This is a genomic window from Mycobacterium sp. IS-1590 (genome assembly GCF_001500025.1).
In the GTDB taxonomy this organism is placed as follows: Bacteria; Actinomycetota; Actinomycetes; order Mycobacteriales; family Mycobacteriaceae; genus Mycobacterium.
This window is the reverse complement of sequence record NZ_LQIW01000045.1, coordinates 171,250-228,920: the sequence shown is the minus strand read 5'-3', so window position 1 is coordinate 228,920 and position 57,671 is coordinate 171,250. Positions and strand designations below refer to the sequence as shown.

Sequence of the window (57,671 nt, the reverse complement as noted above, 5' to 3'; positions counted from 1 at the left end):
TGGTGGGAGGACGTCGCGGAGGGCGACGAGATCGGCACGCTCACCAAGGGTCCACTCACCGTCACCGACATGGTGTGTTGGCACGTCGGAATGGGCATGGGCATGTACGGCGTGCGGCCCCTGAGGCTGGCCTGGCAGAACAAGCAACGGATTCCGCGGTTCTACACACCCAACGAGCACGGAGTCCCCGACGCCCAACAGCGTGTGCACTGGGACCCGAGCGCCGCGCGCAACGCGGGCAACCCGACGACATTCGACTACGGTCGCATGCGCGAGACATGGCTCATCCATCTGTGCACCGACTGGATGGGCGACGATGCCTGGCTGTGGAAATTGGACTGTGAGTTCCGGCTGTTCAACTACGTCGGCGATCTGCACACCATCACCGGCACCGTCACCCGCAAGTACCTGGCCGACGGGGACCGTCCGGCCGTGGATCTGGACCTTGCGGCGACCAATCACCGCGGTCAGGTCACCACGCCGGGACACGCCACAATTCTGTTGCCCAGCAGGCAGCGGGGCCCAGTACGCCTGCCGGAACCGCCCGGCGGGGCGACCGACCTCGCCGATCTGCTGGTGGCCGTCTCAAACCGATTCGCCGAACATTGAGCCGGCCGTGACGTATCCGAGCGTTCCCGGGCTCCGGGCCGAACAACAGGGCCCGGTTCTGCGGCTGACCCTGGACCGGGCGGAACGCCGCAACGCGGTCAACGACACCATGCTCGACGCGATGATCGGGTACCTGGCCCGGTGCGGCACCGACGAATCGGTTCGCGTCATCCGCATCGACGCCGAAGGGCCGGACTTTTGCGCCGGCGCTGATCTGGTGGCCAACAACGCCAAGTCGGAACGTAAACCGCGCGTGGGGAGCACGCAGCGGCGGCTGCCCAACAAGGCCAACAGGCTCATCCCCTTACTGCTCGAAACTCAGGTGCCCGTCGTCACTGTGGTCCGCGGCTGGGCGGCCGGCCTGGGTTTCCACCTCGCCTTGGCGTCCGACTTCTGCCTGGCGGCCTCGGACGCGGTGTTCTGGGAACCGTTCATGGCGCGCGGCTTCACGCCCGACAGCGGTGCGGCCTGGCTGCTGCCTCGACTCGTCGGGATGGTGCGCACCCGCCAGCTGTTGATGCTCGGCGAGGAACTGTCCGGAGCCACCGCCGCGCAATGGGGCATCATCCACGGCGCCTGCCCTGGCACTGAACTCGAGGGTGTGGCAACGGATTTCGTCAATCAGCTCGCCGCCGCCCCCACGGTGGCGCTCGGCCTCACCAAGTGGCTGCTGCACAGCGGCAACGGCCTGGATCTCGATCGGCATCTCCAGAACGAGGCGATGGCCCTCGAATTGTCCAGTCGCAGCGAGGACTTCAAGGAGGGCCTGGCGGCCTTCCGGGACAAGCGTCCGGCGGAATTCAAAGGTCGTTGAGCCCGACATGACGGCCTTACCGATCAGCGCGGACACCCCCGTCGACGACGCCGTCGAGGTGGTGCGGCAGTGGGTCGAGGCGGAGGTGCCGACCCGATGGCGCGCAGCGGCGGCCGAGGGCCCCGCCGCCATGAGAGCCGCGCGGAACCCCGCCGATTACCGGCGGTGGTACCCGACCTTCGCCCGAAGCGGCCTGGTGGCGCCGACTTGGCGCCCCGAACACGGCGGTCTCGGTATCGGCAACGACGTGGCTCGCGCCATCGATAGCGTGCTCGCGCCGCTGCGACTGACCCGGCTCAATCCGTTGGGCCTCAACAACGCCGCCGCGGCGCTCTTCAGCCACGGCACCGAAGAGCAACGGCGACGCTTTCTACCGCCCATCGTCCGAAACGAGGAGAAGTGGTGTCAGCTCTTCAGCGAGCCCGGCGCGGGCTCAGACCTCGCGTCGCTGGCGACCCGCGCGGTGCGCGACGGCGACCAGTGGGTGATCTCCGGACAGAAGGTGTGGACGACATGGGCGGATGAAGCGGACTTCGCGATCCTGCTCGCCCGCACCGATCCCGATCAGCCGAAACACAAAGGCATCACGTACTTTCTGCTCGACATGCACCAACCGGGTGTCGAGGTGCGGCCACTGCGCCAAATCACCGGTGAGGCGGAATTCAACGAGGTCTTCCTCGACGGCGCACGGGTGCCCGACGCTCACCGGGTCGGAGAGGTCAACGACGGATGGCGGGTCAGTGCGTCGACCTTGTCGAGTGAGCGTCAGATGGTGTCGGGCTCCGGATCGGGCGGCATGGGCCGGCTCGGCGGGTCCAGTGCGGAACGGCTGATCTCATTGGCCAGAGAAACCAGCCGATGGGACGACCCCGTGATACGCAACAAGATCATGCGGCTCTGGGCTCACGAACAGATACGGGGATGGACCAACGCCCGTGTCCGCGCGGCACTCTCGGCAGGGCAGTCCCCTGGCGCTGCTTCCTCGATCGGCAAGGTCCACCAAGCCACGCTCAACCAGCAGATCCAGGATCTCATGGTCGACCTGCTGGGCACCGCCGCGGTGGCGTGGGCCGCCACCGACGATCCGGATGCGATGCCCCGCGAGGTGCAGGGCATGATGCGCAGCCTCGCCAACAGCACCGAGGGTGGCACCACCGACATCAACAAGAACATCCTCGGCGAGCGCGTACTGGGGTTACCCAGGGAGCCGGACCCGTGGAAAGGGAAGCCCTGGAGGGAGATTCCGCGCTCTTGACCGAATACGAGCGGTTGGTCGTCGACAGATCGGACGGCATCGGGTGGCTTGTGCTGAATCGGCCCGACGCCGGCAATGCGTTCGACGCTTTGATGCTCGACGAACTCGAGGCCGCGTGGGCACAGCTGGATGCCGACCCCGACGTGCACGTGATCGTCAACGTCGCGAACGGCAAGGCGTTCTGCACCGGCATGGACGTAGTCCAGGTTGCCCGCGACAAACAGGCCATGCGACGTCATTCACGCCGAACCCGCGACGCTGAGCTGAAGATCTCCTCGTGGCACTGCGGCGTGTGGAAGCCGGTGATCGCGGCGGTGAACGGAGTGTGCGCGGGAGGAGGCTTACATCTGGTCGCCGATGCCGACATCGTCATCGCGGCAGAGGAGGCGACATTCGTCGACCCGCATGTCTCGGTGGGGCAGGCGGTCGCGTATGAGGCGATCACCCTGCTACGGAAGTCGCCGATGGAGGCAATCACCCGAATGACGTTGAGCGGCAAGGGTGAGCGGATCTCCGCTCAACGCGCATACGAGTTGGGCATCGTCTCGCAGGTGGTGGCGGCCGGTGAGCTACGGGCTGCGGCCGCAGGGTTGGCGGGCGCGATCGCGACCAACTCACCCACCGCGATGCGGGCCACCAAAAAGGCGCTGTGGCATTCCCTGGAAGTCGGACTGTCGGAGGCCAAGGCGACGGCCACGGAGGAGATCTGGCGGCTGCGGAACCACCCGGACCATGCCGAGGGAATAAGGGCCTGGCGGGAAAAGCGCCCGGCCGACTGGCAACCGCTTCAACCGGTGGAGGCTTCGTGAGCTATCAGAGGTTGATCGTCGAACGCCGCGGCCCCGTCGGCTGGATCATCAACAACCGGCCCGACCGGCTCAACGCCTACGACGCGCTGATGCGCAAGGAATTCCCCGCCGCATGGGCCGAGTTGAACACCGATCCCGACGTGCGGGTGATCGTGCACACCGGCAACGGCAGGGCCTTTCAGGTCGGTGCCGACGTCGACGATCTCGACGGCGAGGGGATCAAGCAGTACCAGGAAACGATGCAGTCGCTGGACCTGAAGCTGACCGGATGGCATTGCGACGTGGGTAAACCCGTCATCACCGCCGTCAACGGGGTGTGCGCCGGCGGGGGCCTGCACTGGGTCGCCGACGCCGACATCGTCATCGCGGCGTCGGATGCCACATTCGTCGACCCTCACGTATCCATCGGCCAGGTCAGCGCCCTGGAGACGATCGCGCTGATGCGCAAGATGCCCGCCGAGGCGGTGTTACGAATGGCACTGGTCGGCAGCCACGAACGGCTCACCGCGCAGCGCGCATATGAACTGGGCATGATCAGCCAGATCGTCGACCCGCCGGACAAACTGCGCGATGTCGCGCAAGAGCTCGCGGAGAAGATCGCGAGGAACTCACCCGCCGCGATGCGGGCCACCAAGCGCGCCCTCTGGGGAGCGCTCGAGCACGGCCTGACCGACGCCTGCCGTGAGGGGGCCAAACACCTGACGTCGATGTGGGGCCATCCGGACCAGGACGAGGGTCCGAAAGCGTTCGCCGACAAACGAACACCGGGTTGGCTGCCACTGGAGCCGGAATCGTGACCCTCTCCGACCTGCTGGACAACCTGCCGGACGTCGCAGTGCACACACTGGCCGTCGACGTCTCCCGCTCGGACCTGACCGCGAGCGCAGACCGCCTGGCGGCGGATCTCACCGAGTCCGGGCTCGTGACCGGTCAGGTGGTCGCGGCGATGCTGCCCAACGACGCCACCACCGTCGCGGCGCTGTTCGGTGTCTGGCGCTGCGGTGGTGTCTACACACCGCTCAACCCCAGGGCTGCAGACGCTGAGGTGGCCGCCCAGCTGCAAACCCTCGATCCGGCCGCTCTGATAACGACACCCGAACTGGCCCATCGCTTCTCAGCGTTTGGGTTACCGGTCGTCACCGGGTCGGACCTGGCGTGGACGCGCGCGCCACACTCCAAAACGGCCGAGGAGGCCCGGCGGTACGACGGCGATGTGGCGCTGCTGCAGTTCACCTCGGGGACGACAGGTCCGCCGAAGCCGGTGCCGCTGCGCCACTCCACGGTGCTGGACCTGATCGACCGCTTGCTGGAGAAACTTCGTGGGACGAAGCGCGGCCCCCGGAATGTGGCGCCGATGCCGAACCTGGTGCCGCTCTCACTGTCGTTGTGGGCCGGTATCTACCAGGTGCTCTTCGCCTTTCGCGCGGGCTCCGGGGTCGTGTTGATGGACAAGTTCTCGGCCCCGGACTTCGCAGCGCTGGTGAAGCGCCACCAACTGCGATCCACGGTCCTGCCACCCGCCGCGTTGACGATGGTGCTCCACGACGATTCGGTGACCGACCTGTCCCCCCTGAAGATCGTCCGCTCCATCACCGCTCCCCTGTCCCCCGTCCACGCGGCCCGCTTCCGCGACAAGTTCGGTGTGCTCGTACTGAACTCCTACGGCCAAACGGAACTCGGGGGCGAGGTCGTCGGATGGTCGGCTGCCGACGCCCGCGAGTGGGGGGAGACGAAGCTCGGTTCCGTCGGACGCCCCCTTCCGGGCATCGACGTCACGATCGTCGACGACGAGGTCATGGTCCGCACACCGACGACGGCCGCCCGCAAGATCGACCCCACGTTCCTCGACAGACTCACCGATGACGGGTGGTTTCACACCGGTGACCTCGGTTGGTTCGACGACGACGGATTCCTGTGGCTCGACGGGCGCGTTTCGGACATGATCAACCGCGGCGGGCTCAAGGTGTTCCCGGGCACCGTCGAAGAGGTGCTTCTGGCCGCCGACCGCGTGCGGGAGGCCGCTGTGGTGGGAGTCTCCGACGAGCGGCTCGGTGAGGTTCCGTGGGCTTTCGTCGTGCGCGCCGACGAACGGGTCAGCGAGGATGAGCTGATCGCGTGGTGTCGCGAGCGCCTGACCCCTTACCGGGTCCCCGTGCGGGTGATGTTCGTCGAGCGGCTGCCGCGCAATGACGTCGGCAAGGTGGTCAAGCGCGAGCTTCTCACCCTCGCCGACGCATGATCCGGCGCCGGCACGGCTGACCGGTGGCCTCGTCGAGTCGGTCTGAAGACGTAGCTTCTCGTTTGTGAGAATGGTGTTACTCTCGTTCGGCGTTGCGCTTTTACGGACGAAGGAGCCGGCGATGTGGCAGGAGCTGGTGCGGCTGACCGTGACCTGGGTCGTGATGCGCCGTAGATGAAGATCTGAAACGCGATCAAACCGCGCTTACGGCGTCGATCCTGATACACCATCGATCGGCGCGTCGTTGCGCCGAACGCGTCTGCTCCTGGTGCCGAGTGGGGCATCCAGCCCAAGCCCAGGTACGAAAGCATCGGGTTCCGCGAACTGGTCAGGATCCACGAAGAACGCGTGGCATCTGCGCCGAGCCGTTGACGTGACCTCCTCCACCGTGGTGACGGGTCTGCCCGGCTCGCTATTGCACACGCTCGCAACGGCACTCGATGCGGTCACCGTGGCTCCGGGAGGCCAGCTACCGACGGATGTCGAGCGTGTGGTCATCATCGCCGACCCCTGCCCGCGGCCGGTGGACGTTGTAGCTGTAGGCGGCGATGATTGGCATCGCCTCGTCGACGAATCGATGTGGCGTGCGCTCACCGCGCTGCAACACGCACGGGCAGCTTTGTCGGCCGGCGGGCGAATCGTCGCCGTCGTTCCCACGATCGGGATCGCGGGCGCCGCAGGGTTCGTCGCGTATACAACCGCGGTCGAGGGCATCCGGGCCATGGTGAAATCTGCTGCCCGGCAGTGGGCTTCGCACGGCATCGGTGCCAATCTCGTCGCCGTGCCCTTGCCCATGTTCTCCGGCGACGCGACCGCGGCTGGGCATCTGACCGCCGCGGCCGTCCCAGACGATTCGACCCTGATGCACGCCGTCGCCGAGTCGGTGAAATTCCTGCTGCGACCCGACCTCGACCACCTCGCCGGAGAGACACTCGTCGCCGACGGTGGATCGGTGATGCTGCCGTGAACCTCGCCGGCTTGACCGCCATGGTCACCGGCGCCGGCGGCGGGGTGGGCCGCGGCATCGCGATGGCCCTGGCCTCCGAGGGAGCCCACGTTCTTGTCGCTGCGAGGTCCGAGACCGGACAGGCGGTCGTCGACGATATTGCCGCACGAGGTCAGCACGCGACGTGGGCGCGCTGCGACGTGACCGACTCCGACTCCGTTGCCCAAGCCGTCGACCTCGCCGTGACGGCGACCGGACGACTCGACGCGGTGGTGCACAACGCCACGAGCAGTATGTCCAGCCAACCGCACCAGTTGACCGACGTCGACCGCGCGCTGTGGACTCAGCACTCTTCGGTCTCGCTGGGCGGTGCGCATCATTGCGCGGTCTCCGCCTTCCCCGCGCTCAGGAAGGGTGGCGGGACATTCCTCGTGATGACCTCGCCGGCGGGCATGGAAGGCAGTGCGACGCTGCCGCTCTACGCCACGATGAAGGGCGCACTGCGCGGCTTCGCCAAGAGCCTGGCGCGGGAGTGGGCTCCGCATGCCATCACCGTCAACGTTGTGTCGCCCCTGGCGTATTCGCCCGCGATGACCGCAGCCATCGAGGCCGAGCCGGCCATGGAAGGGCGCCTGGCGCGGCGGATCCCCCTGGGGCGCATCGGCGACCCGCAGCGCGATATCGGTGCCGCCGTTTCCTTCCTCGTCGGCCCTGCGGCGCGCTACGTCACCGGACAGACATTGGGTGTCGACGGCGGTCACTACACAAATCTCTAGGGGCTGCCCCCAACGAACGTCGAGGGCCTCCTCGGCACCGTATACTGCCGTTTGCTATCTTGAGAATTCATATTCTCAGCTGTTGGAGGTGCTGATGGATGACTCAAGAGCGTTCGAAGTTTGGGATGCCGACAACCACATGTACGAGACCATCGACGCCTACACGCGGTACCTGCCTGAGAAGTACTCGGAAGCGCTGAAGTTCGTCGACGTCAAGGGCCGCAAGAAGCTGCAGATCCTCGGGGTCATCACCGAGACCATCCCCAATCCGACCTACGAGGTGATTCCGACCCCCGGCGCGTGGGCCGACTATTTCCGGGGCGTGAATCCGGAAGGCAAGACGTTGCGGGAGCTGGCCGAGCCCATCCGGTGTCCCGACGAGTTCCGCCGCCCCGATCTGCGGCTGGCGTTGATGGACCGTCAGGGTGTCGACGGCGCCGTGATGTTTCCTACCACCGCCGGCATGCTCGAGGAGCGGACGAAATCCGACACCGAGCTGACGCATGCGGTGACGCACGCCTTCAACCGCTGGCTGCTCGAGGACTGGACGTTCAACTACCAGAACCGGATCTTCCCTGTCCCGGCCATCTCGCTCAACGACCCCGCGCTGGGTGTCAGAGAGCTCGAATGGTGCCTGGACAACGGCGCCAAGACGGTACTGATCCGTCCCGCCCCGGTTCCGCGCGAAGACGGCACGTCGCGCTCGGCCGCTCTGCCCGAGTTCGATGACTTCTGGCGACTGGTCGAGTCGTCGGGCATCTCGGTGCAGATGCACAATTCGGACTCCGGCTATGAGCGCTACGTCGACGACTGGGAGGACCCGGCGGAGTTCAACGGATTCGCGCTGAGCAAGCTGCGCGGCTTCATCTACGAGGAGAGCCGCAATATCTTCGATACCCTCGCTGCCTTCATCGCTCACGGGGTGTTCGAGCGCTTTCCCGGGGTACGCATCGGGGTGATCGAGAACGGGGGCTCCTGGGCACACCGCTTGTTCGATGTCTTCGACCGCGTCTATCACAAGCGGCCGTACGACTTCAGCGAGCATCCCAGCGACGTCTTCCGTAGACATGTTTGGGTGAACCCGTTCCATGAGGAAGACATGTCGCACCTCATCGACATTCTCGGCGCCGACCGTGTGATGTTCGGTTCGGACTACCCGCATCCAGAAGGCCTCGCCGAACCGGCGGATTTCGTCAAGGAACTCGAGGGGCTGCCCGCCGAGACCACCGCCCGGGTGATGGGCGGCAACCTCAAACAACTGATCGGCGTCTAACCGAGTTCGCCGACCGCTGACAGCAGTCTGCTGGCTAGGGCATCAGCTATCGACAGCGCCCTCACGCAGAAAGTTCACGGTGTATTGCTGGCTCGTCAAACCCTTCGCTTCGAGTCCGACGAGCGAAAGCAACTGCTCCCACTTGTCGGGGTCGACGAACCAGTCCCAACGGGTCACCTTGCCATCCTCGTTGACCCAGATGTAGTCCCGCTCCCGCAGTTCCAACACCGTGCCGTCGGCGAGCGTCCCCGCGTAGGTGTCGCAGGACGAGAAGCCCCAGTCTCCGGCAATACATTCGAACGGACTGACGAGGCGATAGTCCGGCATGTGCTTCCACCACATGCGCCATTCCGCGGTGAGCATGTCACCGTCGGGCGCGTACTTGGCCATGGCCGCCGCGACCTCGTCAGAGAACATCTCGGCTGCCGACTGGCGGGCACCATCGTTGAAATGGGGACTCATCATCACGTAATCGGCTGCAAATACGAAGTTCTCACCAAAATTCACGTGGCGGGCCGCGGTCGATGGGTTTGGCATAGCCCTCCCATTTCTGGAAGGCAATCTCTTCGTTGACGGCTACGCGATCGCTGCTCATGTCTTCCTCTCCACTAGCCCAGCTCGGCGAATGTCTTCAAGTACCGCCACGCAATATCGGGTGGTATGCCACCACAAAGCGGATTGATATTGAACACTTCGCCTGCGGCAAGGCGAGCCTTCGCTTCATCGACCGACAGGATCACATGCGACGACGTCTTGCGAAGCTCGTCGACGGTCTTGGCGGTGGTGATGTTGGCCGATACGGTGTTGTCAGGGTTCCAATCCGCGTACGCCATCGCATCGTGCAGAAGGTACTCGCCGATCTCCTCCCACGCGGCGTCGACATCGTCGGCGACGAAACAGTTGGTGGCGGCGTTGCGGTCGGGGATCAAGATGAATCCGGGCTCGAACCCGTTGTCGCGGCATGCCTTCTCGTAGGCCTCCTGCATACCGGGTACCCCGCCGTTGGCAAGTAGCCCGAGACCGTTCCGCCCGGCGCGCCGAGCGGCAGCAAGGCTGGCCCCACCCCAGCTCATCATGGGACCATCCGGTGTGCGAGGTCGTGGTGTCACCTTCATCCGGCGACCCTCGTACTCGATTTCCTCACCGGCCAACAAACGGCGCAACATGCCGAGTTTCTGGTCCGCGATCTTTCCACGCTCGGACAACGACAGGCCGAAATGCTCATACTCCTGCGCGCGGTAGCCGATTCCGAACACATAGGTGGCCCGTCCACCGCTGATGTGGTCCAGTACCGACATGTCCTCGGCCAGGCGTGCCACGTCATAGAAGGGAAGGAGAATCACCAAATTCAGCATGAGCTGCTTGGTCCGGGCGGCGATCGCCGAACCCAGCAGCAAGGGCGACGGTAGATAACCGTCGTCGGCACAATGGTGTTCGCACAACACCGCCGCTGCGCATCCTCGAGTTTCCGCCCATTCCGCCATGTCGCATGCTGCGGCGTACAACTCCGTCGGCGGGGCCCCGATCGACGGCGCGCGCATGTCGAAGCGAAGAGTGAACATCTCGGTGGCTAACTTCCCTCGCGGTCGTCGGTACCCATGACTTCGGCGGACATCTGCATGATCAATCGGACCACCTCGTTGCGAGACATGGACTTGAAGAGCTCAAAGGCCATCCGGACGTCATCGCCGGTGGCAATCGTCGGTCCGTTGCCAAGGTTGGCGAATGCCTCGTCGACGACGCTTGCGGCAGTGACCGCGCCCTCGGGAACCTCGTCGATGGACGCCAGGCGCCCGCGCTCGAACTCCAGCTTCCGCAGCGCCGGGGTATCTGTCATGCCGAGGACCAGTCCGAGCACATCGACACCCTTGTCGTGCAATTCCACCCACAAGCCCTCGGTGAACACCATGTCGAAGGCTTTGGTTGCGCCGTAAGCCACCATGTTTCGGCCACCGGCCAGTGCCGCACCCGACGTGAAGTTCACGATGCCACCCCTCCCCCGCTCGACCATCTGGCCTGCGAAGTGGTGACACAACCGCATCAACACCAGGCAATTGCGTTGCAACAGGTCTTCGGCTGCGGACACCGGATTGACAAGGAAGGGCTGGTAATTCGGATCACCGCCGGCGCAGTACACGAGCATGCCTATCTCGAGGTCATCGGTCGCCTCGATGACTCTTTGTGAAGCGTCAGGCTCGGTGAGGTCGACGGCGACTGTCCGCGTCTCGGCGTTGCTGCGCTCGCGGATTCCCTTGGCGACCTCGTCGAGCAAGTGCTGGCGACGGGCCACGAGCGTGACATTCACGCCCTCGCTCGCGAGACGCTCTGCGAACAGAGCACCGACACCGTCGGATGCGCCGACCAGCAGTGCCCACGGCCCATACTTCGCGGCGATGTCGGTCACGGTGCCGGCACCGCCGCCAGGCGAACGGACGTGTAGGAGCGACGGGCGATCCGCCAACCGTCCGCGGTCCATACGGCCTGGTCGTCGTAGTACCCGACAGGATTCGCACCCGATCCGTCCTCGAGGAGGATCAAGGCGTCGACATAGGTACGCATCGTGGCCGTGTCGCCGTCGATGCCGACGGCCTGATTGGACACGCGGTGCATGGTGTGGGCCGCCATGGCGTGCGCCGCCGCCATGAACTCGGCGACCGCGGCGCCGCCCGTCCATTGACCGACCTCGCCGTAGTCCACCTGCGCGTCGTCGGTGAAAACTTGGGTCAGCAGCGAGTACTGCTCCGTGTCGATCGCGGTCGCGTAGCGAATCGTCAGCTCGACGAGCTCGTCTCGATCACTCATATGCCGTCCCCGTTCGGGTGCACGATGATTCGCGGCGGCCCGTCGGATCTGCGCGCCTCGTCGAGTGCGCTGGGCACGTCATCAAGGCCGATGATTCTGCCGACGCTGGGCATCGGGTCGAGGCGTCCGTCGACGACCGCATCGAGTACGCCGTACCAGTCCTCCGGCATCGGCCCACCGCCGAAACGCAACGTCAATCCCTGGCGGGTTGCTTCGGTGATGTCCAGTGTGTCCCCCGTATACCAACCGCCTGCGCAATAGATGCGGGTGTAGAAGTCCGCCTCCGTGACGAGTGAGTTGATGAGGCCCGGGGCTCCTACGCATTCGAACACCACCGCCGTTCCGGACATGTGGTGTTGCCGGCGCACGTCGCGGAAGACGTCGAACACAGACTGTTCGGCAGGATCGTGCAGGACGTGTGCGCCGAATCCGGAGCGCGCCAGTTCGCGGCGGTCCGCGTTGTAGTCGGAGACGATGATCGGCTCGATACCGCGAGCAGACAGCGCCGCGACCGCCGACAGGCCGATGGCGCCAGCACCGACGACGATCGGAATCTCCCCGGGTTGAACGTCGGCGACACGCACGTAGTACTCGCCGACAGCGAAAGCGTCGACGAGGGCGATTGCGTCACTGGACACGGACCCGTTGATGACCCTCGCGGTCGCCTCCGACACCACGAGAAGTTCACCGAAGCTGCCCTGCGCCTCGGGATGCTGGCCGATGATGCGCAGACCACCGGTTCCGCCGTCCACCAACCGGATAGGCATGGAGGTCACCCGGGATCCGATCGGAAACGCGTCACCACAGCCGGGACCGTGTCCGATGACCTCGCCGACGAATTCGTGGCCCATGACGATGTCGCGGTCGGCGTCGTACAGTGATCGACCCGTCGGATCGTCGATGGCGAGTTCTGGATGGTCCATGAAATGGACATCGGACGCGCAGATTGCGGTGCTCAGCGTCTTCAACAGCAGGTCGTTCGGACCCGGGACTGGGTCGGCCGTCTCACGAACGGTCAATTCGCCGGCACGCAATACGACTGCACGCAATGGACGCAACCTTCGTCGGCTGATAATCTCGAATATTCGAGATTACTTCTTCGTATTTCAGAATCACCGTAAGATCCGGTCGAAAAGGAGTCAAGGGTGCAGGGGGCCGGTTCAGCTCCGACCGAGCGGGTGCTCGACATCATCGAAATCCTCAGCCGCAGTGATGCTCGTGGAATGCGGTTCACCGACGTCGTGCGACGACTCGACCTTTCCCAGGGGACCGCTCACGCCATCCTCACGAGCCTTCAGAATCGTGGGTGGGTCACCCGCGATCCCGTAACCAAAGAGTTCTATCTCGGTCCAGCGCTGGCCCTCATCGCGTCCCGCCTGGACGCCGCGCGTCCGACCGCTGCGGTCGCACGCGATGCCATCCGACGCCTCGCCGAAAAGACCGGCATGGCGGCCTCTGTCGTCGAGCGCATCGGCGACGACCTGGTTATCACCGCGTTCGAAAATCCGTCGGATTCACCGCCGGCGGCGCTTCCGAACGATCGGATCCCGTACACGCCGCCGTTCGGCATTGCCTGTGCGGCCTGGGATTCCGCAGCCGAACAGGAGGCATGGGTGCAACGCGGCGCCGCGGGGGATGCGTCTCTGGCCGACCGCCTACGCGCGGCGTTGACGCACACCCGCGGCCTGGGTTACGACGTCGACTGGATGACTCCGGCACTCGCGGAGGCGGTGCACGCCATCGGCACGCTGCCGGATGACTCCGTGCCGGGCAATCTGCGGTCGGTTGTCGACCAGCTTCGCGTCGAGTTCATCGCCACCAAGATGGTGCCCGATGAAAACCTGCGCGGCGCGCATTCGGTCGCGACGATCTCGGCTCCCGTGCTCGACTCGAACTCCCGAGTGCGACTGATCTTGGGTGTGCACCCGCTACGTCAGATGACCATCCGCGAAACCCGCAACGCGGCCGAGCCGCTGCTGCAGGAGATCGCACGCATCAGCGAGGAGCGAAGCGCGCACGCAACTCGTTCTTGAGAACCTTGCCCGTGAGATTGCGTGGGAGTTCGTCGACGACCTCGAGCCGCTCCGGTGCCTTGTGTTTACTCAAACCCAAGTCCTGACAGTGCTTTGCGAGATCGGACAGCGTGACGTCAGTGGTGGCCACCACGACCGCGCACACCCGTTCGCCGGTGCGCGGATCCGGCACCCCGATGACCGCGACGTCGGCGACGGCGGGATGGCTGGCCAACACGCCCTCGATCTCGAGTGCGGAGATGTTCTCCGCGTTGCGGATGATGGCGTCCTTGATGCGCCCGGTGATCGCGACGTTGCCGTCGTGGTCGATCCGGCCTCGGTCACCGGTGCGAAACCAGCCGTCGGCGTCGAAGGCGTCGGCGTCCAGCGACGCATCGACGTAGCCGAGGAAGCACTGCGGCCCCTTGAGTCGCAATTCTCCTTCCTCGCCCACCCCCACTTCGCGCTCGTTCTCGTCGACCACGCGTATCGAGACCCCCGGCACCGGCCGTCCGACGGTGTGGTCGAGAACCTCCGGTGCGCCGTCCGGCGGCGGCGAGGTCACCACCGGAAACTCGGTCAGGCCCCAGGAGTTCGCGATTCCCGCTACCGAAAGCGTCTCCCGTGCTTGGCGTCCCAGCTCGGGCGTGATCGGCGCACCTCCCCCGACACACCCGCGCAGATCGGGGAAGAGCGGCTCGGGGCCATGCTCGCGCTGCGCAGCCATATAGGCGACGAAGAAGGGGGTGGCCGAACCGAGCATCGTCGGACGGTGCGCGGCCACGGCCTTCGGCGTGGCGACCGGGTCGAAGGTGTCGAACAGGACCAGGCGCATACCGGTGAGCAGGCTGGCGGCCAGCATCGCGGCGCCGCCGATGTGCGAGACCGGAAACGCGATCGGGTTGATGTCGTTGTTCGAGGCACCGAACATGCCGACCACCCCGGCCGATCCGGCGATCACCGAGCGGTCACAGTGCCGGATACCCTTCGGCGCCGCGGTCGTGCCCGACGAGTAGTACACCCACCGCGCTTCCTCGGCGTCCTCCGGCGGCGTCGGCAGAAGCGCTGGATCACCCGACGGCAGCCGGAGTTCGCCGGTGATCGGCGCGCCGTGGTCGACCACCACGACCGTCATGGGTCGTTCGCGTATCAACTCGTCGGCGAGCGCGACATGGTCGAAGCCGCGCCAGACACCGGGAACGATGAACACCTCGGCACCGAGCTGTGCAGTGACGAAACGGATTTCGCTCTCGCGCCAGATCGGCAACACAGGATTCTGGACCGCGCCGAGACGGGTCAGCGACGCCATCACGACCATCGTCTCCAGGGTGGTCGGCAACTGCCACGTCACCACGGTGCCTCTGGTGACGCCATGTTCGAATAGCGCGGCGGCGGTGCGTTCCGCCGCATCGTGCAACTGGCTGTTGGTCAGGCTGCGACCGTAGTCGTCGACGAGTACGACGCGGTCGGGGTGGTTCTGGGCCGCCGCTTGGATCAAACCCCAATAGGTTTGCGCCATCAGTGCGTCGGCAGCAGGAGGCGTCGTTTGGCCAGGATGTTGCGCATCATTTCAGAGCTGCCCCCGGACACGGTGTATGCACGGGACCACAGCCAGCATTCTTTCAGACGCTGTTTGGCGAGCGCCACAGCCGGATCGGCGGCGACGGTGCAGACCATCGTCGACAGCTGCGCGCCGTAGGCCGAAACCCGGTGATACGTCTCGGCGAAGCTGAGCTTGGCGATGGAACCGTCGCCGGTCTGCTCGGCGCCGGCCACCAGCCGTTCGACATGGTCGTCGATGAAGGCTTTCGCGACCTCGACCTCGACGGCCAACTCGGCAACCTGGTGCCGGATGTCGGCGTGTTGCAGTGCCGGCATGTCATCGACGCGGCCGTGACGGGCCACCGTGACCAGATCGTCGATGAGAAGTTCGAGCAGGATTACGTTGCCGCCGATGCCGAACCGTTCGAAGTCCAGGCCCGCCATGATGATCGACCAGCCCTGGCTGGGCTGCCCGATCAGGCTGTCGGGAGGGATCGTCACATCGTCGAAGAAGACCTCGTTGACCTCGATCGCCTCGTTGATCGTGCGGATCGGCCGGATCTCGATGCCCGGTGAGGCCAACGGCACGATGAACGCTGACAGCCCGTGATGACGTGACGACGTCGGGTCGGTGCGGATCAGGGCCAAGCCCATGTCGGCCCAGTGCCCGTCGGTGATCCACGTCTTCTGCCCGTCGATCACCCATGACCCGTCGGGCCGCGGGGTGCCCTTACAGCGCACGGCTGCGATGTCGCTGCCCGCATCGGGCTCGCTGAGCAGCTGGCACCAGACGTGCTCGCTGCTCCGGATCGGCGGCAGCAGAGCGGATTTCTGCTCATCGGTTCCGAAACGCAGCAGCACGTGGGCGGCCAGGTTGACCTGATCGACGGGGCGCGGGGCGCGGGCACGCAGGATTTCCTCGGAGACGATCCGATCATGCAGGGGATGGTGATCGGGCCGGCCGCCGTATTCGACGGGCCAGTCCGCGCCGACGAATCCCGCGTCGAACAGCGAGGCGAACCATGTGCGCAGCAGTGCTTGCTGCTCGTCGGTCTCCGGTGCCCGGTGTCCCTCTCGGGCCTCGAACGGCGGTGCGTGCTCAGCGATGTGTGCCCGGACGCGGTCTCGGAACTCGACAAGTTCGGCCTCGGTGGGCCGGGTCCGCGGGGCGCTCACCAGCCGGCCCTGTCGGCGAACAGGGCGCGGCTGGAGCGCGCCGTGCCGAGTAGGCACGCGTTCGTGAACACCCGTCGTAGCTCATGATGCAGCGGGTATTCCCACGTGAATCCGATGCCGCCCGAAAGTTGCATGCACTCGTCGACGGCCGCCGTGGTGTTCGCCGCGATGAAGGAGTGCGCAACGACGGACAACGTGACCGCATCGCTCGTGGCGCTACCGGCGGACAGCGCGCGGGCAGCCTTGGTGAGGACGGCGCGGGCCTTGGCCTCGAACACCAACAGCTCGACCAAACGGTGTTGTACCGCCTGAAAACTCGCGATTGGCGCACCGAAGGCGGTTCGGTCCTTGAGATAGGTCACCAGCCGCTCGAAGGTGGCCGACAGTGCGCCGAGCGAATCCGCACTCAGCAGGATCCTGCCCAGAGCGAGTAGTTGCTCCGCTCGATCGGATCCACCGATGGTCACGTTCTGCGCACCGGAGAGTTCGACACGCCATACCGGCCGGTTGACGTCCAGCAGTTCGTCGTCGACTTCCCGCGGCAAGGTGTTGGCCGCCTCGAACAGCTGAATCCCGTTGGCGCCAAACGTGACAATGATGTCCACCGAGTCGGCGCCCGACACTCGCGTGACATCAGCGGCCAGGGCACACGCCGCCGCGCCCGTCCCATCGAGCATGGCGGGCAACCATCGGTCACGGGCTTCGGGTGGCGCCGAGCTCAGGGCCGCAGCAGCGATGACGCTGCCGAGCCAGTGCGTGGAGTTTCCCGACCGTCCGAGTTCCTCGGCGATCACCGTCGTCTCCACCGGGCGCCACCCACTGCCGCCGAGACCCTCGTCGACCAGTAGACCCGTCCAGTCCATCGCGGCGAGGTCTTTGAGGGAGTCGCGCGTTCCGCATCCGGCCAGGAAGTCTCGCGCCGCGCCACGTACCAGTTCGATGTCGACCGCATCGTCGAGGGCGGCATCTCCCTCAGTGCCCACCGGTGGTCAGCTCCGCAGCAGCAGCTGTTCGGCGTTGTCGCGCATGATGCGCCGCTTCGCCGCGTCGTCGAGCGGGTCGAGGAGTTTGAGGAAGTCCGCCGGTTCGGCCAGCCCCTCGGCATGCGGGAAATCTGAACCCATCACCAGCACGTCGTCGTAACCCAGGCTGGTGACGATGCCCGGGATGTCGTCCTCGGGGTACGGCACGACGCGAACGTGCTTCCGGAAGATCGTCGACGGCCGCTCGGTCAGCTTGCCTCCGATCCACGGGCCGTTGCGGCCCATGCCGCGGCTCTTGTCCATGTGTTTGAGGAAGAACGGCACCCACTCGGCGCCGTGCTCGGCGACCAATACGTTGAGCTTTGGGAAGCGGCCGAACAGATTGTCGAAGATCAACGCCGAGAGCGTGTCCTCGATCGGCCGCTGACCGTAGATGTTCATCCACTGCCACGCCGACATGTGCCAGGACGCCGGGTCGGGATTGTGCCCCCAGGCAGGCGAGATCGCATTGAAGTACCAGAACGGCATGATGTGGTACACCAGCACGCAGCCGGCCTCCTGCAGCCGCGAGTACACCGGGTCGAAATACGGATCGCCCGGCGACCGCCCGTAGGCGGGTCCGGTCGGCAGCATCACGAACTTCGCACCCTCCGCGATGATCGCCTCGGTCTCGGCGATCGCCGAATCGAGGTCGCGCAGGGACAACAGCGCGGTCGCGTAGATGCGGCCCTCGAAGTCGAAGCCCCACTCGTCGTCGATCCAGCGGTTGAACGACCGCAGATTCGCGTACAGGGCCGCTGTGTCGTCGACGTAGTGTTCGGCGGCCAGCGCCATTCCGCTCGGATAGATCACCATCCGCTCGACGTTCTGCTTGGCCATCACCGCCAGCCGCGCGGAGCGTTCGATGTATTCCGGCTGCATGGGCTGCGGCTCGTAGGACTCCTCGGGGTTGCCCGAGCCCATCTGGCGCAGCATCTCCTTGAGCGAACCCGGCCGATACGCCACGTCCAGGCCGAGGCCGCCCTCGCTGTTGAACGTCGCGACGCGATGACCGGCGAGTATCACCTCAACTCCGTCGGCCCCCCGCACGGTCGTGATGGCGCGGTCCTTGAACTCCGCGGGTAGGTACCGGGTGAAAGCGTCGCGTGTCTCGTAGCAGTGCGTGTCGCAGTCGAAAATGCCGTAATCAATGGTGGTCACCGCGCCGCTCCTTCGTGCGAGAATGCTTATTCTCTCTTTCAGGAAAAGATACTATCCTCGATCGGTAATGCCTATCCGGGGTTGTCTCGATCGGGTACCGCCCTCGTCGGGCCCATCGCCGCGGCGATGGGTAGCGCGCCAGTGCGGAAGGAAAGCATGACTGCAGCAACGGTATTCGCCGTCGTGGCAGTGGGAGGTTCGTATGTCCACGGCTGAGGCGGTCGATCACCGCGACCTGCGCGAGGCAGTCCGCGATTTCCTCACCGCCAGGTCGCCGAGCAGCGCCGTCCGGGCCGCGATGGATTCTGCACCCGGCTATGACGAGCGGGTATGGCGCGAGTTGACCGCCGACCTCGGCCTGGCCGCGATCGCCGTGCCCGAGGAGTTCGGGGGTGCCGGCGCGGGCCTGCCCGAACTCGCGGTCGTCTTCGAAGAAATGGGCGCGGCCTTGCTGTGCGCCCCGTTCTTGTCCACCGTGGCGCTCGCGATCCCCACGCTGCTCGCCAGCGGTGACGCGGCCGCGATGCGCGAGTACCTACCCGCACTCGTCGACGGGTCGAGGACCGCCACCGTGATCTTCAACGGGAGCCTCGATCCATGGAACCCCGCCGCCGTGACGCTGTCGGCACACAGCGACGGTCTCTCTTATCGGCTCCGCGGGAACGCCGCGCTTGTCCTCGACGGCCATACGGCCAATACCGTTCTGGCAGCGGCGAATACCGCCGTTGGCACATCGCTTTTCGCAGTGGAGGCAGGCGCCGAGGGACTCAGCAGCGAACCGTTGACGACGCTGGACCGGACTCGCAAAGTCGCGAAACTGAGCTTCGACGGCGTCGCTGCGCGACTCATCGGGACCGACGGCGCGGCCGCGCCCGTCCTCGAGCGCGCACACCGAGTCGCGGTCATCGCGCTGGCCGCCGAACAGCTCGGAGCGGCGCAGCGGTGCCTCGACATGGCCGTGGGCTACGCCAAGGAACGCATCCAATTCGGCCGTGCCATCGGCAGCTTCCAGGCGGTCAAACATCGCTGCGCGGACATGCTGGTGCTGGTCGAGGGGGCGCGATCGGCCGTGCGGCACGCCGCCGTACTGCCCGAGGGTGAGGACCAGGCGGTGGCGGCTTCGGTGGCCAAGATGGCCTGTTCGGAAGCGTTCCTTCAGGTGGCGCTGGACAACATGCGCATTCACGGCGGCATCGGGTTCACCTGGGAGCACGACGCACACCTCTACGTCCGTCGCGCCAAAGCCACCCAACTGATCTTCGGCACCCCCGACTACCACGCACAACGCCTGGCAGATCTCGTCACATCATCAAGCCACCAGCCGGAAGGACGACCGTGACCGTTTCCTATTCGCTTGAACTCCCCACGCAGCGGGTGGAGGAGGCATCGGAATTCGTCAACGCCGAAGCGATCGCCGAGATAGCGCGCGCCGCCGAGTCCAGCGGATTCGCCGCTGTGCACGTCACCGATCACCCGGCGCCCGATGCGAAGTGGCTCGACCACGGCGGCCACCACGCCCTCGATCCGTTCGTCGCGTTATCGTTCGCCGCTGCGGCCACCAGCGACGTGAAGCTGCTGACCAATGTCTACATCGCCGCCTACCGCAATCCCTTCCTGGGTGCGAAGTCGATTCAGAGCCTCGCCGTCCTGTCCGGCGGCCGCCTCATCCTCGGCACGGCGGCCGGCTATCTGAAACCGGAGTTCAAGGCGCTCGGAATTGATTTCGACGCTCGGGGAACGCTGCTGGACGAGGCGCTCGACGTCCTGAGCCGTGTGATGACCGGTGATGACGTCGCTTACGAAGGGTCGTCGTTCGCCGCGCGCGGGGTGCGTCTGCGACCGGTGCCTGCGGCCCCGCCCATCTGGGTGGGGGGCAACAGCAAGCCCGCCGTGCGTCGCGCGGTGTCTCGCGCCCAGGGGTGGGCACCGTTCAACACCTTCGGCTACGCGGCGGCGTCACGAACCGCGGAGATCTCCTCCCTCGAGGACCTCGAGGCCGCGATCGTGTGGGCCAAGAAATACGCAGCTGAAGTCGGTCGAACCGAGCCGCTGGACATCTGCTTCTCGGCGGGGAACCTGCTCGACGACACCAAGTCCGCCGACGAACGGCACGCCACCATCGCGAAGCTCGAAGCCATGGGCGTGACATGGTTGACCATCGCCCCACAGGGCGCCGACCGCGCCGAGGTGATCGATCGCGCTCGCGCGTTCGCCGAGGAGTTCATCACATAGGGCGACGTACTTGGCTCCGGCGTAAACACAAGTTGCCGCCGCACGATAACGTGTGTTCTCATGCCGAAACCACGTCTGCAAGACCTCCTCGATCCCGCCACGACCGCGCTGGTCACCCAGGAGTGCCAGGGCGGAGTGATCGGACCGCAAGCCGGTTTACCGATGCTCGCAGAAGAGGCACGCCGCGAGGCGATCCCGAACATCGCGCGACTGCTCGATGCGGCCCGCGCCGCTGGGGTGACGGTGGTGCACTGCCTGATCCAGAAGCGCCCCGACAACCGCGGTTCGAACACCAATGCCAGGCTGTTCATGGCGGGTAAATCCTTCGCCGCAGACCTGACACCCGGAAGCCCGGGTGCCTCCGTGCTGCCGGAGCTGAATCAGGCCCCCAGCGACATCGTCCTCACCCGCCTGCATGGCGTCGGCCCCATGACCGGCACTGACCTCGACTCGGTCCTTCGTAACCTGACCATAAAAACCATTGTGGGTGTTGGTGTTTCGGTCAACATCGCGATCCCGAACTTCGTGATGGACGCCGTCAACCGCAGTTACCAGTTCGTGCTGCCGCGCGATGCGGTGAGCGGGTATCCGCGGGAGTACGCGGAGTCGGTCATCGACAACTCATTGGCGCTGCTCGCGACGGTGACGACGACGGATGACGTGGTCCAAGCCTGGAAGGAACTCGGCACTTGAGCCGATATGGATGTCGCCAATGCATGGTGATAACGTCGTTCTCACTAGCCGTAAATGATCATATTCGCTGCTCTTAGGAGGTCGGCCACATGCCTACCCGGTCCCTGCCGTACCCGGTCTTCGACATCGACAACCACATGTACGAGACGACCGACGCTCTCACCAAGTATCTGCCCAAGCAGCACCGCGGCAAGGTCGGCTACGTCGAGGTCAATGGGCGGCCCAAGTTGGTCGTCAAGGACCACATCAGCCATATGATCCCCAACCCCACGTTCGAACGCGTCGCTCGCCCGGGCAGCGCGGAGGACTACTTCCTCGGCAACAACCCCGAGGGGCTGAACTTCCGGGAGTTCGTCGGGGAGCCAATGGATGTCATCCCTGCCTTCCAGGCGCCCGCACCCCGGCTGGAGCTGATGGACGAACTCGGCATCGACCAGTGCGTCATGTACCCCACGCTGGCCAGCCTCATCGAGGAACGCACCACCGACGATGTCGTCCTGACCCATGCGATCATCCACGCCCTCAACGAGTGGATGCATGAACACTGGACCTTCAACTACCAAGACCGGATCTTCGCCACGCCGGTGATCTGCCTGCCGCTGGTCGACGAGGCCATCAAGGAATTCCGCTGGTGCCTCGAGCGCGGCATGAAGACGTTCCTCGTGCGGCCTGCCCCGGTGCCGAGCCGGTTCGGGGGTTCGCGCTCGATGGGGCTGCCCGAGTTCGACCCGTTCTGGCAGGAGGTCGTCGACGCAGGCATTCCCGTGACGTTCCACGCGGCAGACAGCGGCTACCAGAAGCACCTCATGGAATGGGAGGGCGGCGACGAGTACCTCTCGTTCAAGCCCAGCGCACTGCGCGAGGTGGTGATGGGCTTCCGGGCGATGGAGGACACCCTGGCCGCGCTGATCTGCCACGGTGCGCTCTCGCGCTTCCCCGACCTGAAGGTCCTCGTGGTCGAGAACGGCAGCGGCTGGGTGCGAAACCTTCTGCGCCTGTTGGACAAGGCGTACCGGACGATGCCCAAGGAGTTCGACGAGCATCCGGTCGAGGTGTTCAAGCGCAACGTCTACATCCACCCGTTCCTCGAGGACGACATCAAGGGGATCGTCGAGATCATGGGTGAGGACCACGTGATGTTCGGCTCGGACTTCCCCCACCCCGAGGGCATCGGCGATCCGCTGAGCTTCGTCGACCGACTGGAGGGTTTGTCGGACACCACGAAGGCGAAGATCATGGGCGGCAACGCCATCGAGCAACTGGGACTGCAAAAGGTCCCGGCGTGACGCAAACGAAAGCGTCGCCGACGGAGTACGACGGGATCGCCGCTTTCGAAGAGCACGTGGGCGAGCATCTGGGGTACAGCGCATGGCGCCAGGTCACCCAGAGGGAGATCGACCTGTTCGCCGAGGCGACGGGTGACCACCAGTGGATCCACGTGGACGCCGAGAAGGCGGCGAACGGCCCCTACGGTAAGACCATTGCTCACGGCTATCTCACGCTGTCGTTGGTGCCGATTCTCGTCCAACAGATCTACAAGGTGACCGGCTTGTCGATGCAGGTGAATTACGGCGTGGACAAACTGCGGTTCCCGGCGCCCGTTCCCGTCGACTCGCGCATCCGTGCGGGCGCAGAGCTGATCAAGGTGGACCGCACCGACAACGGCGCCAGGGCCACGGTGCGGGTCACCGTGGAGGTCGAGGGCTCCGACCGACCGGCCTGCGTCGTCGACACGATCGCCGCGATGGTGCCGTAGCGCGAAATTGCACTGATGCAGAAGGTCACTCGAACTTTCCCTGCATCATTTCGATCTCGACGAAGCTAGGCGTTCAGTAGGCGCTCACCGATGATCTGCTGTTCGCGCAGGGCCGAGATCTCCTCGGGGCGTAGCCCCAACGCTTCCAGCACCTCGTCGTTGTGTTGGCCGAGCGTCGGAGACGGGGTGCGGTGATGCCGCGACGGTCCGGGCGTGATCCGAAAAGGCCAGCCGGGGAAGCGCTGACGGCCCGCGATCGGATGTTCGAGGTCTTCGTAGAATCCGCGCGCGTCGAGTTGACCGATGTCGTACATCCGATCCGCGGTCATCACCCTTTGCGCGGGCACGCCGCGCCCCAGTAGCGCGTCGGCCAACTCCTCGGCCTCCCGTGCGGCCGTGCATTCCGCGAGTACCTCGTCGAGTTCGTCGTGGTGGCGCAACCGTGCCTCCGCTGAAGCGAATCTCGGGTCGTCGCGCAGTTCGGGGCGGCCGATCGCGTCGGTCACGGCGGTCCAATCCTCGTCGTCGCGCACCGAAAGTGCCACCCAATCATCCTCTCCCGCAGCGGCATAAACGCCCTGCGCATAACGGCGGTGTCGATTGCCCTCGCGCTCGCGCACACGTCCGGTCAACGAATACTCGATAGCGGGTTCGGCCGTCACCGCGGCGCCGACCTCGATCTGCGCCACCTCGATCAGCTGGCCCTCACCGGTTCGGCGCCGATGTTCGAGCGCCGCGAGCAAAGCGACCGCGGCGTGCACGCCGGCGATCGGGTCCGCTGGTCCCTGTAGGTTGCACGGCGGACCGTCGGCGTAGCCGGTGACCGCGGACATCCCGGCCAGCTGTTCGATGTTGAGGGCCCAGCCGACGTAGTCCCGCCACGGGCCCTCGAGGCCGAACCCGGGCATGCGCACCATGACCACACCCGGGTTGATTCGTACCAGTGAGTCGTAGTCCAACCCGAATTGCTCGACCACCCGCGGCGAGAAGTTCTCGACCACCACATCGGCATCCGCTGCGAGTCGCAATGCCAACTCCCGGCCGGCCTCGGTACCGAGGTCGAGGGTGATGTCGCGCTTGTTGAGGTTCGTGCCCTGCCACAGCGGCCCGATCTCGTACCATTGGTCGCTGTTGCGCAGCAGCGAACCCGAGTAGCGATGCCCGTCGGGTCGCTGAACCGACTCCACCTTGACAACGTCCGCGCCGAACGCGCCGAGATAGCAGGTGAGATACGCACCCGCCCAGAACGTGCTGAGGTCAAACACTTTCAAACCCGCGAACGGTTGCGATGCGTCACCTTCGACGCCGGCCTTGGGCTGCTCCCGCGACTCCCACCGGGGAGTGCCCGCCATACCCAGCGTCGGCGCGGGCCGCGGCGCTTCCACTGGCGTCCTCGACAGCCGAAACGGCGCCCCCGGCCGTCGAAAGCGCGCATCCTCGGGTCCGCCGTCGACGAAGAAGCCGCGGTCGCGGTACTGCGGGCAGTCCTGAATCGAGGAGCCGTCGTAGATCGGGGCGGCCGGAATCCGCATGGCCTGACTCAGCTCGACGAGGTCGCCGACCGAAATCGAGTCCAGCCAAGGCTGCGCCTTCGCGAAGAACTCATCGCGCTCCGGCCCGCCCAACATGATCGCCAGCTGGTGTTCGCCGAATTCGGGAAGCCCCATCATCGCGCAGACATCCAGCCAGTGCTGCCCGGTCAAACAGTTGATGCCGATCCAGCCGTCGGCCGCGCGGACGATACCCAGCATCGGTGCGGCCTTCGAATTCGTCGGCAGCCCCATGCTTTTCAGCCGCTCGGCCATCAGCATCGGATAAGGCAGCGTGCACAACAGCGACTCGAACGCCGAGACATCGGCCTCCACCAGCCGGCCCGGCTCGGCGTCCACGATGCGCAGTGCGGTCAGCGCCGCGAGCGCCGCGTAGCCTCCCGCGATGTACTCGGGTATACGCGCTCCGGCTTGCACGGGCGGTCGGTCGAACTCCCTGACGTTCACCCACCCCGACGCCGCCTGCAGGGTCAGTGATGTCGACGGCTGGTCACGCCGGGGACCCTCCTGCCCGTAGTCCGAGATCCTCACCACCGCGAGGTCGGGGTTGATCCGCTGTAACGACTCGCGATCAAGTCCCCAGTCGAACCGCTCGGCCGACCCGGCCGGCAGATCCTCGACCAAGAGGTCGGCTGCGGAGATCAACTCGTGGGCTTGTTCGATACCTCGCGGCGTTCCGAGATCGACTGTAAGGCCTCGTTTTCCGGCGTTGAGATACTCGAACAACCCGCCGTGCTCCCGCGAACCTTCGCCAAACGGTCCCCACGCGCGCAGCGGATCACCCGTCGGTGGCTCGATCTTGCAGACGTCGGCACCGAGATCGGACAGGAGCTTGGTGCAGTACGGTGCCGCGATGTCGCTGCCCAGTTCGACGACCCGCAGTCCGGCCAGGGCTTCGCCCGGATCGATGGTTCGCTCGCAAGCGTCGCTCACGCCTCGACTCCTCCCCGCTGCGCTCCTCGCTGCGTTCCTCGTTCCTGCGGTACTCGCTGCGATGCTCGCGCGTCGTCGCCTCTGGGGCTCACGCCGGAACCCCGATCGCCTTGGGCTCCATGTACGCACGCAATCCCATGACCCCGCCCTCACGCCCGATGCCGCTCTGTTTGAAACCTCCGAACGGGGCGTCGCCGGGGATGGTGCCGTTGATCGAGACCTGACCCGTCCTGATACGCCGTGCGATGCCGACGGCGCGTTCGACATCGGTGCCCCACACCGCACCGCCGAGCCCGTACGCGGAGTTGTTCGCCACCGCCACCGCCTCGTCGTCGCCGTCATAGCGCAGCACGGTCAGCACCGGCCCGAAGACCTCCTCCTGCGCGATGTACGAATCGGGGCTCGTATCGGTCAATATCGTCGGCTCGAAATAGAACCCACCCGATTGGCTTCGGGGACGCCCGCCGCCCGTGACCACCTTTGCGCCATCGGATTCAGCGCGCTGGACGAAGCCCTCCACCCGCTCGAGGTGCTCGCTGCTGATCAGCGGCCCCATGTCGACCCCGTCCTCGACGGGATTGCCGACCGTCACGGCGCGCGCCTTCTCGGCGAGCCGGCCGACGACCTCGTCGTGCAGCGCCGCGGGCACCACGAGCCGACTGTTGAGGATGCACGCCTGCCCCGCGTGCAGCGTGCACCCCTCGAACAACAGCCGTTCCAGCAGCTCGTCAGTGACCTCGACATCGTCGAGCAGAACCGACGCCGATTTGCCGCCACATTCGAGCAGGATCCGTTTCATCGTCTTCGCCGCGCCCGCCATCACGTCGCGGCCGACCGCGGAACTGCCGGTGAAGCTCACCATGTCCACCCGCGGGTCCAGGGTCAGCACCTTGCTCGCATCGATGCCGGTCGGAGTGACGACATTGACGACGCCGGGCGGGATATCGGTCTCGGAGTCGATGATCCGGGCCAGGGCCAACCCGGCGAGCGGCGTCAGCGGTGACGGCTTCAGCACAACCGTGTTGCCCGCGGCCAGCGCCGCACCCACTTTCATCACGTTGAGGGTGTGGGGAAAGTTCCACGGCGTCATGATCGCCACCACGCCGAGAGGTTCGTACCGCAACAGGGTGGTACCCGCGGCCCCCCATGCGTCCATCGGCGCCTCGGCCGGCTCGAGCGCCAGTTCGGCGGAGTGCCCCGCCATGAATGCGGGACCGTCGACGTGGATCAACCGTTCGTTTGCTGTGCAACCCCACTCGGACTGCGCGAGCGCGTAGATCTCGTCGCCATGGGCCAGCAACGCATCGCTCAACTGCTGCAAGCACCGGGACCGCTCCTGCGGTGTGGCCGTCGCCCACGGCCCGGTGTCGAACGCCGTTCGCGCGGCGGCGATCGCCTGTTCGACCTGCGGCACCCCGGAGTCGGGCGCCGACGCGATCACGGCCTCGGTCGCCGGATCGATGACGTCGTATCGGCCGCCTTCCGGCTTCACCCAACTGCCGTTGATGTAGAGATCGTAGTCGTCGACAAGGGTGGATGCGGCCATCAGATCACTGGACCTTCCTCGTTACGGCTGCGGGCCGTCGAGCCGTCTCACCGAGGCTCAAATGCCCGACATCTGCGCCTTTTGTGTACACCGGCTAAGGCCACATAGTCAACGTTAGTGGCCGTTATGCTGCGGCGATGCACATTGACACGGTCATCTCGCGTGCGGTAGACACAGTCTCACCGGACAATTACATCTGATTTGTCCGATGCCCGATGGCTTGAGGAGCGCCTGCGTGCCCATTGAATCCACACCCCGACCGACCTCCGCGCATCCTCTCCACTCTCCGGACTTCTACGCCGGCGACCCCTACCCGGCCTACCGGGAACTGCGCGCGACGACTCCCGTGGTGTGGAACGACGTCACGAACTTCTGGGCGCTGACCAAGTACGAGGACGTGCGCTTCGTCTCGGGTCACCCGATGTTGTTCTCGTCGACACACGGCATCACCATTCCCGATCCAAGCCAGCCCGAGCCTGTCCAAGAAGGCAACCTGATCTTCACCGATCCGCCGCGCCACCGGCAGCTGCGCAAACTCATCAACGCGGGATTCACCCGCCGGCAAGTGTCGTTGCTGGAACCCACGATCCGGCGGATCGTCGACGGCATTGTGAATGACATCGATCCCTCTCGCGAGTACGAGTTCGCCGAGGAGATCGCTTCTCCCCTACCCACCCGGATGATCGCCGAAATGCTCGGCGCCGCACCGGAAGACTGGGAAAAGTTCCGCACCTGGTCCGATGCCGCCGTCGGCACCGCCGACCCCGACATCGAGCTGGATCACCTGGTCGCACTCGGTCAGCTGTACGAATACTTCACCAAGTTGATCGAGGCCCGGCGCTCCGGCGAGGTCTCCGGACAGGACGATCTGTTGAGCATCCTGGCCGCCGCCGAAGTAGAGGGGGAACGCCTCACCGACGCCGATCTGCTCAACTTCTCCTTCCTTCTCCTCGTGGCCGGCAACGAGACCACCCGCAACCTCATCGCGCTCGGTACGGCTGTGCTGCTGGATCATCCCGATCAGTTCGCACTGCTTCGTTCGGACCCGTCGCTGCTGACATGCGCGGTCGAGGAGATGCTGCGCTACACCAGTCCGGTGACGCACATGGCGCGACGAGCCACCGCCGACGTCGAAATCCGCGGCCAGAAGATTCAGGCCGGCGACACGGTGGTGATGCTGTATGGCGCCGCCAACCGCGATGAGGAGATCTTCGGCCCCACCAGCGAGGAGTTCGACATCACCCGGAACCCGAACCCGCACATCGCGTTCGGCGCCGGCGAGCATGCGTGTCTGGGCGCGCAACTGGCACGGCTCGAGGCCAGGATCATGTTCGAGGTGCTCTTCGGTACCTATCCGAGCATCGAGCTGACCGGGGACGTGACCCGCCTGCGCGCCACGATGGTGCCGGGCGTCAAACGCATGCCGGTGCGCCTGAAAGCGAGTGTGTGATGGACTTCGACTACACCCCCGAACAAGAGCGACTCCGCGCGGAGTTCCGGGAGCGCCTCGAGGCGGTGATGACCCCCGAGCGGCGTGCGGCGGTCTCCGGCCTGAGGGAGGGTGGCGCGGCGATGGCCGAATGCAGGCGCGCACTCGGGGAGGCCGGTCTGCTCGGTGTCGCATGGCCCGTGGAGTTCGGCGGACGCGGGCTGACCGCGCTGGAGCAGTACATCTTCAGCGAGGAGGCGCGCCGCGTGCATGCGCCGTTGCCGATGATCACGCTCAACACCGTCGGACCCACTCTGATTCAATACGGCACCGAGGAACAGAAGCAGAAGTTTCTTCCCGCGATTCTCAAGGGCACCGTCGACTTCGCGATCGGCTACTCCGAGCCGGGGGCGGGCAGCGATCTCGCCTCGCTGCGGACGACCGCGGTGCGCGACGGCAGCGAGTTCGTCATCAACGGCTCGAAGATGTTCACCAGCGGCGCGGAGTTCGCCGACTACATCTGGCTGGCGGCGCGCACCGATCCAGAAGCCAAGAAGCACAAGGGCATCACCGTGTTCATCGTGCCGACCGACTCGCCGGGGTTCTCGTGGAAACCCCTGCACACCATGCCCGGCGTGTCGACCTACTACACGTTTTACGACGACGTGCGGGTACCCGAGAGCGCGATCGTGCTCGGCGAGAACCAAGGCTGGAAGCTGGTGACCAACCAGCTGAACCTGGAGCGCGCGGCGCTCGGCAACCTCGGTGCACTCGAACCGTTGTTCGCCAAGACCGTGGAATGGGCCAGGACCACACCGCTGGACGACGGACGCGTCATCGACCAGCCGTGGGTGCAACAGGCCCTCGCGCGTGTCGAGGCGCAGGTCTCTGCCTACCGGTTGCTGAACCTGCGGGTCAACAGCAACATGAGCTCCGGCGCACTCGGCATGGGAGAGGCCTCCGCGGCAAAGGTCTTCGGAACTGAACTCACCCAGCAGGTGGCCCGCGAGCTTCTCGACGTCGTCGGCCAGGCCGGCACCCGCAGGGGCTCCGACGCCCCTCTGAAGGGGGAACTCGAAAGCGCCTACCGCCTCGCCGTCATCAACACCTTCGGAGGCGGCGCGAACGAACTGCAACGAGACATCATCGCCATGGCGGGCCTCGGGATGCCACGCGCACCCCGCGACATGCGAGCGTCCTGAGAAAGGAATCCAGCAGTGACCACAGCGAAAGACGAACTGCGCGAACGCCTCGACGCGCTCATCGGCAAGCCCACCGACGGTGTCGGCAAGCCGGTGCGCGCACCGGACCCGGTGAATGCGGCGATGATTCGCCACTGGGCGTACGCCCTGAACGACATGAACCCGGCCTACCTCGACCCCGAGTTCGCGAAGAACTCCCGCTACGGCGACATCGTGTCACCACCGGTGATGCTGCAGACCTGGACGATGCCGCCGCCGAAGCTGGAGGGCATCCACGAGCGCGGCGGTGTGCCGATCGAGATGAAGGGTGAGAATCCGCTGCAGTTTCTCGCCGACGCCGGCTACACCGGCATCATCGCGACCAACTCCGAATTCGAGATCGAGCGCTATCCGCGGGTGGGAGACGAGATCACCTCCGAGACGGTCTTCGACTCGATCTCCGATGAGAAGAAGACGGCCATGGGCAACGGGTTCTTCGTCACATGGGTGACCACCTACCGCGATCAAAACGGTGAAGTCATCGGCCGCCAGTGGTTTCGCACGCTGCGGTTCAAGACGGGTGGGAGTGACTGATGGCCAGCAGACTCGCCCCCTCGATCAGTCCGGACACGGAGTTTTTCTGGTCCGGGCTCAAGGATCATGAGCTTCGCATCCAGCGCTGCACCGACTGCAAGACCTTCCGCGTTCCGCCGCGACCGATGTGCGGGAGCTGCCAGTCGCTCAACTGGGACTACGTCGTCTCCAGCGGACGCGGCACGGTCTACAGCTTTGTGATGCCGAAGTACCCGCCGCTGCCCTTTCTCGAGTATCCCTACGTGGTCGCGCTGATCGAACTCGATGAAGGTGTTCGCATCGTGTCGAACCTGTGCGATATCGAGCCCGAGGCGATCGAGGTCGGAATGCCCGTCGAAGTCTTCTACGAGACCTTCGAGGCTCTGCCAAGCGGGGAACAGCTGGTGTTGCACCAGTTTCGGCCGGCGCGCTGAACTAGAGGAAAGCGACACATGGATTTCACCTTCACCGAGGAGCAGGAGACCGTCGCCAAGGTCGCCCGACAGCTCTTCGAGCACCGCGCCACCCCAGAGCATCTGACCGCGCTCGAGGCCGGCGAGGTGCGGTATGACGCCGCACTGTGGTCCGAGTTGGCGTCGGCCGACTTGCTCGGCGTCGCGCTGCCCGAATCCGTCGGCGGCACCGGCGGTGGTTTTCTCGAGTTGGGCGTGCTGCTCAGTGAGGTCGGGTACAGCGTTGCGCCGGTCCCGGTGTACGCGACGCTCGCCCTCGGCGCAGACACCATTGCCCGGCACGGTGATTCGGAGCTCCAGCGGCGGTGGTTGCCCGGGGTGGTCGACGGCAGCACCCTGTTGACCGCGGCGCTGGCCGAACCGGGCGGCTCGGATCCAACCGCATCGCGAACCGCCGCAAAGGCTGACGGGCAGGGCTGGCGGATCACCGGCGCCAAGGAGTTGGTGCCCGCGGCGCAGATCGCGTCGGCCATCGTCGTATCGGCTACCGCGGAAGACGGGCCCGGCTTGTTCGTCGTCGAAACCGACGGCAACGGCGTAGATGTGACTCCTGCGCCCACGACCAACGGCGAGCCGTTCGCCGACGTCGAATTGACTGATGCCATCGGGTCGCGGCTCACCGAGCGGGCCGACGCCGACATCGTCCGCGCGTTGTACAGCAGAGCGCTGGTGGGTTTGTGCGCGATGCAGATCGGCGTCGCCGACCGTGCGCTGAAGCTCGCCGCGTCCTACACCAGCGAGCGTGAACAGTTCGGCCGTCCCATCGGATCGTTCCAGGCCGTACAACAGCGTCTGGCCGATGCGTTCATCGACACCGAAGCGATCCGCTGGACCACCTGGCATGCGGCCTGGCTGATCGCAGAGGGCAGGCCCGCCGAGCGCGAAGCGGCCATCGCCAAGTTCTGGGCCGCCGAGGCCGGCGCGCGGGTCACCGCCTCCGCCCAGCAGGTACACGGCGGCATGGGCATCGACGTCACCTACCCCCTGTCCCGCTACTTCCTGTGGGCCAAGCAGATTGAACTCGCGCTCGGATCGGCATCACAGCAGCTGGCCCGGCTCGGCAATACATACGCGGAAGGACCAAACCAGTGACCTCCACATTGAACCGAACCACCACGCTCGCGTGGAACGACGTCTCCGTCGGCGACCAGGTGACGCCGCTGGACGTTCCCGTCACCACGACGCTGATCGTCGCCGGCGCGATCGCGTCCCGCGACTACATGCCGGTGCACCACGATCGTGACTTCGCCAATTCCCAAGGCTCCAAGGACATCTTCCTCAACATCCTGACCACCAACGGGCTGTGTGTGAAGTTCCTGCACGACTGGGCGGGACCCGAGGCCATGGTCAAGAAGCTGTCCATCCGACTCGGCGTGCCCGCCTATCCGAACGACCCGCTGCGGTTCGAAGGCAGCGTCACCGACAAGTCCTCGGCGGCCGGCGAGGGACTCGTCGAGGTCACCTTCAAGGGCACCAACAGCCTGGGCGATCACGTGAAGGGCACGGCGGTGCTGAGCCTGCTCGAGGGTGTCTCGTGACCCGAAGCATGACGAAAGACGGCATCGGCGGCAAGGCTGCGCTCGTCGGCATCGGTCAGACCGAGTTCTCCAAGGAATCCGGCCGGACCGAGATGCAGCTGGCCTGTGAAGCGGTCAAAGCGGCCATCGAAGATGCGGGCTTGAGCCCCAAGGACATCGACGGCATGGTGACGTTCTCCGTAGACGAGAACGAAGAGATCGAGGTCGCCCGCAACGTCGGCATCGAGAACCTCACCTTCTTCACCCGGGTGCCGCACGGGGGCGGCGCCGCCGCAGGAACCGTGATGCAGGCCGCGATGGCGGTCGCAACGGGTGCAGCCGAGGCCGTGGTCTGCTATCGGGCTTTCAACGAGCGCTCCGGGTTTCGGTTCGGTGGTGCCGGACGCCAACCCGGCGTCACCCCGCTGTGGATGGCCCCGTATGCCCCGTTCGGATTCATGACACCGGCGGCGTGGGTTGCTCTGCACGCTCAGCGCTATATGAGCACGTACGGCGTCACCAACGCCGACTTCGGCAAGATCTCCGTCATCGACCGCAAGCATGCGGCCAATAATCCCGATGCCTGGTTCTACGACAAGCCGATCACCCTTGAACAGCATCAGGAATCACGTTGGATCATCGAGCCGGTGCTGCGTCTGCTCGACTGCTGTCAGGAGAGCGACGGCGGGGTCGCGATGGTGGTGACCAGTGTCGAGCGCGCGCGTGATCTCGCCAGGCCGCCCGCCGTGATCACGGCCGCGGCCCAGGGCGCCGCATACGACGGCGAGGTGATGACCAGTTACTACCGCGAGGACATCACCGGCCTTCCCGAGATGGGCGTGGTCGGCGACAAGCTCTGGCGCAACTCCGGATTGAAGCCGGACGATATATCGACCGCCTTCCTCTATGACCACTTCACCCCGTTCGTGTTCACGCAACTGGAGGAACTCGGATTCTGCGGTCGTGGCGAGGCCAAGGATTTCGTGTCGGTCGACGAGCTCTCGCTGGGCGGCAGGATGCCCATCAACACCAACGGCGGACTACTGGGCGAGGCCTACATCCACGGGATGAACGGCATCACCGAAGGCGTCCGCCAGATCCGCGGCACCTCGTACAACCAGGTCGACGATGTCGAACATGTGCTGGTGACCTCGGGCACCGGCGTCCCGACCAGCGGCCTCATCCTGGCACCGGACCGCTGAGCGGTTAATGTCGTGCGGTGGCGTCTGACATGACCCAATCGGTGGAGGTCGACACCCGGGATGTCATCATCTCGGCCGCCTTCTCCTGTTTCCGCACGCGCGGGCTGGCGAAGACGACCATCGTCGACATCGCCCGCGCGGCCGATGTGTCACGCAGCACCTTCTACGAGTATTTCCGGGATAAGGAGACGATCGTGGAAGCGTGCGCCGAGGCGGCGTCGCAACGGTTCTACCGCAACATGGCCAAGGCCATCGACCGCCACGGGGGCAGCACGCTGGAGGGGCGGTTGGTGCGCGCCGCGGTCTTCGTCGCCCAGGCGCGTCGGGTGGTCGAGCCCGAGGCGTACTTCGACGCAGCAGAAGTCAGCCTCATGATGACCAAGAACGCCGCCACGCTCCTGAAGGAATGCGCTGATTTTCTGACCCCTTATGTGACCGCGGCCAAGCTGACTGGTGAGGTTCGTTCGGACCTCGATGTACCGTCGGCGTGTGAATGGTTCTCCCGAATGCTGTTCTCTCTGTTCACTACTCCGTCAGCAGTGATCGATATGCGCAACGACGACGCCGTGGCCGACTTCGTACGCGCATACGCGGTGAACGGATTTGTCGACAACGGTCGACGCCGGCGATAGCTGTTTCAGGAAGTCCGGCGCACCGGGACGTTGGAATAGCCACACACATTGGACATCGCCACGCGCCGAAGACCGTCACGGTCGACCTCGTACTCGGGGATCAGATCGAGCAGCGCGTCGAGCGCGATGCGGCTTTCCATGCGCGCCAGGGCAGCTCCGAGACAACTGTGTATGCCGTAACCGAAGGCGAGGTTGAAGCCCATTTTGCGGTCCCGGTCGATGTCGAGCCGGTCAGGATCGTCGAATATCCGCTCGTCGCGCAGGGCCGATCCCGTTATCAGTAACACGGCGGCGTCCTTGGGAATCGTGGTGCCGTAGTAGGTGACATCGCGCGTCGCGGTGCGGACCTGATATTGCGACGGCGCTTCATACCGCAGTAGTTCCTCGACCGCGGCGGGGATCTTGCTGCGGTCCGCGCGCAGCTTTCGCCACTGATCGGGGAAGTCCGCGAACGCGACCATCGCGTTGCCCACCAACTTCGTGACCGTTTCGGCGCCCGCTCCTCCGAGCATCGTGGCGAAGCCGGTGATGTCGACATCGGAGAGCTTCTCGACCACGCCGTCACGCTCGATCTCCGTCTCGATCAGACGGCTGATCATGTCGTCCTGCGGCGCCGCGCGACGCTGTCGCACGAGGTCGTAATAGTAGAGGCCGGTGTTCACTGAGGCCTCGTATCCGTCTCTGGGAACCGCTATCTCACCGGGACGGCGTTCGAGTAGGAGATCGAGCCAGCGTCGGATCTGGTCCCGATCCGCCTCGGGGACACCGAGCATGGTCGTGATGACCTCGTTCGGGAACAGCGCCGAGAAGTCGGCGACGACGTCGAAATGATCGGGGTTCAGGGCCTCGATACGCTCGTACACCTTCTCGCGCACCATGTTCTCCAACGCGGCGATCGCGCGCGGAGTGAACACATTGCTGACCAGTCGCCGCATCTTCTGGTGCTCCGGCGGATCCATCGAGATGATCACCTTCGGCACCGGGATGGCGTCGTCGTGCGCCTTGACCATGTCCAGGGTGGCGCCCCTCGCCGACGAGAAGGTCTCGTGATCCTTCGTGGCGGGTGCCACGTCGTCGTAGCGCGTCAGCGCCCAGAAGTCCCACTTACTGCTGTAGTAGATCGGCGCCTCGTTGCGCAGGCGGCGGTAGGTGTCGTACGCGCCGTCGAAGAAGTCTTGCGAGAACGGGTCGAATTCGACACGCCGCCCATCGACGTGATGCGGCGTCGCGCTCACAAAATGGCTCCAGACTCCTTGAGTTCTTCGATGGTGTCCCACTCGATCCCGGCGTCCAGGAGGATCTCCTCGGTGTGCTGACCGTGTTCGGGCGCACCATCAGGGGTAACCGACCGCTCGTCGAACTGAACGGGATTGGTGGGCAGCGCGAACGGCACGCCGTTGACGGTCTGGGTGTGGGCGACATATCCGTTGGCCGTGATGGCGGGGTCCTCGCAGAGCTCACCCGGGGTCTGCACAATGCCCCACGCACCCGAGAGCGCTGCCAGAGTTTCGCGCCACTCGGCCAGGGTGCGCTTGGCGAATGCCTCGTCGAGCAAGGCGATGAGGCTGACCCGGTTCTCGAACCGTGACGCGGGATCGGCGAATCGGGGATCGTCGATCAATTCCGGAAGCCCGATCACGCGCATCGCCTCGGCGTAGAACTTGTCGAGTTGCAGCATCATCAACTGGACGTAGCGTCCGTCCTTCGTGCGGTACGTCCCCACGAGAGGGTTGGGTGCATCCGCATGGCTGAACTTGGGAATCGCGCTGCCGCCGTGGATTTGGCTCACCGCTACGTCGGGGCTGAGGTTCCACGCCGCAAGGCCGAGCAGCGACACGTCCACGACCGACCCCTCGCCGGTCGTCGCCTTCTTGTACAGCGCCGCGGCGATGCCGCCTGCGATGGTCATGCCGCCGAGGAGGTCGCCGAATGCCGGGCGAGAGCGGACGAGCTCCTCGGCCTCCTCCGTCAGCACGGTGGCGATCCCGCCGCGCGCCCAATAGGAGACGCCGTCATAGCCCGGCTTGTCCGCGTCCGGACCCTTGGGGCCGTGCCCGGATCCCCGCACGTACACGATGCTCGGGTTGACGGCCCGGATATCGTCGACGTCGATGCCGAACTTCCGGCGGCGATCCGGCAGATAGCTGGTCAGGAACACATCGCAGGTCTTGGCAAGTGCGTGCACCACTTCCCGACCTCCCGGCGTGCTCAGATCTACGCCGATCGATTTCTTGCCGCGATTGGGAATCTCGATCATGTAGTTGACCGAACCACCGCCCTCGTCGACGATTCCCATGGTGACGAGGCCACGCTGCGGATCCCCGCCGTCTCGCGGTTCGACCTTGATGACCTCGGCACCCCATTCGGCGAGCACTGCACCTGCCGACGGCACGAAGGTCCACGCGGCGACCTCGAGCACCCGAACTCCGCTGAGCACGTTATCGACGGAAATGTCGGCCTCCTACAAGCGTTAACGGTCATTTGCAGATTTGAGAATCACACTATCGTGGGGGCTTGCTCACGCGCTACGGCAGCCGTGACAGGCGCTCGGGAAGCGCCGGGTCACCGCTGTCCCAGAATGCCCGCCAGGTCGGCATGCGGTGGGGCATCTGTGCGCGCAGCGGTACATCGCTGGGCCAGCGGATGAATTCCGGGCCGGGCCGCTCGGTCACGTCGACGGAGTACCAGGGATGCTCGCGTCGCTTGACGAAGTACCAGGCGCCGTCGCGGCGTTCGTAGACGTCGTCGTAACGCATCGTGATGACATACCACCCGTCGCCGTCCTCATGCTCGGCCCGGCAGTACGTTGAACCCGTCGCATGGTCGGGATCGGCGAAATCGAATGCATGCCCGCAGATCAGGTGGATGCTTCGATAGAACCTCCGCAGCACCTCGTCGTACCACCGCCTGAGCGCCGCCCTACCGACGCCGTGCGACCCGGCGTGCACGTCGTCGACGAACAACGCCACCAGCGCGTCGAGATCCCGCGCATCGAGTGCCATGGCGTAGCGGCTGGGCAGTTGGGCGATCTCGATGCTGGACTCGAGTCGATCCACCCGGTCGGACGTCGACATGGCCGGAGTCTAATGGCCGGGGACATCCAGCGAGAACCGATATTCTCGTTTGGGGTGAAGATGGCTATCCTGTTGAGGCAGCCCGTCCGAGCGCAGGATTGCTAAGGATTCCACCTCGTGCCCTTCCCGACATTTACGCCAACGATCCCCACCCTCGTCAGGTCGTCCGCGGCGCGGTTCGGCGACAAGCCGTTTCTCATTGCGGATGGTCAGACGTTGACCTATTCCGACCTGGAGCAGCGGTCGGCTCGCGTGGCGACGACGCTGCTGGACGAGGGCTTCGGGAAGGGTGACCACGTCGGCATCCTGATGCCCAACAGCATCGACTGGGCTGTCGCCTGGTTCGCAACGACCCGGATCGGCGCGGTTGCGGTGCCGTTGAACACCTTCTACAAAGCGGCTGAGCTGGCGTGGACCGCTCGTCACGCCGATCTGCGTGCAATCCTCGCCCTGTCGGATTTCCGTGGCCACAGTTTCCTCGACCGCCTCGAAGAGGCGCTGCCGGGCCTCGCCGACCAGAGCGTTCCCGGCAGACTGGCCGTGTCGGGCGCACCGTATCTGCGCACGATCGTGGTGTGGGGACGCAGCGACCGCTCGTGGGCGACGACGCTGCCGGTCAGCGCGGATGAGCGATACGGCGCCGACTTCTTGGCGGAGGTCGAGTCGTGCGTGACGCCTGCCGACGACGCGATGATCATCTACACCTCGGGCAGCACCGGAGACCCGAAAGGCCCTGTGCACACCCACGGTACGTTGGTGCGCCACACGTACAACCTGACGTTCGACTACGGCGTCACGAACACCACGGTGATGTTCACGGCGATGCCGTTCTTCTGGGTCGGTGGCCTGATCACCGGCATCCATGCGGTGATCCATCACGGTGCGACGCTGGTGACCCAGCCCGCGTTCGACGCCGCCGAGGCGCTCGAGTTGATCGAACGTCATCGCGCGACCATCACGCTGGGCTGGCCGCAGCAAGGCAAGTCGCTGGCCGAGCACCCGGACTTCGCGCGGCGCGACCTCAGCTCGGTGCAGCGCACCAGCATGCCCGCCATGGTGCCCCCCGAACGCCGGCCCGAGGGCCCCAATGCGCTGGGGATGACCGAACTCTGCGGCAACCACATCGGCGTCGACCCGTATCCACCGCAGCCGGCCGATCGCTCGGTGACGGGCGGATACTCGATCGAAGGGTTGTCGCATGTTCTCGTCGACCCAGAGACGGGAGACCCCGTGCCCCCGGGCCGCGACGGCGAGATCTGGGTGCGTGGCTACTCGCTCATGCAGCGGCTGTACAAGCGGGAGCGGGAGGACGTGTTCACGCCCGACGGCTACTACCGAACCGGCGACTGCGGAGTCCAGTACGACGATGGCTGGATCACGTTCACCGGGCGGTTGGGCGACCTGATCAAAACCAGTGGCGGCACCAACGTCACACCGGGAGAAGTGGAGTCGGCCCTGTCCGGGTGCGACGGCGTTCTCGAGGCCTATGTCGTCGGTGCCGAGGATGGCCGCAACGGAACGATCGTGGCCGCGGCGGTGGTGCCGCGCGGCGACGCGCAGCTGGATGCCGAGGCTCTGCGGGCAGACCTCCGCAGCCAGCTGTCGGCATACAAAGTGCCGAAGTTCATCTGGGTCACAGACAAAGAGGCGCTGCCGTTCACCGCCACCGGCAAGGTCAAGAAGTCGGACCTCGCCAAGCAGCTCGGTGATCTCCTGGCCGACAGGTGAGCCCATAGCTCTCGCGAAGAGGGTTTTCCGTTTCCGGAAACTTGCATTCTCGCTCCGGTACATTCGCGACGAGGCATTGGAACCGGTCCACCTCCCCGATCCCCGCCCTGGGATACCGAAGGAGCTCAATCCGTGACTGACAAGCCATTACGAGTCGCCGTCATATCCACCGGTTGGATCAGCAGCCTGTCGATCCGCGCGATCGTTCGACGGCCGCACCTGGACCTGGTCGGGGTGTGGGTACACAGCGCCGAGAAGGTCGGGCGCGACGCCGGCGAGATCATCGGACTGGGCCCGATCGGTCTGATCACGACCGGCAGCCTCGACGACATCATCGCAGCCAAGCCCGATTGCGTGGTCTACGGCGCGGCCAGCCCGGAGATGGACGCCGCCGCGGTGCGCGACTACGTCCGTCTGCTCAATGCCGGGCTCAACGTGGTGACCACCAATACCCCGGGAATGATGTTCCCCGACAGATGGATCCCGCAGTTGGCCGATCAAGTCCGTGCGGCCGCCTTGTCCGGAGGAGTCACGATCTACACGTCGGGTATCGAACCCGGCTTCGCCGGCGACCAGCTCGCGGTGCTGCTGAGCACGCTGTCGAACACCATCCGGTCCATAAGGGCGCAGGAGATCTTCGACTACTCGGCATACCCCAACCGGGACCTCATGATCGACGCCATGGGCTTCGGCAAGCCGCTCGATTTCACGCCGCTCCTCGAACTCGACGGTGCCCAGCAGTTCGCCTGGGGACCGCCGATCGGGTTGGTGGCCAAAGCCCTTGGTGTGGAGCTCGAGAAGGTCACCGAGTCCTACGAGCGGGTGCTCACCCCGCGAGATCTGCATGTCGCGTGTGGAACCATTCCCGCGGGGACCTGCGGCGCGGTGCGCGCAAAGACCACCGGCGTCGTCGACGGCCACCCCGTGATCACGATCGAGCACATCAATCGGATGGCGCCCGACCTGGCACCCGAGTGGGCCTCGGCGCCCAACGGCACCTACCGGCTCATCATCGATGGCCAACCCCACATCCGGTGCGACCTGAACCTCGGTACCGAGGACACGCCAGAGTCGGCCAACGCCAACGCGATGGAGGCGACGGCCATGCGGGTCGTCAACGCCATCCCCTATGTCGTCGACGCGGCGCCGGGAATCGCCACGTCGCTGGATCTGCCGATCACGGCGCCCCGCAATGCGTTGGACTTCGGTTAGACGGTGAACATCGGTCCGCGGGGAGCGCCCCGCACCTCGTTTCCTCCGTCGATTGCGAAGCTCTGCCCCGTCATCCAGCCGGACTCGGGTCCGGCCAGATAGCGCACGCCGGGAGCGATGTCGTCGGAGACACCGAGCCTGCCCAGCGGAACCCGCTCCAGGAAGCTGCTCGTCAGCTCTTCGAGGTGGATGTAGCCCTGAGTGGTGGCCGCTTCTGTCAAGCCCGGACGCACCGCATTGACTCGGATGCCGCGCGGGCCCAGTTCTGAGGCGGCGACGCGGATGAACATCTCGAGCGCGGCCTTGCCCGCCGAGTAGTGCCCCAGCCCCTCCATCGGAATCTTGGCGGATGTCGACGAGATGAACACGATCGAACCGCCGGCCGTCATCAGCGGTGCCGAATAGCGCAGCGCCAGGAAGTTCGAGCGCAGGTTGCCCATCACGAAATTCGTGAAGGTGTCGAGGTCCTGTTCGATGAGCGGCCCGGTGCCGCCGCTGGCCACCGTGCCGATGACGATGTTCAACCGGCCGTGGACATCGTGGGCGGACTGTGCCGCTGCTTTCACGGTGTCCTCGTCTTCGGGATCCCCCTTGTGCAGCACAATCTCCGCATCCGGCGCGGCTTCGTGGATTCGGTCACGCGTCGCTTCCAGCCGTTTCATGGATCGCCCGAGTAGGTACAGTGTCGCGCCGTCGATCGCCAGCAGTCTGGCTGAAGCCTGAGCGATACCCGCAGATGCACCGAGAACGAACGCCGTCTGACCGTCGAGCACACCCATGATCGGAGAAGCTATCACTTACGCAACGGACGCTCTCCAAAACCGTTAATCCGAATTCTCAGGTGCGGTAGCGTGCGCGTGTGCCCGACATGACCGACAAGGTCGCGCTCATCACCGGGGCGGCCCGCGGACAGGGACGCGCTCATGCCGAAAGGCTCAGCGCCGATGGTGCCGACGTCATTCTCGTTGACATCGCCGGCCCGCTACCACCGAGTGTCCCCTACGATTCCGCCACGCCTGAGGATCTGGCCGAGACGGCGGAGATGGTGGAAGCCAATGGCCGGCGGTCGGTGACGGCGGTCGTCGACACCCGAGACCACGACGGCCTCTGTACTGCCGTCGACAACGCGGTCGCCGAGCTTGGGCGGCTCGATGTCATCGTTGCCAACGCGGGCATCTGTGTGCCTGCCGTGTGGGATCAGGTGTCGCCGCGTGACTTCCGGGACACCATCGACATCAACATCGTCGGCACCTGGAACACGGTGATGGCAGGAGCCAAGCACATCATCGCCGGCGGGCGGGGTGGCTCCATCATCCTCGTCGGGTCGGCGGCCGGCCTCACCGTGGAGCCGTTCATGATTGCCTACACGGCCAGTAAGCACGCCGTGACGGCGCTGGCCCGTTCGTTCGCCGGCGAACTCGGCAAGTACCACATCCGAGTGAACAGCCTGCACCCCGGCTCGGTGGCGACGCCGATGGGAAGCGGTCGGATGATCGAGGCGATGGCCGAGGCGGCGAAGTCGAATCCGGCGCTGCGTCCCGGCTTCGCAAAGCAACTCCTGCCGGACGCGATCACCACGGCCGAGGACATCGCCAGTGCGGTCGCGTGGTTGGCATCCGACGAGGCGAGATTCGTCACGGCTGCCGCCATTCCGGTGGACGTCGGCGTGACCGGCAGCTAAGCGCTGGACTGCCGGGTGACCACCGACGGCCCCGACAGGGGGCTGGAGATCACGCCCGGTGGGGCTCCGACAACGCTCGGGATGGCGTTCACCGCCGCGAGCGCCGTCGCCACGACACCGGGATTCACCCGGTCGTCGCTCGATTGCTCGAGGTGCAGTTCGAGGCTCATGTTGGGATTGCCGTTGACGCGGAACACCATTCCGCCTTGGCCTTCGCGTGCCGGCTTGGGCCAACGATCGGGCCACGGTGTGCTGCTGACCGTCGCGAAGTATTGAACCGCGACAGCAGGGCGGCCTCTGACGATGCCGGCGAGTTGCCACCGGTGCGCACAGATCGTTCCCTCGGGGATGACACCGAGCGCGGTCGGAAGCTCCGTCGGCGCGAGCAGGGTCTCCCAATCCAGCTCTATCCCGTCGAGTTCGAAGCCGAGGATGTCGGCGATGTAGGTCACCACCGTGCTCCAGTCCTTGTCGACCTTTCCAGAGGCGATTCGAACCGGCACGTGGCCGTCGGGCTTACCGAATCCCATCGACTCATGGAGGACGTCCCATATCGGGTATGCCTTGTCGAGGTCGACCGCGTATTCGTCCATCCGGTACGAGTCGACTCGACCCGCTCCTGCCAGCAGAGCCGTGGGGATGTTCAGGCTGATGAACCCCGGCTCGCTACCGGTGGCGTAGAACGTTGAATTACCCTCAGCGGCCGCCCTTTCGAGGTCATCTCTCCATCGCGCGGGTGCGGCCGGGGGATAGATCATCGGGATCAGGGAGAACGTCACCACATTGACCCCGGCTCTGAGGTACGTGGCGATATCCGCGATCGCCTCTTCTTCGCGTCGGACGGCGGTCGCGCAATACGTCACGCAGTCGGGTTTCAGCGCGAGAACAGCTGAGAGATCATCGGTCGCACGAACTCCGACAGCTGGTGCACCGCACAGTTCTCCCGCGTCCATCCCGGCCTTCTGCGGTGTCGACACCTTCACCCCGACGAGATCGAGCGACGGGTCCTCGATGACCGCGCGCAACGCCTCCCTGCCGGTCAGTCCGGTGCCGACGTGGACGACTCGATAGCGACGACAGTCGGTCACGGTTCTCTCCCTCCTCGCCCCTGCAGGGCAACAGTTCTCGTCATCGTGGGACTGACCTGGGACAGGTCAGTCAGCGGTAGAACGGTCCCGGCTTGCCGGCTTCCTCGAGATGACCGTATGGGTCGTAGAGGTTCACATTCGGATAGGGGTTCTGATCGAAGGAAGGCCGCGACAGACCTGCCTCCCGCAGCCCGGACAGCACGGCCAGCGGCACAGCGAACGACACCAGGCCCACCGTCACAGACACCAACAACTGCCGAGTCAGCGTCACCTTCGGACGCCCCCGCCTCGCCGGCATCCAGCGCGCGAGGCGGTTGATCAACACCAGTTCGCCACTCTCGTCCCGCACGCACATCACGGCGACCATGGCGAAGATCGGGGCGTCGTACACCGCCATGATCAGGGGAAAGTGAATGTGTCCGATGTGCAGCACCGGCCCGACCGCCTCTGTGTAGTAGAAAATCCCGGCTCTCATCCAGGTGAACTGGATGAGCCCGTTGATCGGGACGGCGATGATCGTCGCACCGATGAACACCCGCAGCAGTCTGCGCGGCGCCAACCAGCCGATGCGGCGTATCAGCGGATCCAGGAGCCTGTCGTGCAGCTTCAAGAACCCCAGACCATTCAGCAGATAGTAAGCGGCGTAGCCGCCCAGGAACGCCAGCGCCGGTTCCAGATTCGGTGAGATGTTCACGTACGGCCAGGACAGCGGGAAGTGCAACATGCGCGGATCGAATATCGCGAACGTCGCCCAGTTCGCCAGTGGATCCAGCGCTCCGGTGATCAGGCCGGCGAACGCGATGATGACCGCCCAGTGCACCTTTTGCTGCCGCCACGACAACCACACCAGGACGGCGATCAGACCGATCGCCAACGGGATCGAGCTGATGGAGACGGCCAGCGGCCAGTTGTCGAAGCCGAGGAACGGCGGATACGGGTCGGGGCCGGGATTCGGGTTCGCTTTCTTCGGGTCCCCGTGCAGACCTGTCTGAATGTTCGCGATGGTCACGATGGCGAACGCCAGGTATGCGATGAAGAACAGCGACCACCCGATCCTGGCGGGCCACGGGGAGAAGTGCGCTTCGGCCGGTTCTGCCGAAGCGGAGTTCGGCGTCCGATCAACGGTATTGGTCACCTCACACCGCCGCGGGAAGCGTGGACCACCCTCTGACGCTGGAGGTGTGAGCGCGTTTGGCCGCAGCGTAATCGACCTCCCAGTCGGGCCATCGCTTCAGCACCTCCTCGAGCGCGACCCGCGCTTGCATCCGCGCGAGCGCGGCGCCGAGGCAGAAGTGAATACCGCGACCGAATGACAAATGCGAGGCCTGCCGGTGGATGTCGAACCGGTCCGCGTCCGGGTACTGTCGCTCGTCCCGGTTCGCCGAACCGTTGATCAGCAGCATCACCGAGCCCTCGGCGACTGTCTGACCATAGAATTCGACATCACGAGCGACATGTCGTGCCTGCACAGGCGATGGCGCCTCGTAGCGCAGCACCTCTTCGATCGCCGCGGGGATGAGACTGAAATCTTCTGCTAATTCACGCCGTTGGTCGGGGTGGTCGGAAAGCAGTTGGCCGGCAAAGCCGATCAGCCGCGTCGTCGTTTCGTTTCCTGCGCCGACGAGTGTTCCGGCGTAGGTCAACACCTCTCCGCGAGTCAACCGCCTGCGGCCACCGTCACGTTCCTCGATCTCGGCGTTGACCAGTTCGGTCATCAGATCGTCTGATGGGTGGTCGTAACGCCAATCGATGAACTCCTCCAGCATCGAGCCTTGTCGCGTCAGCATGTCGTCGGCCGCATCGACCAGTTCGCCGTCTTTGAGTTCGAGAAGCCGGTCGGTGTTCTGACGGATGGCGATCTGCTTGTCCTCCGGTATGCCCAGCAGATATCCGATGGTGCGCATCGGCATCCATGCTCCGAGGTCGGCGATGAAGTCGAACGTCTCGGCGTTCTCGAGTGGCTCCAAGGCGCGCCGGCAGAACTCTCGCGCCAACGGTTCGATAGCAGCCATGCGCCGGGGCGTGAACACACCCGACAACAAGCGGCGATGAAAGTCGTGGATCGGAGGGTCCTCGAACAGGATGATGCCTGGCGGTACCTCGACACCGTTGAGGATGATGTCGATGGTGGTGCCTTTGCCCGAGCGGTAATCCTGCCAGTTGGCCAGCTCTCGGGCGACGTCGGTGTGCCTGCTCAGCGCGTAGAAACCGTATTTGTCGTTGCGGTAGAGCGGCGCTTCGTCGCGCAGCCTTTTCCATACGGGGTAGGGATCGTCGTCGATGTCGAAGTCGAACGGGTCGTAGTACGGCTCAACCTTCACCCTGTAGGTCACACCGTGAGAATAGGCGTTACCGGTCGTCGTTTTGGCGGATTTCTCCCGGCCCGGCCTCCCGGTGGGCATCGCCGAGCGCCCGCGTCAGTGCCGCCTACCGCCGCAAACGCCCGTATGAGAATATGAATTCTCGCATCGCGTGACGTGGGTGCACCTGCTTAGAACGGGATCGAAGGAGGCGGCAATGGCTCCAGCCGCCGTACGCAGCTTCATCTTCGCCGTCGAGTTCCGGATCGCCGAATCCGAGCGCGTGGGACCGGTGCTCGCGCAGCACGAAGAAAGTCTTCGCGATCTCGGCGCGCGCTATGCGTTCGTGTACGAGTCGGTGGTCGACCCCGGGAAGGTCCTGGTCGTCATCGGGATCCGAACCGAGCGGCCGCTGCTCGACCTCCTCCGCTCCCCGTACTTCTTCGACTGGTTCGACGCGGTCGGCATCGACGACCTTCCCGCCGTCTTCGCCGGCGAAGTCGTCGAACGATTCGACCTCGGCGAGCCCCCCGAGCCGGGTACCGAGGTGGTGGTTGCCGCCGTCACCCGGGTCCAGAACGTCGAGGTCTTCATGGCTCACGTGCGCGAATCACTCGCCGACTTCGCCCGTTCAGGGATTCGCCGAACACTCGTGTACCGCGCCTTCGACACCCCTCGCGAAGTGCTCTTCCTTCATCAGCTTGCGACGGCCCGTACCGCGTTGCAGTGGGTTGCGGACTCCGACATCGCTTCGGAGTGGCTGACCTCCGCCGGCGTCGGCGCCTATCCGCCGGTCTTCGTCGGACGGTTCGTCCACGCAATGCGACTGGCCGAGACCGCCGGAACGGATCTGCACTGATGTATGTGTGCCTGTGTCTCGGCATAACGATCGAGGCGGTCGCCGATGCCGTCGCCTCAGGCGCCAGGACGTCGCGGCAGGTGTCCGACGCGTGCGGTGCCGGATCGGACTGTGGCAGGTGCCGACGAACGATCCGCTCGATCATCAAATCCGCGGACGCGGAAACTCAAGTCAGGTAGGAGAAGCACGGCATGAGCGATCGACACTCCAATATCGAGGGCGCGCGGATGCTCGTGATCGGCGCATCCTCGGGCATCGGTCACGCGCTTGCGCGGGCGGCTCGCACCAGGGGCGCCCGTGTCGCGCTCGCGGCCAGACGGGTCGAGCTCCTGTCCGGGTTGGCAGAAGAGCTCGACGGTTCCGCGCACGAGCTCGACGTCTCCGATCCACGCGCGATCGAGCGGGTCGTCGACGAGGTGGCCACGACGCTCGGCCAGCTCGACGCGGTGGTGTTCACCAGCGCCGTGGTGCCGTTCGCGTTGATCGAGGAGACCGACGTCACGACGTGGCTGCACGCCTACGCCGTCAACGCGGTAGGCGCATCGCATGCGCTGCGTGCAGCGCTGCCCCACCTTGCCGACGACGCGGTCGTGCTCGTTGCGTCCAGTCACGATGTCGGTAGGCCACGCGCGGGCGTCGCGGCCTACCACGCCAGCAAGGCCGCGCTCGACGAGATCCTGCGATCATGGCGGGCCGAGCATCCGGAACTGGCCGTCATCCGTGTCAGCGTCGGCCCTACGGAGGGCACCGAGATCCTCCGCGGGGCGGACCGGGACCTACTGGCCGATCTTTACCGGGCCTGGGCACAGGAGGGTCAGATTCCGGCGAAGATGTCCGCCGTCAACGACGTGGCCAACGCCATGCTGTCGTTGATCGCCATGTCCCGCGCCAACCCCACGGTCGTGAGCGACATCGTGCACCTGGCCCCCCGCCTGAGCGCCGGCCGATAGACGTTGCCAGTCAGGGTATTTGGATTCGGCGCCTGGGCTCCATCAGGGCGCTCAGCTGTTCTTCGACATCTCTGCGGCGGCCGTGTCGGCCCACTGCGCCTGGTGTCGGCCCATCGTCATGGCACCGTTCCAACCGCCGTCGGTCCACAGCACCTCGCCGCCGACATAACTGAACCGCGGGCTGCCGAGACAGACCAGCGGCCAGGCCTGTTCCTCGGCAGTCGAATAGCGTCCGATCGGTCCTACCGCCTGATCGACCGTCTCCTTGCCCATCAGGTCCTGGAAGGCCGGCATCATCGCCGTCTCGGTGGGGCCGGGGTTGATGCAGTTGATGCGGATGCCGCGGCGGCCGAGTTCGGGATACCACCAGCCCACCCACGCATCGATGATGTACTTCGAGTAGGCATAGCCGCTCCACGACCACAGCTTTTCGTTGGCGGTCAGCCATTCGACGGCGGCCTCGAACCCCTTGGTTTCGAGCAGGCCTGTGATGACCTTGATGTGGTCCTGCCAGCCGATTGCGGCCGACGATGAGATCACGCTGATGGCCGACCCTTCGGGCATCTTCGGCACGAGCTGCTCGGCCAGGTGACGTGCCCCGACGAAGTTGACCAGAATCGTGTCCCATTCGCTGAACGGCGGACCGGGCAGCCCCGCACAGCTGAAGAGCCCGTCGACGGGGCCGTGGATGGACGCCGCGATTTCTTCGATGCTCTTCTGGTCACGGAGGTCGATCTGGAGCGCGCGGGCGACGGGAACGGTCGTCGGTTTGATGTCCAGGGCGGTGACCGTCGCACCGAGATCGACGAGGATTTGCGCGGTCGCCCGGCCCATGCCCGACGCCGCACCGGTGACGACCACCGACTTGCCCCGGTACCTCAGCACATCGTCCATGGCACGCTCCTGTCGAGAATTTCATTTATCGATTGTGAGAACCTACGTTATCACCGGTGTACTGTCGCACTGTGACGGTTTCGAAGGGGGCCGCTCTATGACCGCCGACAGCCGCCCATTGCGGATAATTCAGTGGGCCACCGGCGCCGTCGGCTCCGAGATGATCACCACCATCCTCGATCACCGCCCCGACCTCGAGTTGGTCGGAGCCCGCGTGTATTCCGCCGCCAAGAACGGGGTCGACGTCGGGACGCTTGTCAACAGAGCCCCGATCGGCGTCGCGGCCACCACCGATGTGGCCGCGATCCTCGCGTTGGACGCCGACCTCGTCTTGTACGCACCGTCTTTCACCGACCTCGACGATGTCTGTGCGCTACTCGAGAGCGGAAAGAACGTGGCGACGCCGTCATTTCTGTTCCACCCGCGGCGAATTCCCGAGGCCGACCGGGACAAGGTCCTGAGGGCATGCGAGAAGGGCAACAGCACCATCCACGGCAGTGGGCTCAACCCGGGCAACCTGTCTGGCGTGCTGCCGCTGGCGCTGTCGGGCATGAGTCGCACGATCGAGCGCCTGACGCTCCAGGAGAGAGCCGATTGGACGCTATGGGAAAGCACCGAAATCACCTTCGATGGAATGTGGTTCGGCCGACCGGTCGATGAGGTGACCCCTACCGCCAACGACTACCTGAGTTTCTTGACAAAGCTGTTCGTCGAGCAGACCTGGTTCATTTCCGACAGCCTGAACGCGGACATCGACGACGTCTCGGTGACTCTGGAAACGGTGCCGGCGAGCAAGGACCTCCAGATCTTCGACCACGTAGTGCGGCAGGGCAGCACGGCCGGACAGCGCTGGAACTTCGTCGGCCACCGCCACGGTGAACCGCTCATCGAATTCGAAACGCTCTGGACCGTCGGCGGCGAGTATCCCGACCACTGGCCACAACCCCTCGATGGCTGGACACTGACCATCGAGGGCGATCCCTCAATGCGCACACACTTCTTTCCGCTGGCCAGCTTCTCGCGCGAGGCTTCAATTGAGGAGCACGTCCGCGCCGGCCTCATCACGGTGGCGATGCAGGTCGTCAATGCCATCCCGGCGGTCTGCGCGGCCCCGGCGGGTTTCGCGACGATGGCGGACCTGCCCCTCATTCGCAGCTACACGGGATTCGGAAACAAGCCCTGACGTCGCTCGGTGTCAGCTAGCCGCTGCGATTGGTCCAGTGCGCGACGAACGGCGCGACGCCCGACAGGTCGTACAGCCCCGGCTCAGCCGCCACGACCGTGGGTATGGCGTTGATCGCGTGCATTGCGGTGGCCAAGCAGCCCTGTTCGGCGTGGTCTTCACCGGGAGCGCCGATTTCGAGGTGTATTCGCATGTTCGGCTCACCTTCGAAGGCGAGCTCGTATCCAATCTCGTTCGGCCAGTGCGGGGCCAGATCGTCAGCCATGCGGGTGAGATGCTCGACCGATATCGTGGTCTCGCCGCAGTCGACGACCACGCCGAACCGCATGGCACCGACGGTGCCCGAGGGGATCTCGCCCGCGGCGACGCTCAGCGCGCGCGGCGTCGTCACGACCTCACGGAAGCCCTCGACCGCACGGATCCGCAGGCCGAGCGCCTGAGCAAGTACCGTCGCGCTACCGATCCACGCGCTCGCCGCGTACTCGGCGTTGGCGAGCAGTGGGGTTGTGTCGTCGGGGGCGTGCCCGAAACCCATGGCGTTGAAGATGAGGTCGTGACTGGCGTAGGTGGAGTAGTTGAGCACTTCGCGGACGCTGATCCGGTTCGTCTGCTGGGTGAGCCGCGACAGGAGGGGTGCGATCGACTCACCGAAGAAGCCCGGGTACAGGCCCACCCCGAGGAACGATGATCTGCCTGTCTCACAGGCATTTTCGATGTCGTTGGCCAGTGATTCGTGCAGTGAGCGCGGATGGATGAACCTGCTGCCCGTGGCGACCACGTTCTTACCCGAGGCGAGCAGGTCGCAGACGTCGGCGAAGCAGCCCGGGGTGTCGGTCTCGACCTTGCCCATGTAGAGCACCACGTCGGCATCGGTGGCGATGATGGCGTCGCGGTCGTCGCTGGTGACCACCCCGGCCTCGCCGATGCCGCACAACGCGCCCGCGTCGAGACCGGCTTTTGCCGGATCGTAGACACGAACACCGACGACCGTGAGATCGGGCCTGCCGAGGATGTGGCGAAGCGCCATCATTCCCGTCACTCCGGTCGCCCACTGAATCACGCGCGTCATACGTCGCTACCTCAATCCCACACGACGTCGAGGCGAGGGGGCGAGCGGAACATCGTCCCGGTGATGTAGGGCGCGGGCGCGTCGGGATCGAGTCGGAGCCCGGGTAATTCGTCGAACAAGGCGTTGAAGATCTTCGTGGTCTCGAGCCGAGCCAGATGCATGCCCAGGCAGACGTGGGCTCCGTGCGCGAACCCGATGTGCGGCTTGCGTTCCCGGAAGATGTCGAATTTCTCCGGTTCCTTCCATCGCGTTTCGTCGTGGTTCGCGCTGCCGAGACTGAGCATCATGGTCGCGCCCTCGGGTACGCGAACTCCGCCGATCTCGGTGTCGCGGGTGACCTCGCGCATGAAGTTGAGCAGGGGGGTTTCCCAGCGGATGCCTTCCTCGATGGCCTGCGGCAGCAGGCTGCGGTCGGCGCGCACCGCATCGAGCTGGTCGGGGTGAGTCAGCAAGGCGAAGGCCAGGCTGGCGGTCGAGCGGGACGTGGTCTCGGCGCCCGCGGGCAGCAGGTTGCGCATGAAACCGTAGATCTGCTCGTCGGACATCTTCACGCCGTTGACCTCTGCGGCCGCGAGGATGGACACCATGTCGTTCTTGGGCTTTCTGCGCCGGTCGGCGAGGATCCCGACGAAATACTCCTTCATCTTCGCCGATGCCCGCATCGCGCAGTCCATGTCGCCGCGGAAGCCCAGTAGGTCGATCGCCAGTCGGTGGAAGTGCAGGACGTCGGAATCGGGAAGGCCCAGTAAGGCGGCGATCACCCGCACTGGAATCGGCATGAACACCGCGTCGACGAGATCGGCACGCTTGGCGTCCTTGATCTTCGCGATTGTTCGGTCGACCAGCGGGCCGACGAGTTCGGTGTCCCACCGCTTCATCGATGAGCGGGCGAAGGCGAATTCGTGCAGCTTGCGGTAGATCGCGTGTTCGGGGTCCTGCATCTCGAGGATGGTGGGGCCCTGCAGTGGCCGCACGACGTCTTCGTAGCAGCGGGTGCTGAAGGTGATGTTGTCGGTGAAGATCGCCTTGACCGTGTCGAATGTGTAGGCCGTGAAGGTCGGCGGGCCCTCCCCCGAATTGCCGATCATGCCCATCTCGGGCCACCCGGCATGTACCGGTGCCTGGGCCCGCAACTCCTTGAGGAGGGCGTACGGGGTGGCGTCCCCGTCGGCGCCCATGCCCGCATTGAATTTGTCTTGAGCGTCTCGGATGCTCTGCTCGAGATCCTCGACGCTCGCCGGCTCGAACATGCGACGACTCCTTACTGCGGATCGGCCGCTATCAACATACACCCTGGTGGTTGCCCGCCTCCATCATGTACGTTTGGCCGAGGTCAAACAGTTGGCTCAGCGAAAAGCACACCGGGAGCGTTCGATTGGTAACTCGAGTCGTCCAATGGGCCACGGGCGCTGTCGGTCGCGCTGCCCTGTCCGAGCTTATTGAGAACCCTGATTTTCAATTGGTCGGCGTGCTGGTGTACGACCCGGCCAAGGAGGGGCTGGATGCCGGTGCGCTGTGCGGTCTGCCGCCGACGACGGGCGTGCTCGCCACCACCGACAAGGACGAGATCTTCGGGCTCGGCGCCGACGTCGTCATCCATGCCGCCAGCAAGGCCCATGCCGTTGACACCAACGCCGACGACATCTGCCGACTGCTCGCGGCGGGCACCGACGTCATCACGACCACGTCCTACAACCACCTGCCCACCTACGGCGCCGAGACCGAGGCCGCATTCGTCGAAGCATCCCGGGCCGGACAGTCCCGCTTCCACGCCGCGGGCGAGAACCCGGGCTTCATGTTCGAACGGCTGGTGGCGACCGTGACGGGACTGAGCAAGTCGATCGATCGAATCGATCTCTACGAAGCGACCGATGTCTCGGCGGTCGACAGCCGGCCCATGCTCGTCGATCTCATGGGCATGGGCAGACCGCCCGAGGACGTCAGCGTGGACTCGCCGATCATCAAGAAGCTCGACATGGCGTACCGCCAGGCGCTCAACGCCACCGCCGACGTTCTCGGCGTCACGCTCTCGCACGTCGAGGTGTCCGTCGACGCCACCACGCTTCCGCACGACCTCGAGGTGCTGGCGGGCACCATCGAAGCGGGAACGGTCGTCGGCCAACGGTTCTCCTGGGTCGGACACTGGTCAGGCCGCCCCTTGCTGGCGATTCACGAGGAATGGGTGCTCACGCGCGATCTCCCCCAGTGGGGGCTGAAGCCGCTGGCCCCCGGAGAGAAGGCGCCGTTGATCCGCGCCGTCATCAAAGGCGAACCGAGTTTCGAGCTCGCGCTCGACGTCGGCTGGGACGGTCAGGTGCCCAGCGGACAGCACGCGCAACCGGGGCATCTGATGATCGCGATGGGCGCCGTCCGGGCGATCCCCTACGTGAGGGCCCAGCCGCCAGGGATCGTCACGGCGCCGGTGTTCGGTGCGATCCAGCTGGAAAGCCAACGCCGAAACTGAACTTCTGCAGGAACATTCGCATCATCTTCGTGCACAAGCTCAGTCTCGGCGGACACCGACCGCGCGCGAGATGTTGTCGCTCGGCGCCGCGTGGAACACGTGTCCGCTTCCATCCGCTAGCACCCGCCGCGCGATCAGGTAATCGGAGCCCAGCCAGCCCTGCCTGATGTAACGGCCGAACCGGAGGAACGTCCCCGGGGCTCCGCTCGCCGACGGCACGAGCTTGACCTGCTCGATTCCGTGTCTGACCCCTTCGCCGGTCAACGGCCTCGCCGCCGCCAGTCCCCGGGCGATCACGGTCGCGACGTCGTGGCACAGGCCCGGCATCGAGTGCTCCGGTCGGCGGCCGTAACGCGCCTCGAATCGGTCGAGGAACCCCTGTCCGACGTCGTTGCGCTCGTCGTAACTGTCAAGACCGATCCAACCGCGCAGATGACGCATCCACTCGGCGTTGATGTGCGCCATCTCGAACGCCGTCGTGGTGTAGCGCGGCGGATCCCAGCCGGCGCTTTCCAAGGCGTCCGAGAAGCCCCACAGCCCGTGGCCGAACCCGACGTGCACAAGGGCATCGGGACCGGCCGCCCGCAGTTCGGCGACCACCGCCGCCTTGTCCGCTTCCACCTGCGGGATGGCCGCTGTGGCCACGACCTTCAATCCCGCCGCGGAATAGGCCTTCTCGGCGAACGCCAGATACTCCTTGCCGATGAGAGAGGCCTCATACGCGATGGCGATGCGCGACCTGTGGTCGCCGAGCATCACCGCGGCGAGCATGACCGGCTCCTCGGGCATCGACCCGTTGTTGAGTGCGAACGTCCACTCCCCCAGCGCCTCCTCGGATCCCGACAGGATGAGATTGGGGACCTTGGCCACCCGGTTCGCGTGCGCGGACAGCGGCACCGCGTTGTCGGAGACGTAGGGGCCGAAGATCACCAGGCAGCCTTCGGCGACCAGCTCGTCGTAACCGCGTTCGACGGCGTGGTACGTGCCGTTGGGCAGACCGATGACGTCGCGGCGCACCACCTCGATCGGCCGGTCGACGAGGCCGGCGGAGACCGCTTCGTCGAACACCAGCCGCAGTGTGTCCAGCGTGTCGTCCTCGGTGCTGGACCTCGTCGGATAGTCGTTGAGCAGGCCGACTTTCAGCGGGGCGACCGAACCGTACGCGCGAACACCTTCGTCTGCCACAGTCAGCAACATACAACATGCAGGTTGTCCGGTGACGCTAACCTACACCGTGAATGTTGCTAGCATGCTCGGCATGGCCAAGCGTGGCGGCACGGACTCCGAGCGACGCGCTCGCGGCGATCAAACCCGTCGGAATCTCATCGATGCGGGACGCATCCTGTTCGTGGACAAGGGCTACTTCAACACCAGCATCGGCGACTTGGTCACGACCTCGGGCGTCGGCACCCGCGGCGCCTTCTATCACCACTTCAAGGACAAGGCCGAGCTCTTCCGGGCGGTGTTCGAGGAGGTCGAGCGAGACCTCACATTGCGCTCACTGTCCTCACCGCCGCGCGGCGCGGACTCCTGGGAGCGGCTCTGCGCGGGCCTTCACGGCTTTCTCGAGTCAGCACTCGAGCCCGAGGTGCAGCGCATCATGTTGGTCGACGGGCCCGTCGTCTTGGGCTGGCGGACACTGCGCGCGATCCAGGAGGACAACAGCATCGCGTTGATCAACGAGATGGTGGGCAATGCCATCGCCGAAGGCAGCATCGACGACCTACCCGTTGCCGAGCTCACGCACATGCTCGTCGCATCGCTCGAGGAGGGCGCGCTTCTGGTGGCACACGCGAAAAGCCCCGGCCGAGCCCGCGGTCGTGCGGCACGTATTCTCGACCGGCTTCTGCTCAGCTCCGCGACGGAGCCACGCAAGGTGGTCAGGCGGTAGTAGTGGTTGATTCGCGTCTCGGCGTGATCGCCTACCGTATGGAAATGAGCGTTTCCATTTTTGATTATCGTTCTTCTACTGGACTGATAATGTTGCTTCGCCCTCGTCTCAAGGAGATCTGATGTCAGATGCGCTATCGCTGCGAGTCGCCGTAGTCGGAGCGTCTGCGGGTCTCGGCCGCTGCATCGGTATCGGGCTCGCAAAGGCGGGCGCCCGGGTCGCGTTCCTCGCGCGGCGTCGTGACCGCCTCGAGAACGCCGCCGAGGAGGCGGGCGGCGGTGCGGTGGCCGTCGCGTGTGACGTCACCGACGCGGACGCCTGTCACCGCGCCATGACAGCCGTCGTCGAAGAATTCGGCGGTCTCGACGCGCTCGTCTACACCACCGGCGTCGGCGTCCTCGCGCCGCTGACCGAGGTGACGGCCGAGCAGTGGGCAAATCTTTTCGCCACCAACGTCACCGGCGCTTCGCTCATCACCGCGGCGGCGGCACCGCATCTGGCGGCCAACGGTGGTGCGGCGGTGTACCTCTCATCGCTCAGCGCTTCTTACTCCGCCCCATGGCCCCTGCTGGGTGCCTACGCCGTATCGAAGGCGGCATTGGACAAATTGGTCGAGGCCTGGCGCATCGAACACCCGAACATCGGCTTCACCCGCCTGGCCGTCGGCGACTGCTTCGGCGGAGAAGGAGACTCCCAGACCGAGTTCAACAAGACCTGGGACCCGCAGGCGCTCGAGAACGCCATCCGGTTCTGGATGGACAACGGTTACATGCAGGGCGGCCTCGTCGAGGCCGATCACCTCGTTGACGTCGTGCACAACGTACTTCGTTGCGGGAAAAGCAGTTTCATCCCATACCTGACATTGGCTCCCAGACCGTCGGGCGCCGTGGCCGAACTTCGACAGTGGTGAAGGACACCTGGTGACACACGAATCGCGCATGCTCATCGACGGCAAGCTCGTCGAATCCGAAACAGGCCGGCAGTTCGACAACATCAACCCCGCGACCGAGGAGGTTCTCGGGGGCACCGCCGACGGCACCCGCGCCGACATGGAACGGGCGGTGGCGGCCGCCCGCCACGCCTTCGACCACAGCGACTGGTCGCGAGACGGTGAAGCCAGGGCCGCGGGACTGCGTCAGCTGCAGGCGGCGCTGGAGGCCGAACGCGAGGAGATCCGCAGCGAGCTCATCGCCGAGGCGGGCTGCCCACTGCTGAGCACCTTCGGACCGCAACTCGACGTCCCGCTCAAAGAGGCCTTGAGTTGGCCGGCCGATATGATCGCCGAGTTCCCCTGGAAACGAACGCTTCCCGACAAGGACGCCTTCGGCATGGGCACCCTCGCCGCGCGCGAAGTGTGGAAGGAACCCGTCGGGGTCGTCGGCGTCGTCACGCCGTGGAACTTTCCAATCGAGATCATCCTCAACAAGATCGGGCCGATCCTGGCGATGGGCAACACGATGGTGCTCAAGCCCGCACCCGATACGCCCTGGAACGCCACCCGCATCGGCCGGATCATCGCCGAGCAGACCGACATTCCGCCGGGAGTGATCAACATCGTCACCTCGTCGGACCATCTGGTCGGCGAGGTGCTCTCGACCTCTCCCCTCGTCGACATGGTGGCCTTCACCGGGTCGACGGCGACCGGGCGACGCATCATGAAGGCGGCCGCCGACACCGTCAAGCCGACATTCCTCGAACTCGGCGGCAAGTCGGTGTATCTGGTACTCGACGACGATGGCGACATCAGCGCGACGGTCGGCGGCAGCGCGTTCATCTCCATGCATGCCGGACAAGGCTGCGCCATGCCGACCCGGTTGCTGGTGCCCAACAGTCGCTACGCCGAGGCGGTCGAGATCGTCAAGGTCGCCATGGAGAAGAACAAGTACGGTGATCCCACCGACCCCTCCGTGCTGCAAGGCCCCCAGGTGTCGAAACGCCAGCAGGACCGGGTGATGGGCTACATCGAGAAGGGTAAGCAGGAAGGGGCACGAGTCGTCACCGGCGGCAACATCCCTGCACACCTCGAGAAAGGGTTCTTCGTCGAGCCAACGGTTTTCGCCGACGTCGACAACCGGATGACGATCGCCCAGGAGGAGATCTTCGGCCCGGTCCTGTCGGTTATCGGATTCGACGACGACGACGATGCGGTGCGGATCGCCAACGACTCCATCTACGGATTGTCGGGTGTGGTGTTCGCCAAGGACCTGGAGCGGGCCAAGTCGGTGGCCGGCCGGATCCGTACCGGGACCCTCGGGATCAACGGCGGTCTCTGGTACGGCGCGGATGCCCCGTTCGGGGGCTACAAGCAATCCGGCATCGGACGGCAATGCGGCATCGAAGGCCTCGAAATCTTCACCGAAACCAAGACTGTCGGCTGGCCAAAGGAGTCGTAGATGAAATCTCGAGCAGCCGTGCTCCGCGGAGTGGGCATCGACTGGGAAGTCACCGAAGTCGAGTTGGACCCGCCCCGCGCCGGCGAGGTGTTGGTCAAGATGGCCTACGCCGGGATCTGCCATTCCGACGAGCACTTCTACACCGGCGACAGCGTGCCGAGTCCGGAGATGGAGGAACTGATGCGGGCGTCCGGCGTGCCGGTGCCCGAATGGTTCCCGATGCTCGGCGGTCACGAGGGATCGGGCGTCGTCGAAGAAGTCGGGCCCGAAGTGAAGACGCTCAAACCCGGTGACCACGTGGCGATCTCGTTCCTGCCCGCATGCGGCAACTGTCGTTGGTGCGCCAGCGGCCACACCTACCTGTGCGACGTCGGCGCCGACATCTACAGCAAGGCCATGACCACCGACGGCACCTGTAGGCGTCACGTCGGCGGTGAGGACCTGATGGCCATGATGCAGGTCGGCACCTTCTCCGAGTATGTGGTGGCGTCCGAACGCTCGCTGGTCAAGATCCACGACTGGATTCCACTGGAGGCCGCATCGCTGGTTTCATGCGGTGTGACAACGGGTTTCGGCTCGGGCTCGGTGGCAGCAGGCACCCAGGCCGGCGACACCGTTGTGGTCATCGGCGTGGGCGGTATCGGCATGAACGCCGTGCAGGGCGCGAGAGTCGCCGGGGCCAAGCACATCGTCGCCGTCGACCCGAACGAGTTCAAACGCGAGATCGCACCG

The 57,671-nt window shown here is 65.4% G+C and carries 57 protein-coding genes (2 of these 57 only partly in view); 35 read left to right on the top strand and 22 right to left on the bottom strand.

Annotated elements, in window-relative coordinates; translation table 11 throughout:
* From AU197_RS20480 to AU197_RS20440, 9 genes are all read left to right on the top strand, one after another.
* Positions 1-609, top strand: partial view of a hotdog family protein gene (locus AU197_RS20480; RefSeq protein WP_231745095.1) — the 3' end only. The gene continues 651 nt to the left of window position 1, outside the view; the window shows 609 of its 1,260 coding nt (coding positions 652-1,260); its start codon lies beyond the left edge, outside the window; its stop codon occupies positions 607-609.
* A 7-nt stretch (positions 610-616) separates the two neighbouring features.
* Positions 617-1,423 (top strand): enoyl-CoA hydratase/isomerase family protein, encoded by an 807-nt coding sequence (locus AU197_RS20475; RefSeq protein WP_064404872.1) that lies wholly within the window; start codon positions 617-619, stop codon positions 1,421-1,423.
* A gap of 7 nt (positions 1,424-1,430) precedes the next feature.
* The gene (locus AU197_RS20470) at positions 1,431-2,678 is read left to right on the top strand and encodes an acyl-CoA dehydrogenase family protein (protein WP_064404870.1); all 1,248 of its coding nucleotides are present in this window, start codon (positions 1,431-1,433) and stop codon (positions 2,676-2,678) included.
* Positions 2,675-3,487 carry an enoyl-CoA hydratase/isomerase family protein gene (locus AU197_RS20465; protein WP_064404868.1) on the top strand — a complete coding sequence of 271 codons (813 nt, stop codon included), beginning with the start codon at positions 2,675-2,677 and terminating at the stop codon, positions 3,485-3,487. Before AU197_RS20470 ends, AU197_RS20465 begins: the two co-directional genes overlap by 4 nt.
* The gene (locus AU197_RS20460; RefSeq protein ID WP_064404866.1) at positions 3,484-4,284 is read left to right on the top strand and encodes an enoyl-CoA hydratase/isomerase family protein; all 801 of its coding nucleotides are present in this window, start codon (positions 3,484-3,486) and stop codon (positions 4,282-4,284) included. Before AU197_RS20465 ends, AU197_RS20460 begins: the two co-directional genes overlap by 4 nt.
* Positions 4,281-5,726, top strand: coding sequence for a class I adenylate-forming enzyme family protein (locus AU197_RS20455; protein WP_064404864.1), 1,446 nt, complete (start codon positions 4,281-4,283; stop codon positions 5,724-5,726). Before AU197_RS20460 ends, AU197_RS20455 begins: the two co-directional genes overlap by 4 nt.
* Before the next feature lie 373 nt (positions 5,727-6,099).
* Positions 6,100-6,693: an SDR family oxidoreductase gene (locus AU197_RS20450; RefSeq protein WP_064404862.1), complete on the top strand. Its 594-nt coding sequence runs from the start codon at positions 6,100-6,102 to the stop codon at positions 6,691-6,693.
* Positions 6,690-7,448, top strand: coding sequence for an SDR family NAD(P)-dependent oxidoreductase (locus AU197_RS20445; RefSeq protein WP_064404860.1), 759 nt, complete (start codon positions 6,690-6,692; stop codon positions 7,446-7,448). The genes AU197_RS20450 and AU197_RS20445 overlap by 4 nt, the downstream gene beginning before the upstream one ends.
* Before the next feature lie 94 nt (positions 7,449-7,542).
* On the top strand, positions 7,543-8,721 hold the full coding sequence (locus AU197_RS20440) for an amidohydrolase family protein (protein WP_064405088.1): 1,179 nt from the start codon (positions 7,543-7,545) through the stop codon (positions 8,719-8,721).
* Positions 8,722-8,763: 42 nt separating this feature from the next.
* On the opposite strand, the gene AU197_RS20435 is transcribed toward AU197_RS20440, so the two are convergent.
* The 5 genes from AU197_RS20435 to AU197_RS20415 form a co-directional block, all read right to left on the bottom strand.
* A complete protein-coding gene (locus tag AU197_RS20435) occupies positions 8,764-9,258 on the bottom strand; it encodes a nuclear transport factor 2-like protein (protein WP_231745094.1) in 495 nt (164 codons plus the stop codon).
* A 71-nt stretch (positions 9,259-9,329) separates the two neighbouring features.
* Positions 9,330-10,283 (bottom strand): LLM class flavin-dependent oxidoreductase, encoded by a 954-nt coding sequence (locus AU197_RS20430; protein WP_064404857.1) that lies wholly within the window; start codon positions 10,281-10,283, stop codon positions 9,330-9,332.
* Between the two features lie 8 nt (positions 10,284-10,291).
* Positions 10,292-11,125 (bottom strand): SDR family NAD(P)-dependent oxidoreductase, encoded by an 834-nt coding sequence (locus tag AU197_RS20425; protein ID WP_231745092.1) that lies wholly within the window; start codon positions 11,123-11,125, stop codon positions 10,292-10,294.
* Positions 11,122-11,523 (bottom strand): nuclear transport factor 2 family protein, encoded by a 402-nt coding sequence (locus AU197_RS20420; RefSeq protein WP_064404855.1) that lies wholly within the window; start codon positions 11,521-11,523, stop codon positions 11,122-11,124. Before AU197_RS20420 ends, AU197_RS20425 begins: the two co-directional genes overlap by 4 nt.
* Positions 11,520-12,572 carry a zinc-binding dehydrogenase gene (locus AU197_RS20415; RefSeq protein WP_064404853.1) on the bottom strand — a complete coding sequence of 351 codons (1,053 nt, stop codon included), beginning with the start codon at positions 12,570-12,572 and terminating at the stop codon, positions 11,520-11,522. The genes AU197_RS20420 and AU197_RS20415 overlap by 4 nt, the downstream gene beginning before the upstream one ends.
* 96 nt (positions 12,573-12,668) lie before the next feature.
* Between AU197_RS20415 and AU197_RS20410 the strand changes: the two genes are divergently transcribed.
* Positions 12,669-13,556 carry an IclR family transcriptional regulator gene (locus AU197_RS20410; RefSeq protein WP_064404852.1) on the top strand — a complete coding sequence of 296 codons (888 nt, stop codon included), beginning with the start codon at positions 12,669-12,671 and terminating at the stop codon, positions 13,554-13,556.
* Here AU197_RS20410 and AU197_RS20405 read toward each other — a convergent pair.
* Genes AU197_RS20405 through AU197_RS20390 form a run of 4 tightly spaced genes read right to left on the bottom strand, consistent with a single transcriptional unit; the run spans position 13,519 to position 18,436 of the window.
* Entirely contained in the window at positions 13,519-15,054 is a 1,536-nt protein-coding gene (locus AU197_RS20405) for a class I adenylate-forming enzyme family protein (protein ID WP_064404850.1), read from the bottom strand. The two genes, AU197_RS20410 and AU197_RS20405, sit on opposite strands and share 38 nt — an antisense overlap.
* Positions 15,054-16,253, bottom strand: coding sequence for an acyl-CoA dehydrogenase family protein (locus AU197_RS20400; protein WP_064404848.1), 1,200 nt, complete (start codon positions 16,251-16,253; stop codon positions 15,054-15,056). The genes AU197_RS20405 and AU197_RS20400 overlap by 1 nt, the downstream gene beginning before the upstream one ends.
* Entirely contained in the window at positions 16,250-17,236 is a 987-nt protein-coding gene (locus AU197_RS20395; RefSeq protein WP_064404846.1) for an acyl-CoA dehydrogenase family protein, read from the bottom strand. The genes AU197_RS20400 and AU197_RS20395 overlap by 4 nt, the downstream gene beginning before the upstream one ends.
* Before the next feature lie 6 nt (positions 17,237-17,242).
* Positions 17,243-18,436 (bottom strand): amidohydrolase family protein, encoded by a 1,194-nt coding sequence (locus tag AU197_RS20390; RefSeq protein WP_064404843.1) that lies wholly within the window; start codon positions 18,434-18,436, stop codon positions 17,243-17,245.
* A gap of 202 nt (positions 18,437-18,638) precedes the next feature.
* On the opposite strand from AU197_RS20390, the gene AU197_RS20385 reads away from it, so the two are divergent.
* From AU197_RS20385 to AU197_RS20365, 5 genes are all read left to right on the top strand, one after another.
* The gene (locus AU197_RS20385; RefSeq protein WP_064404842.1) at positions 18,639-19,775 is read left to right on the top strand and encodes an acyl-CoA dehydrogenase family protein; all 1,137 of its coding nucleotides are present in this window, start codon (positions 18,639-18,641) and stop codon (positions 19,773-19,775) included.
* On the top strand, positions 19,772-20,668 hold the full coding sequence (locus AU197_RS20380; RefSeq protein WP_064404840.1) for a TIGR03619 family F420-dependent LLM class oxidoreductase: 897 nt from the start codon (positions 19,772-19,774) through the stop codon (positions 20,666-20,668). Before AU197_RS20385 ends, AU197_RS20380 begins: the two co-directional genes overlap by 4 nt.
* Before the next feature lie 60 nt (positions 20,669-20,728).
* Positions 20,729-21,361 (top strand): cysteine hydrolase family protein, encoded by a 633-nt coding sequence (locus AU197_RS20375; RefSeq protein ID WP_064404839.1) that lies wholly within the window; start codon positions 20,729-20,731, stop codon positions 21,359-21,361.
* Positions 21,362-21,450: 89 nt separating this feature from the next.
* A complete protein-coding gene (locus AU197_RS20370) occupies positions 21,451-22,647 on the top strand; it encodes an amidohydrolase family protein (RefSeq protein WP_064404838.1) in 1,197 nt (398 codons plus the stop codon).
* The gene (locus AU197_RS20365) at positions 22,644-23,117 is read left to right on the top strand and encodes a MaoC family dehydratase (protein ID WP_064404837.1); all 474 of its coding nucleotides are present in this window, start codon (positions 22,644-22,646) and stop codon (positions 23,115-23,117) included. The genes AU197_RS20370 and AU197_RS20365 overlap by 4 nt, the downstream gene beginning before the upstream one ends.
* 65 nt (positions 23,118-23,182) lie before the next feature.
* On the opposite strand, the gene AU197_RS20360 is transcribed toward AU197_RS20365, so the two are convergent.
* Entirely contained in the window at positions 23,183-25,549 is a 2,367-nt protein-coding gene (locus AU197_RS20360; protein ID WP_064405084.1) for a CaiB/BaiF CoA transferase family protein, read from the bottom strand.
* A 139-nt stretch (positions 25,550-25,688) separates the two neighbouring features.
* Positions 25,689-27,146 carry an aldehyde dehydrogenase family protein gene (locus tag AU197_RS20355; protein ID WP_064404836.1) on the bottom strand — a complete coding sequence of 486 codons (1,458 nt, stop codon included), beginning with the start codon at positions 27,144-27,146 and terminating at the stop codon, positions 25,689-25,691.
* Positions 27,147-27,381: 235 nt separating this feature from the next.
* On the opposite strand from AU197_RS20355, the gene AU197_RS20350 reads away from it, so the two are divergent.
* From AU197_RS20350 to AU197_RS20315, 8 genes are read left to right on the top strand one after another with little or no spacing between them, the layout of a single operon-like run.
* Positions 27,382-28,596, top strand: coding sequence for a cytochrome P450 (locus tag AU197_RS20350; protein ID WP_502687893.1), 1,215 nt, complete (start codon positions 27,382-27,384; stop codon positions 28,594-28,596).
* Positions 28,596-29,777 (top strand): acyl-CoA dehydrogenase family protein, encoded by a 1,182-nt coding sequence (locus tag AU197_RS20345; protein ID WP_064404835.1) that lies wholly within the window; start codon positions 28,596-28,598, stop codon positions 29,775-29,777. Before AU197_RS20350 ends, AU197_RS20345 begins: the two co-directional genes overlap by 1 nt.
* A gap of 15 nt (positions 29,778-29,792) precedes the next feature.
* Complete coding sequence (locus tag AU197_RS20340; protein ID WP_064404833.1) at positions 29,793-30,350, top strand: FAS1-like dehydratase domain-containing protein; 558 nt, start codon at positions 29,793-29,795, stop codon at positions 30,348-30,350.
* Positions 30,350-30,763, top strand: a complete 414-nt coding sequence (locus tag AU197_RS20335; protein WP_064404832.1) for a Zn-ribbon domain-containing OB-fold protein — start codon at positions 30,350-30,352, stop codon at positions 30,761-30,763. Before AU197_RS20340 ends, AU197_RS20335 begins: the two co-directional genes overlap by 1 nt.
* A gap of 18 nt (positions 30,764-30,781) precedes the next feature.
* A complete protein-coding gene (locus AU197_RS20330; RefSeq protein WP_064404830.1) occupies positions 30,782-31,894 on the top strand; it encodes an acyl-CoA dehydrogenase family protein in 1,113 nt (370 codons plus the stop codon).
* Entirely contained in the window at positions 31,891-32,340 is a 450-nt protein-coding gene (locus AU197_RS20325; protein ID WP_064404828.1) for a MaoC family dehydratase, read from the top strand. Before AU197_RS20330 ends, AU197_RS20325 begins: the two co-directional genes overlap by 4 nt.
* A gap of 8 nt (positions 32,341-32,348) precedes the next feature.
* On the top strand, positions 32,349-33,521 hold the full coding sequence (locus tag AU197_RS20320) for a lipid-transfer protein (RefSeq protein WP_064404827.1): 1,173 nt from the start codon (positions 32,349-32,351) through the stop codon (positions 33,519-33,521).
* 29 nt (positions 33,522-33,550) lie between these two features.
* Positions 33,551-34,153: a TetR/AcrR family transcriptional regulator gene (locus AU197_RS20315; protein ID WP_064404825.1), complete on the top strand. Its 603-nt coding sequence runs from the start codon at positions 33,551-33,553 to the stop codon at positions 34,151-34,153.
* A gap of 5 nt (positions 34,154-34,158) precedes the next feature.
* Here the strand turns inward: AU197_RS20315 and AU197_RS20310 are convergent, their stop codons facing one another.
* From AU197_RS20310 to AU197_RS20300, 3 genes are all read right to left on the bottom strand, one after another.
* Positions 34,159-35,388: a cytochrome P450 gene (locus tag AU197_RS20310; RefSeq protein ID WP_064404822.1), complete on the bottom strand. Its 1,230-nt coding sequence runs from the start codon at positions 35,386-35,388 to the stop codon at positions 34,159-34,161.
* On the bottom strand, positions 35,385-36,590 hold the full coding sequence (locus AU197_RS20305) for a CaiB/BaiF CoA transferase family protein (protein ID WP_231745086.1): 1,206 nt from the start codon (positions 36,588-36,590) through the stop codon (positions 35,385-35,387). Before AU197_RS20305 ends, AU197_RS20310 begins: the two co-directional genes overlap by 4 nt.
* Before the next feature lie 88 nt (positions 36,591-36,678).
* Positions 36,679-37,209 (bottom strand): nuclear transport factor 2 family protein, encoded by a 531-nt coding sequence (locus tag AU197_RS20300; RefSeq protein WP_064405081.1) that lies wholly within the window; start codon positions 37,207-37,209, stop codon positions 36,679-36,681.
* A 135-nt stretch (positions 37,210-37,344) separates the two neighbouring features.
* On the opposite strand from AU197_RS20300, the gene AU197_RS20295 reads away from it, so the two are divergent.
* Both AU197_RS20295 and AU197_RS20290 read left to right on the top strand, forming a co-directional pair.
* Positions 37,345-38,955: a class I adenylate-forming enzyme family protein gene (locus AU197_RS20295; protein WP_064404819.1), complete on the top strand. Its 1,611-nt coding sequence runs from the start codon at positions 37,345-37,347 to the stop codon at positions 38,953-38,955.
* 132 nt (positions 38,956-39,087) lie between these two features.
* Positions 39,088-40,167 (top strand): NAD(P)H-dependent amine dehydrogenase family protein, encoded by a 1,080-nt coding sequence (locus tag AU197_RS20290; protein WP_064404817.1) that lies wholly within the window; start codon positions 39,088-39,090, stop codon positions 40,165-40,167.
* Here AU197_RS20290 and AU197_RS20285 read toward each other — a convergent pair.
* Positions 40,164-40,946, bottom strand: coding sequence for an SDR family NAD(P)-dependent oxidoreductase (locus AU197_RS20285; protein WP_064404814.1), 783 nt, complete (start codon positions 40,944-40,946; stop codon positions 40,164-40,166). The genes AU197_RS20290 and AU197_RS20285 overlap by 4 nt on opposite strands.
* 89 nt (positions 40,947-41,035) lie before the next feature.
* Between AU197_RS20285 and AU197_RS20280 the strand changes: the two genes are divergently transcribed.
* Positions 41,036-41,848: a mycofactocin-coupled SDR family oxidoreductase gene (locus tag AU197_RS20280; RefSeq protein WP_064405079.1), complete on the top strand. Its 813-nt coding sequence runs from the start codon at positions 41,036-41,038 to the stop codon at positions 41,846-41,848.
* Here AU197_RS20280 and AU197_RS20275 read toward each other — a convergent pair.
* The 3 genes from AU197_RS20275 to AU197_RS20265 all read right to left on the bottom strand — a co-directional run bounded on the left by AU197_RS20275 (position 41,845) and on the right by AU197_RS20265 (position 45,269).
* Positions 41,845-42,801, bottom strand: a complete 957-nt coding sequence (locus AU197_RS20275; RefSeq protein WP_064405078.1) for a hypothetical protein — start codon at positions 42,799-42,801, stop codon at positions 41,845-41,847. The two genes, AU197_RS20280 and AU197_RS20275, sit on opposite strands and share 4 nt — an antisense overlap.
* A 205-nt stretch (positions 42,802-43,006) precedes the next feature.
* On the bottom strand, positions 43,007-44,071 hold the full coding sequence (locus AU197_RS20270; protein WP_064404812.1) for a spirocyclase AveC family protein: 1,065 nt from the start codon (positions 44,069-44,071) through the stop codon (positions 43,007-43,009).
* A gap of 1 nt (position 44,072) precedes the next feature.
* The gene (locus AU197_RS20265) at positions 44,073-45,269 is read right to left on the bottom strand and encodes a cytochrome P450 (protein WP_064404810.1); all 1,197 of its coding nucleotides are present in this window, start codon (positions 45,267-45,269) and stop codon (positions 44,073-44,075) included.
* Positions 45,270-45,453: 184 nt separating this feature from the next.
* On the opposite strand from AU197_RS20265, the gene AU197_RS20260 reads away from it, so the two are divergent.
* The 3 genes from AU197_RS20260 to AU197_RS20255 are packed head-to-tail and all read left to right on the top strand — an operon-like array spanning position 45,454 to position 47,045.
* Positions 45,454-46,095, top strand: a complete 642-nt coding sequence (locus AU197_RS20260) for a hypothetical protein (protein WP_064404808.1) — start codon at positions 45,454-45,456, stop codon at positions 46,093-46,095.
* Positions 46,095-46,274 (top strand): (2Fe-2S)-binding protein, encoded by a 180-nt coding sequence (locus tag AU197_RS26115; protein WP_082696766.1) that lies wholly within the window; start codon positions 46,095-46,097, stop codon positions 46,272-46,274. Before AU197_RS20260 ends, AU197_RS26115 begins: the two co-directional genes overlap by 1 nt.
* A 12-nt stretch (positions 46,275-46,286) precedes the next feature.
* Positions 46,287-47,045, top strand: coding sequence for an SDR family oxidoreductase (locus AU197_RS20255; protein WP_064404806.1), 759 nt, complete (start codon positions 46,287-46,289; stop codon positions 47,043-47,045).
* A gap of 51 nt (positions 47,046-47,096) precedes the next feature.
* Here AU197_RS20255 and AU197_RS20250 read toward each other — a convergent pair whose 3' ends face one another.
* Positions 47,097-47,939, bottom strand: coding sequence for an SDR family oxidoreductase (locus tag AU197_RS20250; protein ID WP_064404804.1), 843 nt, complete (start codon positions 47,937-47,939; stop codon positions 47,097-47,099).
* A 97-nt stretch (positions 47,940-48,036) separates the two neighbouring features.
* On the opposite strand from AU197_RS20250, the gene AU197_RS20245 reads away from it, so the two are divergent.
* Positions 48,037-49,122 carry an NAD(P)H-dependent amine dehydrogenase family protein gene (locus AU197_RS20245; protein ID WP_064404802.1) on the top strand — a complete coding sequence of 362 codons (1,086 nt, stop codon included), beginning with the start codon at positions 48,037-48,039 and terminating at the stop codon, positions 49,120-49,122.
* Positions 49,123-49,138: 16 nt separating this feature from the next.
* On the opposite strand, the gene AU197_RS20240 is transcribed toward AU197_RS20245, so the two are convergent.
* Positions 49,139-50,191 (bottom strand): NAD(P)H-dependent amine dehydrogenase family protein, encoded by a 1,053-nt coding sequence (locus tag AU197_RS20240; protein ID WP_064404800.1) that lies wholly within the window; start codon positions 50,189-50,191, stop codon positions 49,139-49,141.
* A gap of 11 nt (positions 50,192-50,202) precedes the next feature.
* On the bottom strand, positions 50,203-51,441 hold the full coding sequence (locus tag AU197_RS20235) for a cytochrome P450 (RefSeq protein ID WP_064404798.1): 1,239 nt from the start codon (positions 51,439-51,441) through the stop codon (positions 50,203-50,205).
* 125 nt (positions 51,442-51,566) lie between these two features.
* Here AU197_RS20235 and AU197_RS20230 point away from each other — a divergent pair, with 125 nt between their 5' ends.
* Entirely contained in the window at positions 51,567-52,655 is a 1,089-nt protein-coding gene (locus tag AU197_RS20230) for an NAD(P)H-dependent amine dehydrogenase family protein (protein WP_064404797.1), read from the top strand.
* A 39-nt stretch (positions 52,656-52,694) separates the two neighbouring features.
* Here the strand turns inward: AU197_RS20230 and AU197_RS20225 are convergent, their stop codons facing one another.
* Positions 52,695-53,840 carry an ABC transporter substrate-binding protein gene (locus AU197_RS20225; protein ID WP_064405077.1) on the bottom strand — a complete coding sequence of 382 codons (1,146 nt, stop codon included), beginning with the start codon at positions 53,838-53,840 and terminating at the stop codon, positions 52,695-52,697.
* Between the two features lie 73 nt (positions 53,841-53,913).
* Between AU197_RS20225 and AU197_RS20220 the strand changes: the two genes are divergently transcribed.
* From AU197_RS20220 to AU197_RS20205, 4 genes are all read left to right on the top strand, one after another.
* Complete coding sequence (locus AU197_RS20220; protein ID WP_064405074.1) at positions 53,914-54,546, top strand: TetR/AcrR family transcriptional regulator; 633 nt, start codon at positions 53,914-53,916, stop codon at positions 54,544-54,546.
* Between the two features lie 121 nt (positions 54,547-54,667).
* Positions 54,668-55,456: an SDR family oxidoreductase gene (locus AU197_RS20215; RefSeq protein WP_064404795.1), complete on the top strand. Its 789-nt coding sequence runs from the start codon at positions 54,668-54,670 to the stop codon at positions 55,454-55,456.
* A 28-nt stretch (positions 55,457-55,484) separates the two neighbouring features.
* Positions 55,485-56,939 carry an aldehyde dehydrogenase family protein gene (locus AU197_RS20210; RefSeq protein ID WP_064405073.1) on the top strand — a complete coding sequence of 485 codons (1,455 nt, stop codon included), beginning with the start codon at positions 55,485-55,487 and terminating at the stop codon, positions 56,937-56,939.
* Positions 56,940-57,671, top strand: partial view of an NDMA-dependent alcohol dehydrogenase gene (locus AU197_RS20205; RefSeq protein WP_064404793.1) — the 5' portion only. 429 nt of this gene lie beyond the right edge of the window; only the first 732 of its 1,161 coding nucleotides appear in the window; the start codon lies at positions 56,940-56,942; the stop codon falls past the right edge of the window.

Excerpts from the sequence above, each read along its gene's own strand:
- AU197_RS20470 (WP_064404870.1), top strand. The coding sequence starts at position 1,431 with ATGACGGCCTTACCGATCAGCGCGGACACCCCCGTCGACGACGCCGTC.
- AU197_RS20440 (WP_064405088.1), top strand. The coding sequence starts at position 7,543 with ATGGATGACTCAAGAGCGTTCGAAGTTTGGGATGCCGACAACCACATG.
- AU197_RS20435 (WP_231745094.1), bottom strand. The coding sequence starts at position 9,258 with ATGCCAAACCCATCGACCGCGGCCCGCCACGTGAATTTTGGTGAGAAC.
- AU197_RS20430 (WP_064404857.1), bottom strand. The coding sequence starts at position 10,283 with ATGTTCACTCTTCGCTTCGACATGCGCGCGCCGTCGATCGGGGCCCCG.
- AU197_RS20420 (WP_064404855.1), bottom strand. The coding sequence starts at position 11,523 with ATGAGTGATCGAGACGAGCTCGTCGAGCTGACGATTCGCTACGCGACC.
- AU197_RS20405 (WP_064404850.1), bottom strand. The coding sequence starts at position 15,054 with ATGGCGCAAACCTATTGGGGTTTGATCCAAGCGGCGGCCCAGAACCAC.
- AU197_RS20385 (WP_064404842.1), top strand. The coding sequence starts at position 18,639 with ATGTCCACGGCTGAGGCGGTCGATCACCGCGACCTGCGCGAGGCAGTC.
- AU197_RS20375 (WP_064404839.1), top strand. The coding sequence starts at position 20,729 with ATGCCGAAACCACGTCTGCAAGACCTCCTCGATCCCGCCACGACCGCG.
- AU197_RS20370 (WP_064404838.1), top strand. The coding sequence starts at position 21,451 with ATGCCTACCCGGTCCCTGCCGTACCCGGTCTTCGACATCGACAACCAC.
- AU197_RS20355 (WP_064404836.1), bottom strand. The coding sequence starts at position 27,146 with ATGGCCGCATCCACCCTTGTCGACGACTACGATCTCTACATCAACGGC.
- AU197_RS20345 (WP_064404835.1), top strand. The coding sequence starts at position 28,596 with ATGGACTTCGACTACACCCCCGAACAAGAGCGACTCCGCGCGGAGTTC.
- AU197_RS20335 (WP_064404832.1), top strand. The coding sequence starts at position 30,350 with ATGGCCAGCAGACTCGCCCCCTCGATCAGTCCGGACACGGAGTTTTTC.
- AU197_RS20330 (WP_064404830.1), top strand. The coding sequence starts at position 30,782 with ATGGATTTCACCTTCACCGAGGAGCAGGAGACCGTCGCCAAGGTCGCC.
- AU197_RS20320 (WP_064404827.1), top strand. The coding sequence starts at position 32,349 with ATGACGAAAGACGGCATCGGCGGCAAGGCTGCGCTCGTCGGCATCGGT.
- AU197_RS20315 (WP_064404825.1), top strand. The coding sequence starts at position 33,551 with ATGACCCAATCGGTGGAGGTCGACACCCGGGATGTCATCATCTCGGCC.
- AU197_RS20285 (WP_064404814.1), bottom strand. The coding sequence starts at position 40,946 with ATGGGTGTGCTCGACGGTCAGACGGCGTTCGTTCTCGGTGCATCTGCG.
- AU197_RS20280 (WP_064405079.1), top strand. The coding sequence starts at position 41,036 with ATGACCGACAAGGTCGCGCTCATCACCGGGGCGGCCCGCGGACAGGGA.
- AU197_RS20275 (WP_064405078.1), bottom strand. The coding sequence starts at position 42,801 with ATGGACGCGGGAGAACTGTGCGGTGCACCAGCTGTCGGAGTTCGTGCG.
- AU197_RS20260 (WP_064404808.1), top strand. The coding sequence starts at position 45,454 with ATGGCTCCAGCCGCCGTACGCAGCTTCATCTTCGCCGTCGAGTTCCGG.
- AU197_RS26115 (WP_082696766.1), top strand. The coding sequence starts at position 46,095 with ATGTATGTGTGCCTGTGTCTCGGCATAACGATCGAGGCGGTCGCCGAT.
- AU197_RS20255 (WP_064404806.1), top strand. The coding sequence starts at position 46,287 with ATGAGCGATCGACACTCCAATATCGAGGGCGCGCGGATGCTCGTGATC.
- AU197_RS20250 (WP_064404804.1), bottom strand. The coding sequence starts at position 47,939 with ATGGACGATGTGCTGAGGTACCGGGGCAAGTCGGTGGTCGTCACCGGT.
- AU197_RS20245 (WP_064404802.1), top strand. The coding sequence starts at position 48,037 with ATGACCGCCGACAGCCGCCCATTGCGGATAATTCAGTGGGCCACCGGC.
- AU197_RS20240 (WP_064404800.1), bottom strand. The coding sequence starts at position 50,191 with ATGACGCGCGTGATTCAGTGGGCGACCGGAGTGACGGGAATGATGGCG.
- AU197_RS20235 (WP_064404798.1), bottom strand. The coding sequence starts at position 51,441 with ATGTTCGAGCCGGCGAGCGTCGAGGATCTCGAGCAGAGCATCCGAGAC.
- AU197_RS20220 (WP_064405074.1), top strand. The coding sequence starts at position 53,914 with ATGGCCAAGCGTGGCGGCACGGACTCCGAGCGACGCGCTCGCGGCGAT.
- AU197_RS20215 (WP_064404795.1), top strand. The coding sequence starts at position 54,668 with ATGTCAGATGCGCTATCGCTGCGAGTCGCCGTAGTCGGAGCGTCTGCG.
- AU197_RS20210 (WP_064405073.1), top strand. The coding sequence starts at position 55,485 with ATGCTCATCGACGGCAAGCTCGTCGAATCCGAAACAGGCCGGCAGTTC.